Raw genomic sequence first — 56,163 nt, 5'->3', positions numbered from 1 at the left:
GACCGGCAATATCCGACAGCTGCGCGGCCAGGCCTTTGACCGGAATCAGCGGCACGTCTGTGATCGGCAGCACGGTGGCGCCTTCCACTTCGTAAGCCACGGCGGCGGCACCACGGTTGAGCGCATCAGCGATGTGCGCACGACCGTCGAACTTGCCGCCCGGCACCGCGAGGAACAGGTCGCCCGCGCGCACGTTGCGGCTGTCGAGTGCCAGTTCACGGATCAACAGATCGTGGCCGGCGTGGGGGAAAATCTTGTTCAGACTAAGAGACATCAGCCGCGCCCTCCATTGGCTTTCAGCGGAACGGCCGGGGTGGCGTTGGCCTGTTGTGTTGTCGGCAGGTTGTCCGGGGTCACGTTCATCAGACGCAGGGTGCCGGACATCACACGGCTGAATACCGGCGCCGAAACCAGACCACCGAAGTAACCGGCCTTGCTCGGTTCATCGATCACCACGACGATGGCGTAACGCGGATCGCTCATCGGGCCGAAACCGGCGAACAGCGAGCGGTACGAGTTTTCGGCGTAACCCTTGGTGCCCACCGACGTCTTGCGCGCAGTACCCGACTTGCCCGCCACGTGATACGCCGGCACCTGCGCACGGAACACACCGCGCGGGGCCTCGATCACCTGTTGCAGCATGCCTTGCATGGTTTTCGCGACGGCTTCCGGCAGTACCTGAGTGGTCTGCGGTGCCTTGTCGGTTTTGATCAGGGTCAGCGGCGCGAGGCGACCGTTGTTGGCCAGCGCCGAGAACGCGTGCACCAGCTGAATCGCGGTCACCGAAATACCGTAGCCGTAGGACAGCGTTGCGGTTTCAGCTTTACGCCATTCGCGGTAGTTCGGCAGGTTGCCGACACGTTCGCCCGGGAAGCCGAGGCCGGTGTCCTGGCCGAGGCCGACTTTCTGCGCGAGACGGAAAATGGTTTCGCCGCCGATATCGAACGCGACCTTACTCATGCCGACGTTACTGGAATTGATCAGAATGCCGGTCAGGTCGAGTACCGGACCTTCGGTTTTCGATACGTCCTTGATCGTGTATTTGCCGATCTGCAGGGAGCCCGGATACACCTCGACGGTGTCGCTCGGTTTCCAGCGGCCGGTTTCGATCGCGGCGCTCATCGAGATCGCTTTCATGGTCGAACCCGGTTCGAACACGTCGATCATCGCGCGGTTACGCATCATCGCCGGTTGCAGGTTGCGACGGTTGTTCGGGTTGTAGGTCGGCTGGTTGACCATGGCGAGGATCTCGCCGGTCTTCACGTCCATGATCACCAGACTGCCGGCCTTGGCGCCGTTCTCGATGATCGCGTTACGCAGCTCGCGGTTGGCCAGGTATTGCAGGCGCAGGTCAATGGACAACGCCAAGGGCTTGCCGGCCTTGGCGTTTTTGGTGACCTGGACATCCTTGATCAGCCGTCCACGCCGATCCTTGATGACTTGCCGCTTGCCGGGTACGCCGGCCAGCCACTCGTCGTAGGCCAGCTCGACGCCTTCACGACCGTGATCATCGATGTCGGTGAACCCGACCATGTGCGCGGTGACTTCACCGGCCGGATAGAACCGGCGGAATTCTTCGATGCCGTAGACGCCCGGCACTTTCAGGTCGAGCACGGCCTGGCCCTGCTCGGGGGTCAACCCGCGCACCAGATAAATGAATTCTTTGTTGGCCTGGGCTTCGAGGCGTTCGGCCAGGGCTTTCGGATCCTGCCCCAGCGCCGCCGCCAGTGCCGGCCACTTCTCTTTGGCCGTCTGCATTTCCTTGGCGTTGGCCCACAGCGTGGTCACCGGGGTACTCACGGCCAGAGGCTCGCCGTTGCGGTCGGTGATCAGGCCACGGTGTGCCGGAATCGGAATGTGACGAACGCTGCGCGCATCGCCCTGCCCCTTGAGGAAGTCACGGTCGACCACTTGCAGGTCAATGATCCGCCAGCAGATCGCGGCCACCATCACGCCGAGCAGACCTACCAACAGACGGAAACGCCACGGGAAGAGTGCCCCTTCGAGTTTCATCATGGCGCCACCATCTTCACGTCAGCCGCGCCAGGGATGTGCATCTTCAGTTGTTCGGTGGCCAGCACTTCGATCCGGCTGTGGGCGGTCCAGGTGCTTTGCTCCAGGATCAGGCGCCCCCACTCGGCCTGCGCCTTGTCGCGCACGCTCAGTTCGTTGTACAGGGTATTGAGCAACTGCCGGTTCCAGTGGGCGCTGTAAGACACGCCGATGGCCGACACGAGCACGCCGATGAACAGCAGCAGCATGAAAAAGCTGCCGCCAGGCAGTGGCTTGGCGAAAAGCTTGCTCACCGCAGCTTCTCCGCGACGCGCATGACGGCGCTACGGGAACGTGGGTTGGCTTTGAGTTCGGCGTCGGAGGCCGTCTGCGCTTTGCCATGGACTTTGATTTTCGGTTCGAACGCGACGTGGCGAACCGGCAGGTTGCGCGGCAGGTTGTCGGCTTCGCCTTTCACCAGCTTGCGCATGAACAGTTTGACGATGCGGTCTTCCAGCGAGTGGAAGCTGATCACGACCAGACGACCACCCACTTCCAGGCATTCGAGCGCGGCTTCAAGGCCCGCTTCCAGATCGCCCAGTTCGTTGTTGACGTGAATGCGCAGACCCTGAAATGCACGGGTTGCCGGGTTCTTGCCCTTTTCCCATGCAGGGTTGGCGACTTTCAGCACTTCGGCCAGATCGGCGGTACGCTCGAACGGCGTGATGTCACGACGTTCGGCCACGGCGCGAGCCATGCGGCCGGAGAAACGTTCTTCGCCATATTCCTTGAACACCCGGGCGATTTCTTCCACAGGCGCGGTGTTGACGAACTCGGCGGCGCTGATGCCACGGGACGGATCCATGCGCATGTCCAGCGGGCCGTCATTGAGAAAACTGAAGCCGCGTTCGGCATCATCGAGCTGCGGCGAAGACACGCCCAGATCGAGCAGAATGCCGCTGACCTTGCCGTCCAGACCACGCTCGGCAACCACCGAACCGAGCTCGGCAAAGCTGCGCTGCACAACGACAAAGCGGCCGTCTTCGGCCGCTAGCGTTTGCCCGGTGGCAATCGCTTGAGGATCCTTGTCGAATCCGATGAGCCGGCCATCGGGACCGAGCTTGCTGAGGATCAACCGGCTGTGCCCGCCGCGTCCGAACGTGCCGTCCAGATAGCAGCCATCAGGACGTACGGCGAGAGCCTCGACGGCTTCGTCAAGCAGTACGGTGATGTGGTTAAAGCCGCTATCAATAGTCACAGGATCAAATCACGCAGTTCGTCAGGCATGGCGCCCGGTTGTTGTATGGCAGCCAGGTCAGCGGCAGAAACCGCGTTCCAGGCATCTTCGTCCCACAATTGGAACTTGTTCAGTTGGCCGACCAGCATCGCGCGCTTGTCCAGCTTTGCGTATTCGCGCAGACGCGGCGGAACCAGAAAACGACCACTGCCGTCGAGCTCGAGGTCAACAGCATTACCTATCAATAAGCGCTGCAGACGACGGTTCTCTTCGCGGAGCGAAGGAAGCGCGCGCAACTTGGTTTCAATAATTTCCCACTCATCGAGCGGGTAGACACACAAACACGGATCAACGGCATCGATGGTCACGATCAACTGGCCGGAACTACGCGAAACGAGCTCGTCACGGTACCGGCTCGGCATGGCGAGACGGCCCTTTGCGTCGAGACTGATAGCGTTAGCTCCGCGAAACACGTCTGCGTTTCTCCAATTTTTATCGTTTTGAGCTCAAAAAACCCACTTCATGCCACTTTCCGCCACTTGCGCACACTATAGGAATGCGCCCACCACACCGTCAAGGCGCGGATTAAAGGAAAACCCTTACAGAACGGAGATTTAGGAGCATAAAAGGAGGCGCAACGAGAATCTGGCGGATGCTTTTATCCAATAACTTGAAGCAGCACTGAAAGCTGCGCTCGAAAGTTAAAGTAATTTGTTAAGAGTAAGATTTTTTCGGTATTACAAAAGCGCTTCTGCTGTTGATTGAAGCAAGGTGGGAAATGGCTATTACTGCGGTTGCCGCTGCCGGATTTCCAGAGCAGGCCTGCTGATAATAAACAGCCCTGTCGCCTTTAATTCAAGCAGGGAAAAGAAAAAGGTGGAGAGTCGATCTGTAAGCCGGGTTCTGTCTTGAACAGTCATTCGTCTACGATGGCCATCACTGGACATCTTTAGCAACCTACCCGGTCCCAGCGCGGGCCACGCCTTGGGACCCTATTTGGTCTTGCTCCAAGTGGGGTTTACCTAGCCACGAACTGTTGCCAGACGTGCGGTGCGCTCTTACCGCACCTTTTCACCCTTACCGGCGCCGAAGCACTTAGGCGGTTATTTTCTGTGGCACTTTCCGTAGGCTCACGCCTCCCAGGCATTACCTGGCACTTCGCCCTATGGAGCCCGGACTTTCCTCCCCCCCCTAATTTTCATAGAGGGCAGCGACTGTCCGATCGACTCTCCGCCGCGCAGGTTAACGGCAGAGCGCCCGAAGAACAAGCGCTAATAGCCCGCAAACCGGTCTGCGCGACGGGTTACGCGTCTTTTTGCTGATCCAGCGCGACTTGATACAGCACGTTTTTGCGCTCACCGGTGATTTGCGCCGCCAGAGCCGCCGCGCGCTTGAGCGGCATCTCTTCGAGCAACAGATTGAGGATGCGCATCGCCTCGCTGCTGACGGCATCTTCGGATTCCGGCGCAGTCCAGCCAGCCACCACAACAACACATTCGCCACGCTGTTGATTGCTGTCCGCCTCGACGAATGCGCGCAACTCGGCCAGCGGTAGGCCCTTGAGCGTTTCAAAGGTTTTGGTGATTTCACGGGCGAGCAATGCCGGGCGATCAGCGCCAAACACGGCTTCCATATCCTGCAGACACTCGAGAATACGATGCGGCGCCTCGTAGAAAATCAGCGTGCGCGGCTCTTCCTTGATCGCCTCAAGACGCGCCTTGCGCCCCACCGCCTTGGCCGGCAGAAAGCCTTCAAAGATGAAACGATCGGACGGCAAACCGGCAGCCGACAGTGCCGCAATCAACGCGCAGGCACCCGGTACCGGCACCACATTGATCCCGGCGGCACGCGCCTGACGCACCAGGTGATAACCCGGATCGGAAATCAGCGGCGTACCGGCATCGGAAATCAGCGCCACGTTATCGCCAGCCAACAGACGGGTGATGAAGCGACTGCCTTCGTCACGCTCATTGTGTTCGTGACAGGCCGCCAGCGGTGTAGTGATGCCGAAGTGCTGCATCAGACGCTGGGAGTGGCGCGTGTCTTCGGCGGCAATCAGCGCCACTTCGCGCAGGATTTTCAACGCCCGGGCGCTGATGTCATCCAGGTTGCCGATGGGCGTCGCCACCACATAAAGCGAGCCCATAGCGGAATTCAAAGCACCTGGAGCAGTCAAAGCGCACACCTCATGATCGGTAAAAACCGCCATTGTAGCGCGTCGAGCGACCGGCGATGCGGTCGCGGCAGACACGGTTTGTCGCACCATTGTGCGGTCGCGCAACATTTGTATCAGCTAAATTGACGGTTTCACGCCAGTAACATCGCGCCCCGGCCAGCGCTTGGGTACAATTCGACGCTAATTTGATCGAGTATCAGGAACACTTACATGATCGCTTGCCTGCGGCTGTTCACTGCCCTCTGCCTCGCTGCCTTGCTGGCGGCTTGCGCCAGCTCCCCTTCCTCCAGCCTTGGCGAACTTCCACGGACTCCGGATGCCAGCATCGAGCAACTGCTCGAACAGGCCGCCCAGGCCAAATCGCCGGACAAGGCTGCACTGCTGCGCCTGAGTGCGGCGGACATGGCTTACCGTCAAGGCAATGCCGGACAGTCCGCGCAGATCCTGCAACAGGTGCCGATGGAGCAACTCCAGCCGGGCCAGCAGGCATTCGCCAGCACCTTGGCCGCTGAACTGGCCATGACCCGCAACCAGCCGAAAGCCGCGCTGGCAGCCTTGAACCATCCAAGCCTGCAGCGCCTGAGCGAAATGTCGATTCCGCTGCAGGTTCGCGCCGGCACCGTTCACGCCCGCGCTCTTGAAGCCGATGGCCAGACACTGGCTGCCGCCCGCGAGCGCATCTTTATCGCACCGATGCTGGAAGGCGAAGCCGCCAGCAAGAACCACGAAGCGATCTGGACCCTGATTGCGTCGCTGCCGACCGATCAACTGCAACCGAACACGACCGACGACCTCGGCGGCTGGATGAGCCTGGCCCTGGCAGTGAAAACTGCCGGCACCCTGGAGCAACAGCAGGCCGCCATTGATGCGTGGCGCTCGCAGCACCCGAAACACCCGGCCGCGATCAACCTGCCGCTGCCACTGACCAAGCTCAAGGAACTGGCCAGCCAGCCCCTGAGCAAGATTGCCCTGTTGCTGCCACAGGACGGCCAACTGGCCTCGGTCGGCAAGGCACTGCGCGACGGCTTCATGGCCGCGCACTACCAGGCTCAGCAAGCCGGTCAGAAACCACCGGCCATCGTGTTCTACGACAGCTCGCACCTGACCAACATGGACGAGTTCTACCGCAAGGCCCAGGCCGACGGCGTGCAACTGGTTGTCGGGCCACTGGAAAAACCACTGGTCAAACAGCTGAGCACCCGCCCGCAACTGCCGATCACGACCCTCGCGCTGAACTACAGCGAAGGCGACCAGGGCCCGGCGCAACTGTTCCAGTTCGGCCTGGCCGCTGAAGACGAAGCCCGCGAAGTGTCCCGCCGCGCCCGTGCCGACGGTCTGCACCGCGCCGCGATCATGGTGCCGAAAGGCGAATGGGGCGACCGCGTCCTGCGTGCGTTCAGCCAGGACTGGCAAGCCAATGGCGGCAGCATCGTCGCCACCGAGCGCGTCGATCAGCCTGTGCAATTGGCCCAACAGATCGCCGACATGTTCCAGCTGCGTCAGAGCGAAGCCCGCGCCAAGAGCCTGCAGAATGCTGCCGGCACGAACGTCGCCGCCCAGCCTTCGCGTCGCCAGGACATCGAGTTCATCTTCCTCGCCGCGACCCCGCAACAGGCGCAGCAGATCAAGCCGACCCTGAACTTCCAGTACGCCGGCGACGTGCCAGTCTACGCGACCTCCCACGTGTTCAGCGCCAGCGGCGACGTGAACCAGTACAACGACATGAACGGTGTGCGCTTCTGCGAGACCCCATGGTTGCTGGATGCCAACGACCCGCTGCGCAAGCAGGTCACCGCACAGTGGCCACAAGCCTCCGGCAGCCTCGGCCGCCTGTATGCGATGGGTGTTGATGCCTACCGCCTGGCGCCACGCCTTGATCAACTCAAGGCGCTGCCGGACAGCCGCATCGACGGTCTGTCGGGCAGCCTGGGCATGACTCAGACACAACGTGTCGTGCGTCAACTGCCATGGGCCCAGTTCGTCAGCGGTCAGGTTCAGCGCCTGCCGGACACTCCGCGCTGATGCCCGACAGGTCACACCTGCAAAGCGGCAAGGATGCCGAGCGCCAGGCGCTCGAGCATCTGCAACACCAGGGTCTGCGCCTTCTGGCGCAGAACTGGTTATGCAAACGCGGCGAGCTTGATCTGGTCATGCTTGATGGCGATACAGTAGTATTCGTCGAAGTACGTTACCGAAAGAACACTCAATGGGGTGGAGCGCTCGACAGTATCGATGGGCGCAAACGGCAGAAACTGATTTTCGCCGCACAGTATTTTCTTCAGCGCGAGTCGCGTTGGGCCAATTCCCCCTGCCGCTTCGACGTGGTGGCCATCGACAGCCACCAGGGTCAGCTGAACTGGTTGCAGAATGCGTTCGACAGTTGAGCGCCTGCGCCGACCTGGACATTTTCACTCAACACTTTTGCTCTTTGCTTTGCGGGCTGCACATTCACGTGCCGGACAGCCGCGCTAATTAAGGTCACACAGATGGACATGCAATCCCGAATTCGCCAGCTTTTTCAGGCCAGTATCGACACCAAGCAACAGGCGATGGACGTACTTGCACCGCACATCGAGCAAGCCAGCCAAGTGATGGTCAACGCCTTGCTCAACGAGGGGAAGATGCTCTCGTGCGGCAACGGCGGTTCGGCCGGCGACGCCCAGCACTTCTCCTCGGAACTGCTCAACCGCTTCGAGCGCGAGCGCCCGAGCCTGCCAGCAATCGCCCTGACCACCGACAGCTCGACCATCACCTCGATCGCCAACGACTACAGCTACAACGAAGTGTTCTCCAAGCAGATCCGCGCGCTCGGCCAGCCAGGCGATGTATTGCTGGCGATTTCGACCAGCGGTAACTCGGCGAACATTATTCAAGCGATCCAGGCCGCACATGATCGCGAAATGATTGTCGTAGCATTGACCGGCCGCGATGGCGGCGGCATGGCGTCGTTGCTGTTGCCCGAGGACGTCGAGATTCGCGTACCGGCCAACGTCACCGCACGTATTCAGGAAGTCCACTTGCTGGCGATCCATTGCCTTTGCGATCTGATCGACAGCCAACTGTTCGGGAGTGAAGAATGACCCCTAATCGCCTTGGCCTTCTGGCCTTGACCCTGTGCCTCGGAATTACTGGCTGCACCTCCGTGGTGAATGCCAGCCGCGAAGCACCGATCGAAGACGATCGCGGCACCCGCACCTTCGGCAGCAAGATCGACGACTCACTGATCGAAACCAAAGTCGGCGTCAATGTGTCCAAGGCCGATCCGAACATGGACAAAAAATCGCACATCGTCGTCACCAGCTTCAACGGCGTCGTGCTTCTGGCCGGCCAGACCGAGAACGCAGACCTCAAAGCCAAGGCCGAACAGGCTGCCGCCAACGTGCAACGAGTGAAGACGGTGCACAACGAGCTGCAATTGATTGCACCTTCAAGCTTCCTCGCACGCCAGAATGACTCCTGGCTGACGACCAAGATCAAAACCCAGATGCTTGCCGACGCCAACATTCCCGGCTCGCGCATCAAGGTCGTGACCGAGAACGGTATCGTCTATCTGCTCGGCCTGCTGACCAAGCAGGAAGCGGCCCAGGCCACCAATCTGGTGCAGGGTGTTTCCGGCGTGCAGAAAATTGTGAAGCTGTTCGAATACATCGACTGATACGCAAAGCGCAGGCACAAAAAAGGCGATCCGGTTGGATCGCCTTTTTTATTACTTCACCACTTTCAGGCTTGGCCGGCCGCTTGGGCGTGGCGGCTCGCTGTCCGGCGGCGGAATATCGTCATCCTGTTCGATCTCGTCTTCGTCATCCATCGGCGACTCCAGATCGAACACCATGCCCTGACCGTTCTCCCGGGCATAAATACCCAGGATCGCGGCAATCGGCACATACAGGCTGTGCGGAACGCCACCGAAGCGACCTTCGAAGGTCACGACGTCGTTGTCCATGTGCAGATGACGCACGGCACTCGGCGAAATGTTCAGGACAATCTGCCCGTCACTGGCAAAACCCTGCGGCACCTGCACTGCCGGGTATTCGGAATTGACCAGCATGTGCGGGGTGCAATCGTTATCCACAATCCACTCGTAGAGCGCGCGGACCAGATAAGGTCGACTGGAGTTCATAGCGGCTCCTTAAGCCTTAGCGCATGTCGCGTTCGACACCAGACAGACTCGCCTGGAAAGCCTCACGCGCAAACTGACGCTCCATATAATCAAGCAGCGGCTTGGCTGGCCGCGGCAGTTCTATACCCAGAATCGGCAAACGCCAGAGTATTGGCAATAGGCAGCAATCCACCAGACTTTGTTCCTCACTGAGGAAAAACGGCTTGTCGGCAAACAACGGCGACACGCCCGTCAGGCTTTCGCGCAATTCCTTGCGCGCCACGACACGCGCGGCTTCCTTGGTGCGTGAATCCAGAATCAGATCCACCAGACCACACCAGTCGCGCTGGATACGGTGTATCAACAGACGACTGTTGGCACGCGCCACCGGGTACACCGGCATCAATGGCGGATGCGGGTAACGCTCATCCAGATATTCCATCACCACGGTCGACTCCCACAACGCCAGGTCGCGATCGACCAGCGTCGGGAGACTCCCGTAAGGGTTCACCTCAATCAGTTTAGGCGGCTGACGACCAGCCTCCACATAAATGATTTCGGCGCTGACACCCTTCTCTGCAAGCACGATGCGCACTCGGTGGGAATAGTGGTCGGCGGGGTCGGAGTAACAGGCCAACCGATTGGTCACGCCCATGGCGATCCTCCTCGCTTGTTGAAATTGTCGGAGCCGGAAAAACGCGCGCGCCCAGAGGGCGCCTCCCGCAATACCTGACAGACCAGGCGTTGCGTTTTCAGAGGCGCCCTTGGGCGCGCGCGATTAACAGCAATTGCTTGAAGCGTTATCAGTGCACGTCTTTCCAGTATTCACGCTTGAGCAGGTAGGCGAACACAAAGAAGAACGCCAGGTACAGCAAGACGTAAGTACCGATGCGCTGATGTTGCAGCTTAACCGGGTTAGCCGAGTAAGCCAGGAAGGTTACCAGATTCTTGACCTTCTCATCGAACTGCTCTTCGTTCAGGGCTCCGGTTTTCGGCACGATGGTCAACTGATCGCACGCTTCATGAGTCAGAGGCGTACCGGTCAGCGGGTCATATTGCTTCTTGCCGTTTTCGACGATCTGCACCTGCTTGCAACCCACGACCTGACGACCTTGCAGGCCGACCAGCACGTTTGGCATGCCGACGTTCGGGAAGACCTTGTTGTTCACGCCCCATGGACGCGCAGGGTCTTCGTAGAACGACTTGAGGTAACCATAAAGCCAGTCAGTGCCACGAACACGAGCCACCAGGGTCAGGTCCGGCGGCGCTGCGCCGAACCAGGTCTTGGCGTCGGCCGGCTGCATGCCGATGGTCATGTGATCGCCGATCTTGGCGCCAGTGAACACCAGTTTCTGCAGCATCAGGTCATGCGGCACGCCGAGGTCATCGGCAACACGCTCGTAACGCTGGAACTTGGCACTGTGGCAACCCATGCAATAGTTGGCAAAGGTACGCGCACCATCCTGAAGGGCAGCCTTGTCGGAAACGTCGATGTCGACTTTTTCCAGTTCCGGACCACCGTGTTCGGCAGCGAAAGACAGCACTGGCAGCGCAGCAAAAATCAGAGCAAAAAATAACTTTTTCATCAGCCAGTCACCCTTTCCGGAACCGGTTTGGTCTTCTCGAGCCTGGTGTAGAAAGGCATCAGAATGAAGTAGGCGAAGTACAGGAAGGTACATACCTGCGACAGCAAGGTGCGCTCCGGCGTCGGGGCCAGAACGCCCAGAATGCCGAGGATCACGAACGAAATGCAGAACACCACCAGCCAGATCTTGCTCATCCAGCCTTTGTAGCGCATCGACTTGACCGGGCTGCGGTCGAGCCATGGCAACACAAACAGCACCGCAATCGCCGCGCCCATGGCGATAACGCCCATGAGCTTGTCAGGGACCGCACGCAAGATCGCGTAGAACGGTGTGAAGTACCAGACGGGTGCAATGTGCTCAGGCGTCTTGAACGGGTTGGCTTGCTCGAAGTTTGGTTTTTCGAGGAAGTAGCCGCCCATTTCCGGGAAGAAGAACACAATGAAGCAGAAGATGAACAGGAACACCACGACGCCGACAATGTCCTTCACGGTGTAGTACGGGTGGAAGGCGATGCCGTCCAGCGGGATACCGTTTTCGTCTTTGTGCTTCTTGATGTCCACGCCGTCGGGGTTGTTTGAACCGACTTCGTGCAACGCCAGGATGTGCAGCACCACCAGACCGAGAATCACGATCGGCAGGGCCACAACATGCAGGGCGAAGAAGCGGTTCAGGGTGATTCCGGAAATCAGGTAGTCACCACGAATCCACTGGGTCAGGTCGTTGCCGATGACCGGAATCGCGCCGAACAGCGAGATGATCACCTGGGCGCCCCAGTAGGACATCTGGCCCCATGGCAGCAGGTAACCCATGAAAGCTTCAGCCATCAGCGCCAGGTAGATCAGCATGCCGAACACCCACACCAGCTCGCGCGGCTTCTGGTACGAACCGTAAAGCAGGCCACGGAACATGTGCAGATAGACCACGATGAAGAACGCCGAAGCGCCGGTGGAGTGCAGCAAACGCAGGATCGAGCCGTACTCGACGTCGCGCATGATGTATTCGACGGAGGCAAACGCCTCTTCCGCCGACGGGGTGTAGCTCATGGTCAGCCAGACACCGGTGACGATCTGATTGACCAGAACGAGCAGTGCCAGCGAGCCGAAGAAGTAGAAGAAGTTGAAGTTTTTTGGAGCGTAATACTTGCTGAGATGGTCTTCCCACATCTTGGTGGCGGGGAAGCGCGCATCAACCCAATCCATGAACTTGCTCATCACGCTTTCTCCGTATCGACGCCAATGACAATCAGGTCATCGGTCTCATAGGAATGCGGGGGTACTGGCAGGTTCAAAGGCGCAGGTTGCGACTTGTAGACGCGGCCAGCCAGATCGTAGTGGGAACCGTGGCAAGGGCAGAAATAGCCGCCTACCCAGTCTTTTCCCAGATCCGCGGGTGCCACTTCGGGACGGAAGGTCGGTGAGCAACCCAGGTGAGTGCAGATCCCGATCAGCAGCAGAATTTCCGGCTTGATCGAACGCACTTCAGGGTCGACATAGGTAGGTTGCGTGGAGTTTTTGGAGGTCGGATCGGAGAGCTGGCCCTCGATCTTCTTGAGATTCCCCAGGATTTCCGCAGTACGGCGAACAATGAATACCGGCTGGCCGCGCCATTCAGCAATCATCTGCTGTCCGGGCTCGATTTTGCTGACATTCACTTTCACCGGTGCACCGGCAGCTTTCGCCTTGGCACTGGGAAACCATGACCCCACGAACGGGACCGCAGCCCCCACCGCTCCTGCAGCACCCACCACGGATGTGGCTGCTACCAAGAAGCGACGCCGGCCTGCATTCACGCCGTCATTGCTCATTCAGTCCTCTCCCATCAGCTTTGTGGCCTGTTAAATCAGGCATCTACTAAATATGAATCTATGTACTTATAAAAATTTTGCCGAATGGTAATGAAAAGCCCCAATTCTGACAAGGTAATTACCCGGAGGGGTGGCCCCCAAGCCTTGTAGTATAGGGGGTCTACGAATGTGGCAAGTTGTCACAGCGCAATTATTCGAGAAATCGCACGCATAAAAAAACGCCCGGTTCCGTGAGGAATCGGGCGTTCTTTTTGAACGTGGAAGCGAAATTAACGCTTCGAGTACTGCGGACGCTTACGCGCTTTACGCAGACCAACTTTCTTACGTTCAACTTCACGGGCGTCGCGGGTAACGAAGCCAGCTTTGCGCAGAGCGCTACGCAGGGTTTCGTCGTAGTCCATCAGAGCGCGAGTGATGCCGTGGCGGATTGCGCCAGCTTGACCACTTACACCACCGCCGATCACGGTGACGTAGATGTCGAATTTCTCGACAGTCTCGGTCAGTTCCAGCGGCTGACGAACTACCATGCGGGCAGTTTCGCGGCCGAAGAACGAATCCAGCGAACGGTTGTTGATGGAGATGTTACCAGTACCCGGACGCAGGAAAACGCGTGCGGTTGCGGTCTTGCGACGGCCAGTGCCGTAATTTTGAGTCGCCGACATAATGAACTATTCCGTTAAATCTTCAGTTCTTGGGGCTGCTGAGCAGTATGAGGGTGTGCAGCGCCCGCATAGACTTTCAGCTTACGGTACATGTCGCGACCCAGTGGGTTCTTAGGCAGCATGCCTTTAACCGCGGTCTCGATCACGCGCTCAGGGGCTTTGGCGATCAGCTTTTCAAAGTTGATCGACTTGATGCCGCCCGGGAAACCGGAGTGGGAGTAGTACATTTTGTCAGTGGTTTTAGCACCGGTAACACGGATCTGCTCGGCGTTGATTACGACGATGTAGTCGCCGGTGTCAACGTGAGGAGTGTACTCAGGCTTGTGCTTGCCACGCAGACGGCTCGCGATTTCGGTGGCCAGACGACCCAGGGTCTGACCAGCAGCGTCGACGACAAACCAGTCGCGCTTTACTGTTTCCGGTTTAGCAGTAAAAGTTTTCATTCTTTATAGCCTCAGGGGCCGCCTGTAAATAAGACGGCGGATCTTACTGAATAGTGCGTACTTTGACAAGTCAAAGGCAGCCGGATACAGACGCTTTCGGGGGCTCGGGTCGGCGCGTCCGTTCAACGGCAAGATTCTTCGGCGGCGGCGCATCACTTCCACTGCAGAAAGAGGTCGGCAATTATGCAGATTGCGAAAAAAATTTCAACCTGCTTTTATGCTTGTTTTGCCCAAGGAGCACCCGATGGACTATCGCCAGCTAGGCCGTACCGACCTGAACGTGAGTGCAATCTGCCTCGGCACCATGACCTGGGGCGAGCAAAACACTGAAGCTGAAGCCTTCGCCCAGATCGAACGGGCCAAGGGCGCCGGGATCAATTTCATCGACACCGCCGAGATGTACCCGGTGCCGCCGAAAGCCGAAACCTATGCCACCACCGAGCGCTACATCGGCAATTACTTCAAGAGTCGCGGCGACCGCGCCGACTGGATCCTCGCCAGCAAGATCGCCGGTCCCGGTAACACCATCGACTACATCCGCGACAAGAACCTGCGCCACAACCGCCAGCACATTACCGAAGCCGTGGACGCCAGCCTCAAGCGCCTGCAGACCGACTACATCGACCTGTATCAATTGCACTGGCCGGAGCGCAGCACCAACTTTTTCGGACAACTGGGCTACAAACACAAGATCGAAGCCAACCTCACCCCGCTCGAGGACACCCTCGAAGCGCTCGACGAGCAAGTGAAGGCCGGCAAGATCCGCCACATCGGCCTGTCCAACGAAACTCCGTGGGGCACCATGCGCTTCCTCGCCCTGGCCGAAGCCCGTGGCTGGCCGCGCGCGGTGTCAATCCAGAACCCCTACAACCTGCTCAACCGCAGCTTCGAAGTCGGTCTGGCGGAAATCGCCATTCGCGAACAGTGCGGCCTGCTCGCCTATTCGCCGCTGGCGTTCGGTTTCCTGTCGGGCAAGTACGAAGGTGGCGCCCGCCCACCAAAAGGTCGCCTGAGCCTCTACAGCCGCTTCAGCCGCTATTTCAACCCGCAATCGGAAGCGGCGTGCAGCCGTTACGTGGCACTCGCTCGGGAGCACGGCCTGGATCCGGCGCAAATGGCGTTGGCCTTCGTCAATCAGCAACCGTTCGTCACCAGCAACATCATCGGGGCGACGACGCTTGAGCAACTGGACAGCAACATTGCCAGTTTCTACCTGAATCTTTCAGACGAAGTGCTTGAAGGGATTGAAGCGATTCACAAGGATCATCCGAACCCGGCACCTTGATCCGGCGCTAAAAGCCGCGCTCCCACGCACAAGCGTGGGAGCGCCCAGGTCATAGCGACCGCGCAATGATCTCTTTCATGATTTCGTTGGTGCCGGCATAGATCCGCTGCACCCGCGCATCCGCCCAGGCCCGGGCCACCGGGTACTCCCACATGAAACCGTAGCCGCCATGCAGTTGCACGCACTCGTCGAGCACCTTGCATTGCAGGTCGGTGCCCCAGTACTTGGCCATCGCGGCGGTCGGCACGTCGAGCTTGCCTTGCAGGTGCAGCTCCAGGCAGCGATCGACGAACACCCTGCCGATCTGAATCTCGGTGGCCATTTCCGCCAGCTTGAAGCGCGTGTTCTGGAAGTCGGCGATTGCCTTGCCAAACGCCTTGCGGTCACGGGTGTACTCCAGCGTCCATTGCAGCGCCGCCTCGGCCGAGGCCAGTCCGCCAATGGCCACGGTCAGACGCTCCTGCGGCAATTCCTGCATCAAATAGGCAAACCCGGCCCCGGCCTGACCCAACAGGTTTTCCTTCGGCACTCGCACGTCCTGGAAGAACAATTCCGACGTGTCCTGAGCTTTCATTCCGACCTTCTCCAGGCGCTTGCCCTTGTCGAAGCCCGGCGTGTTCGCCTCCACCAGAAACAGGCTGGTGCCCTTCGCTCCAGCCTTGGGATCGGTCTTGGCGACGACGATCACCAGATCCGCCAGGAAGCCATTGGTGATAAAGGTTTTCGAGCCGTTGATCACATACTCGTCGCCGTCCAGCACGGCGGTGGTCTTGACCCCCTGCAAGTCGGAACCCGCGCCTGGCTCGGTCATGGCGATCGCCGTAACCATCTCGCCGGACACCAGTTTCGGCAGGTACTTGTGCTTCAACGCCTCGCTGCCGTAATGCAGGATGTACGGCGCGACGATGTCCGAATGCAGCGAAAAACCGATGCCGGTCAGCCCCAGCCGTCCGACTTCCTCGATCACTACGGCGCTGTACAGAAAGTCCGCCCCCAGCCCGCCGTACTCCTCCGGCAGGTGTGAGCAGAGCATCCCCGCCTCCCCTGCCTTGTTCCACAATTTGCGGTCGATGTAGCCTTGTTTTTCCCATTGCCCGTGGAACGGCACGGCCTCTTTTTCAAGGAATGTCCGCACGCTGTCGCGGAACAATTCGTGCTCGGAGCTGAACAGGGTTCTGGGGATCATGCGACACCTTTTCTTTATTGTTGAAGGGATCAGACCTTCAGAGACTAAGCCTCGCTTCCGATACAGGACACTGGACACATCCGACAAAAAATAAGACGATCCAGCCGTCTGGTGACCACTTTCCCTTATAAAAACAAAAGTTGAATTATGTCTAAGCAAGTCTCCACGCCCTTGCGGCGCGTCAGCATCCTGGCGATCGACCGGGTTTTCGCTTCCACCCTCATGCAAGCCAAGGATTTCTTCCATCTGGCCAGCCTGCGTTACGGCAAACAACTGGGCCACGGCCTGACTCCGGCGTTCGAAACCCGCCTGGTCAGCCCCGACGGCAAACCGGTGAACAGCTTCAGTGACGTGGTCATGCCGGTGGACGGCGACCTGGAAAACGCCGACGTCATCATCCTTCCAGCGTTCTGGGATGACTTCGACACGCTCTGCCAACGTTATCCACAGGTGCTGCCGTGGCTGCGCGAACAACACGCCCGTGGCGCCGTACTCTGCGGCGAGGCCACCGGGGTGTTCTGGCTGGCCGAAGCCGGCCTGCTCAATGGCAAGGAAGCGACCACCTACTGGCGCTTCTTCAATGCCTTCGCCGAGCGTTTCCCGCAGGTCTATCTCAATCAGGACAAGCACCTGACCGACGCCGACAACCTGTACTGCGCCGGCGGCACCACCTCGGCCTGCGACCTTTACATCTATCTGATCGAACGCTTCTGCGGCGCCAATGTGGCGCAAGCTGTAGCCCGCGACATCCTCTACGAAGTGCAGCGCAGCTATTCGCCGGGCCGCATCGGTTTCGGCGGGCAGAAACTGCACCAGGACGTGATCATCCTGCAGATCCAGCACTGGCTCGAAGAGCATTTCGCCGACAAGTTCCGCTTCGAAGACGTGGCCCGCGAGCACGGCATGAGCATCCGCAACTTCATGCGCCGCTTCCAGACCGCCACCGGCGACAAGCCTCTGCACTACCTGCAGCGGCTGCGCATCGAGACCGCCAAAGGCTTGCTCTCCGGCAGCCGCAAGAGCATCAAGACCATCAGCTACGAAGTCGGCTACGACGATGCGAGCTTCTTCGCACGCCTGTTCCGCCAGCACACCGAACTGTCGCCGAACCAGTATCGACAGCAGTTCCAGCAAGCTGCCTGACGATTCGACCAGACACAAAAAAGGGCCTGCATCTGCAGGCCCTTTTTGTTTGCCGAATCCGCTTAAGGCTTGTGTGCCCGGGACAGGAATTCGTGGGATTGCATTTCCAGCAGACGGCTGAGGGTCCGCTGGAATTCGAACGTCAGACGCCCGCCGGTGTACAGGTCTTTCAACTCGACTTCAGCAGAAATGATCAGCTTGACGTTACGGTCGTAGAACTCGTCGACCATGTTGATGAAACGTCGGGCGATGTCGTCGGTAGCAACGCTCATCTGCTCCACGCCACTGAGCAACACGGCGTGGAAAATCTTGCCGAGTTCAATGTAGTCGTTCTGGCTACGCGGGCCGTCGCACAGTTCGCGGAAGTCGAACCAGGCCACGTCATCGCAGGTGCGCAGCGCGCGGATTTCGCGGTTTTCGATGATCAGCACATCGTTTTCCACGGCAGCCGTGCATTCCGGCGTCAGCGCACGGAAGCTCTTGCGCAGGCTTTCGTGAGCGGCTTCGTCGAGCGGGAAGTGGAACAGCTCCGCTTGTTCGAGGTGGCGCAGACGGTAGTCGACGCCGCTGTCGACGTTGACGATCTCGGTGTTCTGCTTGATCAGCGCGATGGCCGGCAGGAAGCGCGCGCGTTGCAGGCCGTCCTTGTACAAGCCGTCCGGCACGATGTTCGACGTGGCGACCAGGGTCACGCCGTTCTTGAACAGCTCTTCCATCAGCGTGCCGAGGATCATGGCGTCGGTGATGTCGGAAACGAAGAATTCATCGAAGCAGATGACCCGCGATTCAGTCGCGAAACGCTTGGCGATGATGGTCAGCGGGTTTTTCTCGCCGCCGAGGGTCTTCATCTCTTCGTGCACGCGCTTCATGAAGCGGTGGAAGTGGGTGCGGGTCTTTTCCTTGAATGGCAGCGCTTCGAAGAAGGTGTCCACCAGGTAAGTCTTGCCGCGACCCACGCCGCCCCAGAAGTACAGGCCCTTGACCGGGGTCTGATCCTTTTTGCCAAACAGTTTGCCCAGCAAACCCGGCTTGTTCTGCTCTGCCGCGATCAGATCGTCGTACAGGCGTTGCAAGTGACGCACGGCAGTTTCCTGCGCCGCGTCATGGAAGAAGTCCGGGCGTTTCAGATCAGCTTGATATCGTTCTAGGGGCGTCATAATTCGTTAGCAAGGCAACAAAAACGGGCCGTCACTGTAGCGATGGCCCGTGGGAATGGCAATCGGCCCTTGGTCGGGCCGGCCCGTTGATTATTCCTGAACCGGTGTCAGAGCGATCCGCAAAGCTTCGACGGCCGCATCCCGCGCAGCCACGTCGGCGAACGCCGGGCTGTCGCCGACGCACTCGCCTTCCAGCCAGACGCTGAAGCTCAGGTCTTCGCTGCGCACATCCAGCGCCTGACCCGATTGCAGCTGCTTGGTCACCTGGCCCGCGGTCTTGCCGTCGGCGAAGTTGCGCGAGAGCAGCAATTGCTCGCCATCGGCGGCCAGCAGACGGAAACGGAAGCTGCCGTCGTCTTCACGGAAGCTGACGAAACGCGCGGCTTTCGCAGCCTTCTTCTTGGTGGTTGCGGCCACCTGAACCTGATTGACGAACGAGCGCAGGCCAACCGCTTCACGCAATTCATTAAGGAACGGCGTCGCTACCGCACGGGCCTTCTTGGCGCCGTGTTGCAGGATGTCTTCCAGATCCGCCGGACGTTCGATCAACTGGTGATAACGCTCGCGGGACTCGCCCAACTCGTTGTCCAGCAGCTGGAACAGACGGTTCTTCGCCTCGCCCCAACCCAGACCGCCCAGCAGCTCGCTGCGGAACTCCTCGGCCTGCGTCGGCGTGGAGAACGCCTGGAACAGGGTGAACAGGTGCGAGTTGTCCGGATCTTTCGCTTCGCCCGGCGCGCGGGAGTCGGTAACGATGCGCGAGATCGCGTCCTTCATTTCCTTGGCGCTGGAGAACAGTGGAATGGTGTTGTCGTAGCTCTTGGACATCTTGCGACCGTCCAGGCCAGGCAAGGTGGCGACGCTTTCCTCAATCAGCGCTTCGGGCATGGTGAAGAACTCCTTGCCCTGGCCGAACAGGTGGTTGAAGCGCTGGCCGATGTCACGCGCCATTTCCACGTGCTGGATCTGGTCGCGACCGACCGGCACCTTGTGTGCGTTGAACATCAGGATGTCCGCCGCCATCAGCACCGGATAGCTGTACAAGCCCATGGTGATGCCGGCATCCGGGTCTTCGCCGGTCTCGACGTTCTTGTCCACCGAAGCCTTGTAGGCGTGGGCGCGGTTCAGCAGACCCTTGGCAGCGACGCAGGTCAGCAGCCAGGTCAGCTCGGGGATTTCCGGGATGTCGGACTGGCGGTAGAAGGTCACGCGATCCACATCCAGGCCACCGGCCAGCCAGGTCGCGGCGATTTCCAGACGCGAGCGCTGAATGCGCAGCGGGTCATCGCACTTGATCAGGGCGTGATAGTCGGCCAGGAAGTAGAACGAGTCGGCATTGCTGTCGCGGCTGGCGAGAATCGCCGGGCGGATGGCGCCGGCGTAGTTGCCCAGGTGCGGGGTGCCGGTGGTGGTGATGCCGGTGAGGATGCGGGTACGGTTCGTCATGGGTAATCGCTTGTCAGACTGCAATCAATTCGAGAGACGCGGCAGGATCAGATCCTTGAGATCGGTCAGCTTGCCATGAAAAAAGTGTCCGCATTCTGCCACTTTCAGGAGCTCATGGGGGCGCTGGAGTTTGTCAGACCAGTCGTAGACCAGCTGCGGATCGATCACTTCGTCGGTTTCCGGCTGGATCACCGTGAGTTCGCCCTGCTGCGGCAACTGATCCTGATCGCCCAGGCGCATCACCGCTGGCGCGACCATGAATAGGTGCTTGAGCTGTACGCCCTGGGCTTCGAGTCGGCCGCCGAGACTTGCTGCAACAAATCCGCCGAAGGAGAAACCGAACAGGGTCAGCGGCAGATCCGGGTGTTTTTCCAGCAGCCAGGCAGCGGCTGCCTGGGCGTCGTCGACTTCACCGCTGCCCATGTCATGGGAACCTTCGCTGGCACCAACGCCACGATAGTTGAAGCGCAAGGTGATCAAACCCGCGTCGCGCGCAGTGCGCTGCAAGGTCGAGACGACCTTGTTGAGCATGGTGCCGCCCTGCACCGGGTTGGGGTGGCAGATCAGCGCGATGCCGCGCGGCTGCTCGTTGTCCAGGTACAGACTTTCAAGTTGACCCACCGGGCCATCAATCACTACAGGGGTTTCACGCATCAGCAAGGAAGGAACTCCGTGACCTCGAATCGGGTCGACTCGTCTAGCAAATTGTCTGTGCCAATCTATTGCGAGTGAATCGCGGTATACAGCGCAGGTTCGAGCCGTTAACGTAAAGCAAAGCCGTTTATAGAGGAAGGACTCGTGGAACACTCGCTCTTAGTTTGGTTGTTACCGACTCTTGCCCTGGTTGTGGGTGTCGCCATTGGTTTCCTGATCGCACGCGTTGCGCCGAACGCCGCGCCCAGCCGCACACAGCGTCAACTGGACGACATTCAGGAACGCTTCGACAGTTATCAGAACGAAGTGGTGACCCACTTCAACAGCACCGCCAATCTGGTCAAGAAGCTGACCCAGAGCTATCAGGAAGTGCAGGATCACCTCGCCGAGGGCGCCAATCGCCTGGCCCTGGACGAACAGACCCGTCAACGTCTGCTCGCCTCTCTGCACGCAGAGGCTGCGCAGGCCCCACGCGAACGCCTGACGCCACCGCGCAATCAGGAGCCGCCGCGCGACTACGCGCCGAAGACTCCAAACTCGCCGGGCATGCTCGATGAGCATTACGGCCTGAAGAAGTAATCAGTCTTCAGCGCAAATAAAAAGCCCCCGGACAATCACTTGTCCGGGGGCTTTTTTGTGCCTGACGGTTACGGATACTGCTGAACCGTACCCGGCTGCTGTTGCTGCTGACCACCGTACTGCTGGCCCGGGATCGCCTTCAGGTTGACTTCAACACGGCGGTTCTGCGCCCGACCGTTGACGTCACCGTTGCTGGCAATCGGATTATCCGGGCCGGCACCGCGGGCCGACAGGTTGGCACCGCTGACACCTTGCGAAGTCAGGTAGGTCGCCACGCTCTGCGCACGACGCTGGGACAGGTCCATATTGTGCTGGCGGCTGCCGGTGCTGTCGGTGTAGCCGACGATCTCGATCTGGTTCTGGCTGAACTCCTTGAGCGAGCCGGCCAGGTTGTTCAGCGGCTGGTAGAAGCTTGGGGCGATGTTCGCCGAATCGGTGGCGAAGGTGATGTTGCCCGGCATGATCAGTTTGATCTGATCGCCCTGACGCTGCACCTCGACACCGGTGTTGGCCATGCTGGCGCGCAGCTTCTTCTCTTGCTGGTCGGCGTAGTAACCGTAACCGGCTGCCGAAGCACCGACGACGGCGGCACCGATCAAGGCGCCCTTGCCGCGGTTGTTGTGGTCGATGGCAGCACCGGCCAACGCGCCGGCCAGTGCGCCGAGGCCACCGTACTTGGCGGTTTTGCTCATGCCCTGTGAGCCGCCGTCGGCCTGGCCCTGATTGTCATACGGGTTGGGCGAGGCGCAGCCGGACAGCACGGCGACGGCAGTAGCGACAATAATCAAACGACGCGTGGTGAACATGGAGAGCTCCTACTTTTTGCATTCTGTGGTGCAACGGCCGTTTGGCAATGGACCTTTGCGGGCGTTGGATCATGACAATGCACAAAAATTCCACCGCGCACTCGTGACAAAATGTTTAGGCGCGCACGAACGGATTTTCCCGCATTTCATCGCCCAGACGCGTGTCCGGGCCATGTCCGGCCACAACGATCGCGTCTTCATCCAGTGTGTACAGCCGCTGCTTGATCGATCGCACGATGGTCGCCTGATCGCCGCCCCACAAATCCGTGCGCCCTACTCCGCGCCGGAACAACGTGTCGCCGGCAATCAACAGCTTAGCCTCGGAAAACCAAAAGCTCATGGAACCGGGTGTATGTCCCGGCGTGTGCAGTGCCACGCCGCAGCCGCAGGCCAGTTCCTCGTCGTCGCTCAGCCAGCGATCCGGTGACGGCACCGGGGTGTAGGGCACGCCGAACATCTGGCATTGCATTTCGAGGTTGTCCCACAGGAACTGATCTTCCTTGTGCAGATGCAGGGTCGCGCCGGTTTTCTCTTTCATCTGACCGGAGGCCAGAAAGTGATCGAGGTGCGCATGGGTGTGGATGATGCTCACCACTTTCAGACCCAGCGCATCGAGGCGCGCCATGATCAGATCGGGGTTGCCACCCGGGTCGACGACAATGGCTTTTTTCGTGACCGGATCACCGATGATCGTGCAGTTGCACTGCAGCGGGCCGACGGGGAAGGTTTCGCGAATCAGCATGGAGTTGGGGGCACTCATGGGAATTCCTGGACGAACGGTAGTGAGGTTGGTTTCAGAATTCTACTGCACAGGCCGATACAGATCGCCCGGTCAGTTATTTGACGCCAGCGATCAGAAAAATGATGGCTTAATGATGTCAAACTTCCTGTTTCTGGTGCAAAATCGCATTTTTTGTAGCGGTCGCATTCAGGAAGGGCCGCAGCGCACTCAGGAAATCCCCGCATGCCTACGCCCAAGACTTACTCCATCTCGTTCCCCGCTACTCTGACCGGCAATGCCATTGTTGACAGCCTCATTTCCGGCACCTACTGGCTGGGATCCAACTGGGGCAAAGGTGGAACCAGTCTGAGCTATAGCTTCATGGCTCCTGGCACCTCGTACTTTGTCACCGACTACAGCCCCGACAATGAATACAACGCGCTGTACGAGCTCACCCCGGGTCAGAAGGCAGCGGTGAACTACTCACTGGGGACTTGGGCAGCCGTCACCAATCTCAACTTCAGCTTTACCACAGACACGCTGACCAACGTGGGTGACCTGCGCTTCGGCGGCTATCGGCTGATGGACAACAAGACCGCTGCCTGGGCTTATTTCCCTGCCAACTCCCCGGCCGGTGGCGATGTCTGGATTGGCCCGCAGACGGGCGAAGCCACCCCGCTGAAGGGGTCTTATGATGTCATGACCTTCATCCATGAGATCGGTCACGCACTGGGTCTCAAGCATCCGTTCGACGCCAGCTCGACCAACAAGACACTGCTGGATCCTTCACTGGACGACGTTCACTTCACGGTGATGAGTTACAGCAGCAATTACTCGTACCAGCCGACGACACCGATGGTTCTCGACATCCTCGCGATTCAGAGCCTGTATGGCGTCAACACGATGTGGCAGACCGGCGACAACGTCTACAAGTGGGCACCTGACCAGTCGATTTTTGAAACCATCTGGGATGCCGGCGGTAACGACACCATTGATGGCAGCAATCAACTTGCCTCCGTGAAAATCAACCTGAATGAAGGGGCCTACAGCCAGATCGGCAAGACCTTCACTGACCTGAACACTCAGGCTGCGATCAATGACGGCCTGGCGATTGCCTATGGCGCAAAAATCGAGAATGCCATCGGCTCGGCATTCGATGACATCCTGATCGGCAACGCACTGAACAACACCCTTAACGGCATGGCAGGTGCAGACTCCATGACCGGGGGCGACGGTAATGACACCTACTACGTCGATAACGCCGGCGATACCGTGGTTGAACTGGCAAACGTCGGCTCGGGTATCGATACCGTCATTTCCTCCCTCAGCTACACCTTGGGCAACAACGTCGAAAACCTTACGCTGGTGGGCACCGACAATCTGACGGCCACCGGCAATGCGCTGAACAACGTATTGAACGGCAACAGTGGCAACAACTTCATTGATGGCGGTGCCGGCGCGGACTTCATGGCCGGCGGCGCGGGCAATGACACCTACATCGTCGACAATGTCGGCGACGTGGTCAGCGAATCCAGTACCGTAGCCGGTGAAATCGACACCGTTCGCTCTTCGGTCAACTTCATCCTGGGTGCCAACCTCGAAAACCTCACCCTCACCGGTACTGGCGACATTTTTGCCTTGGGCAACTCCCAGGACAACGTGCTGATCGGCAACGACGGCAACAACCAGCTGTCCGGTGCCGGCGGCCTCGACACCATGATCGGCGGCAAGGGCAACGACACCTATGGCCTCGATCAGGCCGGCGAACTGGCCCTGATCCAGGAGCTGGCCAACGAAGGCACCGACACCCTGCTTCTGACCTATGCCGCCACCTCGCAGATCGTCGATATGACCATCAGCAACCTGCAGAACGTGGAAAACGTGACAGTGCTGGGCAGCGGTGCTTTCGCAGTGCTCGGCAACAGCCTGGACAACGTGCTGATCGGTAATGCCGACAACAACATTCTCAACGGCGGAGCGGGCGCGGACATCCTCAATGGCGGCGCAGGCAATGACACCTATGTAGTCGACAACGTCGGTGACGTGGTTATCGAAAACGGCACCTCGGCGACGGAAATCGACCAGGTTTACTCCTACATCAACTACACCCTGGGCAACAACGTCGAAAACCTTTCGCTGGTGGGTACTGACAATATCAACGCGACTGGCAACGCCCTGAATAACGTGTTGAACGGCAACAGCGGCAACAACATTCTCGACGGCGGTGCCGGCGCGGACTTCATGGCCGGTGGCGCCGGCAATGACACCTACATCGTCGACAATGTCGGCGACGTGGTCAGCGAAACCAGCACCGTAGCCGGTGAAATCGACACCGTTCGCTCTTCGGTCAACTTCATCCTGAGTGCCAACCTCGAAAACCTCACCCTCACCGGCACTGGCGACACCTTTGCCTTGGGCAACTCCCAGGACAACGTGCTGATCGGCAACGACGGCAACAACCAGCTGTCCGGCGCCGGCGGCCTCGACACCATGATCGGCGGCAAGGGCAATGACACCTATGGCCTCGATCAGGCAGGCGAACTGGCCCTGATTCAGGAGCTGGCCGACGAAGGCAACGACACGCTGCTGATCACCTATGCATCGACCCTGCAGACCAATGTCGTCGACCTGAATCTGAGCAACTTGCGCAACGTCGAAAACGTCACCCTGCTGGGCAGCGGCAACTTCACGCTGACCGGTAACAGCCTGAACAACACCCTGATCGGCAACGCCGACAGTAACTACATCGACGGTGGCGCCGGTGCAGACTTCATGGCCGGTGGCGCCGGCAACGACACCTACATCGTCGACAATGCCGGCGACGTGGTCAGCGAAACCAGCACCGTAGCCGGTGAAATCGACACCGTTCGCTCTTCGGTCAACTTCATCCTGGGTGCCAACCTCGAAAACCTCACCCTCACCGGCACTGGCGACATCTTTGCCTTGGGCAACTCGCAGGACAACGTGCTGATCGGCAACGACGGCAACAACCAGCTGTCCGGCGCCGGCGGCCTCGACACCATGATCGGCGGCAAGGGCAACGACACCTACGGTCTCGATCAGGCCGGTGAACTGGCCCTGATTCAGGAACTGGCCAACGAAGGTAACGACACCCTGTTGATCACCTACGCCGCCACACCACAATCGAGCCTTGTCGATCTGAGCATCAGTAACCTGGTGAATGTCGAAAACGCCACGTTGCTGGGCAGCGGCAACTTCACGCTGACCGGCAACAGCCTGAACAACACCCTGATCGGCAACGCCGACAGCAACATTATCGACGGCGGTGCCGGCGCGGACTTCATGGCCGGTGGCGCCGGCAACGACACCTACATCGTCGACAATGCCGGCGACGTGGTCAGCGAAACCAGCACTCTGGCGAGCGAAATCGACACGGTACAATCCTCGATCAGTTACGTCCTGGGCAACAACCTTGAAAACCTTACGCTGGTGGGTACTGACAATATCAACGCGACTGGCAACGCCCTGAATAACGTGTTGAACGGCAACAGCGGCAACAACATTCTCGACGGCGGTGCCGGCGCGGACTTCATGGCCGGTGGCGCCGGCAATGACACCTACATCGTCGACAATGTCGGCGACGTGGTCAGCGAAACCAGCACCGTAGCCGGTGAAATCGACACCGTTCGCTCTTCGGTCAACTTCATCCTGAGTGCCAACCTCGAAAACCTCACCCTCACCGGCACTGGCGACGTCTTCGCCTTGGGCAACTCCCAGGACAACGTGCTGATCGGCAACGACGGCAACAACCAGCTGTCCGGCGCCGGCGGCCTCGACACCATGATCGGCGGCAAGGGCAATGACACCTATGGCCTCGATCAGGCAGGCGAACTGGCCCTGATTCAGGAGCTGGCCGACGAAGGCAACGACACGCTGCTGATCACCTACGCATCGACCCTGCAGACCAATGTCGTCGACCTGAATCTGAGCAACTTGCGCAACGTCGAGAACGCCACCCTGCTGGGCAGCGGTAACTTCCGTTTGAACGGCAACGCCCTGAACAACACCCTGATCGGCAACGCCGACAGTAACTACATCGACGGTGGCGCCGGTGCGGACTTCATGGCGGGCGGCGCCGGCAATGACATCTACATCGTCGACAATATCGGTGACGTGGTCAGCGAAACCAGCACCCTGGCGAGCGAAATCGACACGGTACAAGCCTCGATCAGTTACACCCTGGGCAACAACGTTGAAAACCTCACCCTCACCGGCACCGACAATCTCAATGGCACCGGCAATGCCCTGAACAACACCTTGATCGGCAACAGCGGCGACAACATTCTCGACGGTGGTACCGGCGCAGACATCATGATCGGCGGCGCGGGCAACGACACCTACATCGTCGACAATGCCGGCGACGTGGTCAGCGAAACCAGTACAGTAGTCGGTGAAATCGACACCGTTCGCTCTTCGGTCAACTTCATCCTGGGTGCCAACCTCGAAAACCTCACCCTCACCGGCACTGGCGACATCTTTGCCTTGGGCAACTCCCAGGACAACGTGCTGATCGGCAACGACGGCAACAACCAGCTGTCCGGCGCCGGCGGCCTCGACACCATGATCGGCGGCAAAGGCAACGACACCTACGGTCTCGATCAGGCCGGTGAACTGGCCCTGATTCAGGAACTGGCCAACGAAGGTAACGACACCCTGTTGATCACCTACGCCGCCACACCACAATCGAGCCTTGTCGATCTGAGCATCAGTAACCTGGTGAATGTCGAAAACGCCACGTTGCTGGGCAGCGGCAACTTCACGCTGACCGGCAACAGCCTGAACAACACCCTGATCGGCAACGCCGACAACAACATTATCGACGGCGGTGCCGGCGCGGACTTCATGGCCGGTGGCGCCGGCAACGACACCTACATCGTCGACAATGCCGGCGACGTGGTCAGCGAAACCAGCACCGTAGCCGGTGAAATCGACACCGTTCGCTCTTCGGTCAACTTCATCCTGGGTGCCAACCTCGAAAACCTTACCCTCACCGGCACTGGCGACGTCTTTGCCTTGGGCAACTCGCAGGACAACGTGCTGATCGGCAACGACGGCAACAACCAGCTGTCCGGCGCCGGCGGCCTCGACACCATGATCGGCGGCAAGGGCAATGACACCTATGGCCTCGATCAGTCCGGTGAACTGGCCCTGATTCAGGAACTGGCCAACGAAGGTAACGACACCCTGTTGATCACCTACGCCGCCACACCGCAATCGAGCCTTGTCGATCTGAGCATCAGTAACCTGGTGAATGTCGAAAACGCTACGTTGCTGGGCAGCGGCAACTTCACGCTGACCGGCAACAGCCTGAACAACACCCTGATCGGCAACGCCGACAACAACGTCCTCAATGGTGGAGCCGGGACGGACACGCTCACCGGTGGTGCAGGTGCGGACACGTTTGTCTTCGGTGGCGTCAACGAAATGGGTACCGGCAGCAACCGCGATGTCATTACCGACTTCAACAGTGTGCAAGGCGACAAGATCGACCTGACGAAGTTCGACGCCAACCTGCTGACCGCCGGTTTCAATGGCTTCACCTTCATCGGTGCGGGCGACTTCACCGGCGCCGGCCAACTGCGCTTCGTCGACCACGTGCTTTCGGGCAACGTCAGCGGCAACGCCGGTGCGGACTTCGAAATCCAGCTGGTGGGTGTAAACAGCTTCAGCGCCACCGATCTGGTGGCCTGATACAACCCGACACCCGACCTGTTTTCACAGGTCGGATACCAACAAAAACGCCCCGATGATTCGGGGCGTTTTTGTTGGCGTCGATCAAGCCAAAGACCTAGCTCAGAACCCCGAGCTCCTTGGCCCTCGCCACTGCCTGTGTGCGCCGCTCAACCCCCAGTTTGCTGTTGATATGACTGGCGTGGGTTTTCACGGTATGCAGCGAAATGAACAGTTGTTCGCTGATTTCCTGATTCGAGCATCCTTGGGCAATCAGACGCAGGACTGCCAGTTCGCGACTGCTCAACTGTTCAGTGATCGGAGAATCCTGCACCGTGCGCAACGCTGGCGGCGGGAAGTGCTCCAGCAGTTGCTGACCGACAAGCCCCGGTGCGTTCAGCGACAATTGCCCGCGCAACCAATCGGCGTGGTCTTTGACCAGGCACTCGAATGGCTGCAACACCCCGCCACTGGCTGCTTCCATTGCCTGTGCCAACGCTTTGCGGGCCTCGGGTTCGCGATTGTTCACCAGCAGCAGCGCCACCTTCTGCGTCAACGCCATCACACTCAACAACTGGCGCCCGGTCTGCTGGCCGTTTTCCAACAGTACATTCAACCGGCCTTCGGCCAGCATCGGTTGCCCCTGAATGACATCCAGCAGCGCCTGCTGCAATTCGACATGCAACGGCAACTGCGGGTGAAACTCCGGTGGTGCCGCGGCGCGTTCGCCGGTGTAGGTCTGCCCCAGACGCGCCAGCCAGGCCTCGGCCAGGTCAATCCGCCCCTGCGCCAGCCACAGCTCGCATTTGACCAGCGTGATCATCGCCAGGTAGTAGATCGGCGGGACATCCCAGATGTGCATCAGACGCTCGGCTTCGGCCAGTTCGGCAAAAGCCCGGGCGTAATCACCGCGGCTGCCGTCGAGCCGGGCAATCACACAGTGACCAATCAACACGCTGATATCACGACAGGCCCGCGCTTCACTCAGGCCGGCCTGCAATCGCACTCGCGCCGCGTCGGGCTGCAAGCGCATGGCCAACAGAAACCCCTCATACAGCGTCAATCGCGCACGCACGGCATACAAACGCTGCGCCGACAATCCGCGCAGACGCTCGAGGCCCTGATGCACTTCATCGAGCGAGCGCACTATCTCCCCCCGCGCCTGCAATACCCGGGCACGGTCGTAGTGGGCCAGCGCTTCGAACAGTGGATTGCCGACCCGCTGCGCCAGCTCCAGGGATTCGCGGTTCAAGCCCCGGGCGCGCCACAGATCGCCGTCGGCAATCGCCAGGTTGGACAAAGTCGACAAACACATCAGGCGCTGGCCGTAGCGTTTGGCCGGCAGGCTTTCCAGCGCTTCGCTGCAATACTCGATGGTCTGCTCGCGATGCCCTCGGCCACGGGCGATGATGCCCTTGAGCGCCAGCCATTGGGCAAGCATGGATTTCTGTGCGGTGGCCGACGGCGCCGGTAGAAACCGGCTCAGGTGACTGGCGAGCTCTTCGGCCGCGTCGAGCTGACACGCCAGCCCCAGCGCCCAGCTGTACAACACGATCAGGCGTGGCGTGCTGATCAGCAGACTGTCAGGCAAGTCCATCTTCCAGCGCAGCAACATGCCGACGTTCTGCTCGGCGAGCAGTTGTTCCTCGGACAGGTTCTGCACCAGATTCGCCGCCACGTCCAGGTGCCCTGCCCGCAACGCCTGCTCCACGGCCTCATCCAGCAGGCCCTGGGCATTGAACCAGCGACAGGCGCGCAGGTGCAGTGTTGCCGCGGGGATGATCGCCCGGGCGATCGGCCTGCTGCGCAACAGATCGGAAAACAGATGGTGATAGCGATACCAGTGCCCGTGCTCATCCAGCGGCACCAGAAACACCTGATGCGCCAGCAGGAAGCGCAGAATCTCGGCACTGTCGTGGGATTCGCGCACCGCGTCGCATAACTCGCTGCAAAAGCGTTCCTGCGGTGCGGTGTCGTAGAGAAACGCCTGCACCTCGGCCGGCAGGCAGTCGATGACTTCTTCCAGCAGGTAATCACGGATCAGCCCTTCCCCGCTGTTCAAGGCCTGCGGCAACGCTGCGTCACTCCCGGCCTCGGACACCGCCAGCAACCAGAAGCGCAGCCCGGCCACCCAGCCTTCGCTGCGCTGGATCAGGTTTTCCAGGGCCTCGCCGCGCAGCGAGCTACTGTGACGGTCGAGCAACGCCAGGGCTTCGTCGTGGGTCAGGCGCAGATCCTGTTCATGCAGTTCCAGCAACTGTCGCGACAGGCGCAGACGGGCGAGATGCCAGTCCGGTCGCTGACGGCTGGTAACCATGACCAGCAGGCCATCGGGCAAATGATTGAGGAAAAATTGCAGGCAACGGTCGAGTACCGGCCCTTGGGCGAGGTGGTAATCGTCCAGCACCAGCAACAGGGGCGAGGTCGGTTGCAGGTGCAGGGCCAGCTCATCGAGCAGGCCGTCGAGCCATTCTTCAAAGGCGAACGGCTGATGACGCTGACGCATTTTCAACAGGCCGAGTGCGCGGCTGCCGAGTTCCGGGAAGTAGTCCTGCAAGCCTTCGAGCAAGCGCTCGAGAAAGCGCCCCGGGTCACTGTCCCGGGCGCTCAGTCCCAGCCACAGGCTTTGCCAATGGCCCGGCAGGCTTTGACAGAACTCCACGGCCAGCGAGCTTTTACCGAACCCGGCCGGGGCGCAGACCAGCAACAGACGTCCACCGAGCCCGGCTTGCAGGCGCTCGCAGAGGCGGGGTCGCAGTACGTATCCGTCAGGCAGCGGAGGACGGAAAAAACGTCCGTCCAATGCCGCGACGGCAACGCTTGCGGGACCCGGAAGTGGGGACAGATCAGTCATGGCCGGCTCTTGTTTGAATGGCTGTTGGCGGCGTAGCAGATGTCCGCAGACTAGCCTTAAACGGCGTACATATGAAGTTGTTGCTACAAATGGCTACAAAATCACGACGCAAAAAAAACGCCCCGAACCAGTCGGGGCGTTTTTTCGAGGATGCGGCCTCGGGTTACAGCTTAGCGGATACCGTCCTGGCCCAGGTTGCCTGGCTGGAATTCGCTTTTACTGGCAGAGAAGCCGAAGTCATACGCTGATTTCTCTTCGTTCTTCATGCCCAGTGCCAGATAGCGACCCGATTGCAGGTCATACAGGGTTTCCAGCGCGTACCACGGCACTTGCTTGTCGTAGTAGTCCTCGGCATGGGCCTCGGCAACGCGCCACAGCTGACCGCGACCGTCGTAATGGTCGATGACGGCTGCCTGCCAGGTATCTTCATCGATGAAGAAGTCACGTTTGGCGTAGATGTGACGTTGACCCGGTTTCAAGGTTGCCACCACGTGCCAGACGCGACGCAGCTCGTAACGAGCCAGGTCCTGATTGATGTGGCCGGCCTTGATGATGTCGGTGTACTTCAGAGTTGGCGAATCGATCTTGTAGCTGTTGTTGGCAATGTACATCTCTTTCTTGCCTTCAAGCTTCCAGTCATAACGATCCGGTGCACCGTTGTACATGTCCAGGTTGTCGGAGGTACGCAGACCGTCCGCCGCCGTGCCCGGACCGTCATAGGACACTTGTGGCGCCTGACGTACGCGACGCTGGCCGGTTGCATAAACCCAGGCCTTGCGCGGCTCCTTCACCTGGTCGAGGGTCTCGTGCACCAGCAGCACGGTACCTGCCAGACGAGCCGGCGCTGTCACTTTCTGCTTGAAGTAGAACAGCACGTTGCCCGGGTTGGCCGGATCGTAATCCTTCATCTTGTCGCGGAACACGAACTGGTCCTGGAAATACACCAGGCTGAACGAGCCGTTGGTCTGCGGCGTCGCCTGGGTCACCAGACGGGTCACGCTGCCACCGCGATAGCGAGTGATGTGGTTCCAGATGACTTCCAGACCGTCTTTCGGGATCGGGAACGGTACGGCAGTCTGGAAGTTTTCCAGACCGTTGCCACCGGCCACCAGCGTGGTGGTCGTGGCGTTTTTCCTGATGGCGGCGAACACGTCATCCGGCACGGTGGCACCGCGATGGGACGGGTAAACCGGCATCTTGAACGTGTCCGGGTAACGCTTGAACATCGCGTACTGGCCCGGCGCAAGCTTGTCCTTGTACTGGTCGACGTTCTGCGCGGTGATGGTGAACAGCGGTTTTTCACTGGCGTACGGATCGGACAGGAAGCCTTTGCTGTCGACGGTGCCGGCATTTTTCGCCAGCGGTTTCCAGGCCGGGATCGAACCGTCGGCGTTGCCCGCCATCTCGGCACCCATCGGGGTCAGGCTCTTGCCCAATTTGTCGGCCTCGGCGGCAGGGACCGCCGCCATCACGCTGGTCGCCAGCAGCGAAAGCCCCAGAACACCGGCATGGAACAGACTCTTTGTTATTTTCATATGGTTGTTCGTCCTGAAAAAACTGTGCTTAGAAGTTCACGCCAACACTGAGGGCAACGAAGTCGCGATCATCCACCGTGCTGTATTCGCCACCAAAGAAGTTGGTGTAGGCCAGGCTTGCGGTGTAAGTGTTCTGGTATTCGGCATCAAGCCCGAGGCTGATGGCCTTGCGGCCTTCCTCGAAGTTGCCGCCAGGGCCTGGGGAGTAACCCTTGACGTCGTGGGACCAGGCCACGTTCGGCTTCAGGTTCACGCCGGCGAACACGTCGCTGTAATCCCAGATGGCACGAGCGCGATAGCCCCAGGAAGTGGCGGTGGTGAAGCCGTTGTTGTCGCAATTGCTGGAGCGGTTGCTGGTCGAAGCGCCAGGGCCGGCACCGTTGATGGTCGAGGTGTTGAGGATCTGCGAGCAGGTATCCAGGCCGCCGGTCGCCGGCAGCTCACCCGGACCGAAGACCGGATCGCGGCCATAACGGGCCTCGGACTTGCTCTCGAGCCCGCCGACGTGAGTCACACCGACTTCACCCACCAGGGTCAGACGGTTGGCGCCCATCACCTGATCGAAGAAGTGCGTCAGGGTGGTCTGGAGCTGAGTGATTTCCTTGCGGTTGTAACCGTGCAGGTCCTGGCCTGGAACGCCATTGAGGATCGAGGCGTTGGTCAGCGCGCCGCCCAGCGGACGCACACCGGCGAACAGGATGTCGGTGGAGTTCAGTTGCACCGGCGCGTTCGGCCGGTAGCTGATCTCACCACTCCACGCCGTGCCGGTAGGCAGGGTGGTGGAGAAACTCAGACCGTAGAGACGAATGTCCTCTGGATACTCGATGAAATACTCGGAGTTACCCGCTACCACCAGAGGGCCCAATGCCTGGAACGGGCCCGGGAGCGCCTTGACGCCGTTATAGATCGACTGTGGCGCACCGGTAGCGCTGAAGATCGGCGCACGGCTGTGATAGTTCATGAAGTAGGCACCGAACTCGGTGGCCAGCGGATCGAACATGTACTTGGCGGACACGCCCCACTGCCCGCTGTCCCGCGCATTGCGGTTCGGGGAGCGACGCACCAGCACGCCTTCTTCGTTGACGTCGACATTGGCGGCTGCCAGCGGGCCGAGGGCAACACCCGGAATGGTCGAGCGCTTGTTCAGCACGCGCAGGTTGTCGTCGCAACCGGTGGTGACGATGTCAGGCTGGGAGAAGAACGTGCCGCAGTTGTCGGTCACGGTCTTCTGCCAGTCGATCTGGTAGAAACCTTCGGCCGACAGGTTTTCGGTGATGCTCTGGGACAGGTAGAACATGTTGACCGGGATCAGGCCTTCCTTGATCTCGGCGCCCGGACGGCGGAAGGCGGAAACGTCGATCGGGTTGATCGAGTTGATGCCGCCACCGATGAAGGTGCTTTCACCCCAGTTCACCACCTGCTTACCCAGACGCACCGAACCCGGCTCATCGGCAATGGAGTAGTTGTGGTAAACGAAGGCGTCGAGGATCTGGCCACCCGAAGAACGGGCTGCCACGTCGCGGTTATGGTTGCTGACGTCCTTGTATTCCAGATCCTGGTTCTGCAGCGCGAAGTCGTACCAGTATTTGCCCCGGACGAAGACACCGGTGTCGCCATATTTCAATTCGAGGTCGTGGATGCCCTTGAAGATCTTCGAGAAGGCTTGCCCGCTCTTGAAGTTCAAGTGACCGTCGTCGGAGGTCTGGGACAGGCCCCGGCCGCCGTTGTTGACACCAATAAGATCCTTGTTCGGCTGCTGGGTCGAAATACTCATGCCCAGGGAGAGCGAGGAGTCGAACTGGCCTTCGATTTCACCGACGTTGAAGCTGACGCCGAATGCGGGTCCGGCGAGCGTGGAGGCAAGACTGACCGCCAGAGGCAGTTTCGCCCGGCGCCAGAACTGGTTTACTGAGGTCATCGACGCTACTCCATGTGCATTATTGTTATGGCAGTGAGTACTTTTAAAAACGCCTGAAGGACCGGGCGCCAGAGGCCTCCCGAAATCACTTCAATGTTGCATTGCCCCGTTCTTAAAAATCCTTGAGCGGACTATAGCCAGCAGGTGGTACTGCTTGATCCCTCTAAAGTGTGATTTGCAGCTGCCGGCCACTCTGGAACAGTCCTTTCGCCAGTCCGACACATGTCGGCACGGCAAGGATGGCTGAAAATTCGGATTTAACAAGCCAAGCGCTTGCTTGGTGGGTCTGGCGCGCCGTTTTCGGCGCGCCAGGGGACACTCAGAGTGTCGAGAGGAAGGTGCTGTTATTGGCCTGCCATTCGGTGATGTCGAGGCGGATGCGCTTCTTGTCGAGCTTGCCGACACTGGTCTTGGGAATTTCAGTAACAAGGGCGATCTGACTCGGAATCGCCCACTTGCTCAGGTGCCCCAGTTCCACGAACGGCTTGAGGTGTTCCTTGAGCTCACGGGCCCCGATGGCGTGCCCTTCGCGGATCACCAGCAAGGCAAACGGGCGCTCGCCCCACTGCGGATCGGCGATGCCCACCACTGCTACTTCACGTACCGCGACGTGGCGACTGATCAGGTCTTCGAGGTCCAGCGAGGAAATCCATTCGCCACCGGTCTTGATCACGTCCTTGATCCGGTCGCGGATGTCGATCACACCCATGCTGTCGAGCGTGGCGACGTCCCCGGTGTGCAGCCAGCCGCCGGCCCACAGTTCGGCGCCCTTCTGCGGTTCGTTGAAATAGCCTTCGGTCAGCCACGGTGCGCGCAGCACCAGTTCGCCCTGGGTTTCGCCATCGGCCGGCAGGAAGTTGCCGTCGCCGTCGACGATGGCCGCTTCGACCAACGGTCCCGGCACGCCGGCCTTGATCCGGTAGGTGGTGCGTTCGTCTTCGGTGCCCGCCATCAGCTCGTCGTTCAGATGCGCGCACGAGACCAATGGCCCGGTTTCCGACATGCCGTAGGCGGCCGTCAGTTGAATGCCCTTGCTCTTGGCCGTTTCGTACAGCGTGCGATTGAGCGCGCTGCCGCCGATGACGATTTTCCAGCCGCCGAAATCAGTGCCTTGCGCGCCTTTGGCGTTGAGCAGCATTTGCAGGATGGTCGGCACGCAATGGGAGAAGGTGACCTTCTCTTTGCGCCACAGCTCGACGAGGAATTCCGGGTCGTAACGCCCCGGATAAACCTGCTTGAGCCCGAGCATGGTCGCCACGTAAGGCAGGCCCCAGGCATGCACATGGAACATCGGGGTGATCGGCATGTACACGTCGTTGGTGCCCAACAGCCGCACGCTGTCGATGGCGCCCATGATGGTCGACACGCCCATGGTGTGCAGCACCAGTTGCCGATGGGTGAAGTACACGCCTTTCGGATTGCCGGTGGTGCCCGTGGTGTAGAACGTGGTGGCGACCGAGTTTTCGTCGAAGTCCTGGAAGTCGTACTGCGGGCTCGCGGCCGCCAGCAACTGTTCGTACTCGCCGACCAGATTCGGCAGATCCGCGGTTTTTTCCGGCAGATCGGTCAGCAGCAGGGTTTTCTCCACCGTCGTCAGGTGCGGCGCGATGGCCTGGTACAGCCCGACGAACTCGCTGTTGACCAGCACAAAGCGGTCCTCGGCGTGATTCATGGTGTAGAGAATCTGTTCCGGCGACAGGCGCACGTTGATGGTGTGGATCACCGCGCCGATCATCGGAATGGCAAACATGCACTCCAGGTAGCGATGGCTGTCCCAGTCCATCACCGCCACGGTATCGCCGGCCTTCACGCCGGCCGCCGTCAGTACGTTGGCCAGTCGCGCGACGCGCTCGATCAGCGTCGGGTAGCTGTAGCGCAACTGGTCACGGTAGATGATCTCGCGGGTTTTCTCGTAACGGGCGCCCGACATCAGCAGCCGTTTAATCAGCAGTGGATACTGGTAGGCCCCTTCAGCGGGCGGAATAACGCGAGTCTGCAACATAAGAATCCCTTTTCTGACTGCACGGTGTTGGCGTTGGAGTTTTGTACTCTAGAACCCTTATACGCCAGCCAAATCAGCCAAAGGAATGATTTGCAGAGCCGTACAAATGCTAGCTTTGCGCCAGCATTTGCCGGTATTCGTCACCGATCAGGCCGTTTGCCCTACCGCCGCTTCGGAAGGTGTGCGTGGGAAAACCACAGCAGCGAGGAAAGTCAAAGCGCCAAAACCGGCCAGAATCAGGTAAAGCCCCACAAAACCATGGCGCGGTTCGACATAGGCAATCAGCGGAATCGCCGTCGCACTGGCACCGAACGATAAACAGTAACGCAAGGCAAATACCCGCGACTGCCATTGCGGCGCGACGAAGTTGGCGACCATCGAATCGTTCACCGTCACCTGGCCGAACACCACGAACATGAACGCCGCCCCGACGGCGATCACCGCCCAGCCCTCGACATAAGCCAGCGCGAACAGTAACGGCGCCTGACACAACGTCAGCGCGATAAACGGCCACTTCAGGCTGACGCGGTGCAACACCCGACCGATGCTCAACTGCGCAATCGCGCCAAAGGCGTAAGCCAGGCTGACCACCACACCAAGGGTTTGCGGTGAGGCGAACAGGTCATGCAACCGCTCCTGAAACAGTTTCGGATAGGTCATGGTGGTGGCGTTGAACACCACCCCGCCGGTGGCCGTGGCCAGCGCCAGCACACCAAACACCATGACCATCGAAATACGCTGGCCGCCGGCACCCTTGAGCGCGGTGTGCGGGCGCTTCGGAATCGGCTCCTCGCGCACCTGCAAGGCAAAACCGATCCCCAGCACGATCGCCACGGCACCCGGTAACAGAAATGCCGAGCGCCAGCCGAACTGCGCCACCAACAGCCCGGTGACCAGCGCCGAGAACGCCACGCCGAGGTTGCCCCACATGCCGTTGATACCGATCTCGCGCCCGCGATTCTGCGCGTAGGCCACCAGCATCGCCGTGCCGACCGGGTGATAGATCGCGGCAAAAATGCCGATCAGGGTCAGGCCGAGCACCAGCATCGTCGGGCTGTTACTGAGGCCAGTGAAGATTGCCGAGGCACCGATGCCGAAGAAAAACACCAGCATCATCCGCCGCCGGCTCCAGTGATCGCCCAGCCAGCCAGCCGGTAGCGAGCACGCGCCGAACGCGATGAAGCCACCCAGCGACAAGCCGATCAACGCGGCGTAGTCGAGGGCGAAGGCCTGGGTCATACCAAGCACGGCGGCAGGGAAAATCAGCATGAACATGTGATCGATCACATGGGCTGCGTTGATGTAGCGAATGACGTTTCTGGACTGGTTCATGACGGCACGCTTTACGTTGTAGTGAGCGCTCATGCTAAGTTGGCCGGAAAGCGCATTCCTGCCAACCAAGTCATCGAATCCGACATGTTGATCAGCCACTTCGAACACGGCCCGGTCAGTGCCTATCCCCGGGACTATCTGGACGGCTCGCACCAGCCGCTGCACCTGCACCGCGAGGCGCAATTGCTCTATGCCGTGAGCGGAGTGATGCGCGTGGTCACGGCGCAAGGTGCCTGGGTGCTTCCGCCGAGTCGTGCGGTGTGGATTCCGCCGGAAGTCGCCCATGAGATTTTCATGTCCGGCGATGTGCAGATGCGTTCATTGTTCATCGCACCCGAGCTGTCGCCGGCCAGCCTGCAACACTGTTGCGTGCTGGCAGTGACGCCGTTGCTGCGCGAACTGATCCTGCGCGCGGTGCAGGGCCCGCCCCACGCCGACAATCCGCTGATCCAGCAATTGATGCTGGAAGAACTGGCCGGACTCGAAAACCTGCCACTGCATATCCCGATGCCCGGCGACCGGCGCCTGCAAAACATTTGCCTGGCGCTGCTTCGCACCCCGGATCATCCCAACACCCTGGAAGACTGGGCGCAGCAGGTCGGCGCCAGCTCGCGGACCTTGGCGCGGCTGTTCCAGCTACAACTGAAGATGAATTTCAACGCCTGGCGCCAGCAACTGCGCCTGATGGAAGCCCTGCCCCGCCTGCTCGCCGGGGACAGCGTGCAGAGCGTGGCGCGGGATCTGGGTTACGGCAGCGCGCGGGCGTTCAGCGCGATGTTCCGCCGTTTGCTCGGGGACAATCCCCGGGAGTACCTCAACGCCCTGAATCAGCTCAGCTCGATCAATGCATCTCGGTGAACGCGAGTTTCACGCCGATGGCGATCAGCACGGCACCCATGGTGCGGTCGAACCAGTGGCCCATGCGGGCGAAACCGGCGCGCACGCGCTGTTGGCTGAACAACATCGCCACCAGACAGAACCAGGTTGCAGTCGCGGCGGCCAGGTAAAGCCCGTAACCGGCCTGTACCGCCAGCGGCGTGTGCGGGTTGATCACCACGGTGAACAGCGACAGGAAGAACAGCGTGGCTTTCGGGTTCAGGCCATTGGTCACGAAACCTGAGGTGAAGGCGCCACGGGCGGTGCGTTCGCCGGCCTCTTTGTGCAAATCGTCGGTCACGGCCGGTGCCGGTTGCGCGCGCAAGGCCTTGAAGCCGATGTACAGCAGGTAAGCGGCGGCGGCCCATTTCAGGGCGTTGAACAACACGATCGATTGGGAAACGATCAGGCCGATGCCCAGCAGCGAATAACCGACGTGCAGGAAAATCGCCGTGCCCACGCCCAGTGCCGTCCAGGTACCGGCGCGACGACCGTGGGTCACGCTCTCGCGCACCACCACGGCAAAGTCCGGGCCGGGGCTGGCGACGGCCAGCAGGTGGATCAGTGCAACGGTCAAGAACTCGGTCCAGTACATGGGGGCTCCTTTCGGCCAAGCGTAACGTTTTGTTTCATCTGGTAGGCTCGGCAGATTACGCCTTCCCTTCAAAGCACAACAGGTACAGTTGATGACGAACGCCCACCGCGCCGTATTCCTCGATCACCCTTCCCTGGATCTGGGCGACCTTGACCTCGAGCCGTTGCGCGCCTGCTTCAGCGACCTGCAACTGTTCGCCCAGACACTGCCTGCGCAGGTTGCCGAACGCCTGCAAGGCGCAACCGTGGCCATCAGCAACAAGATCCTGATCGATGCCGCCGCCATGGCTGCCAATCCACAACTGAAACTGATCCTGATCACGGCCACCGGCACCAACAATGTCGATCTGGCCGCCGCCCGCGCCCAGGGAATTACCGTGTGCAACTGCCAGGGTTACGGCACGCCATCGGTGGCGCAACACACGATCATGCTGTTGCTCAACCTCGCCACGCGCTTGGCCGATTATCAAAAAGCCGTCGGTGAAGGACGCTGGCAGCAGGCGAAACAGTTCTGCCTGCTGGATTATCCGATCGTCGAACTGGAGGGAAAAACCCTGGGCCTGCTCGGGCATGGCGAACTCGGCGGCGCGGTCGCGCGTCTGGCCGAAGCCTTCGGCATGCGCGTCCTGCTCGGACAGATTCCGGGGCGCCCGGCCCGGCCGGATCGCCTGCCGCTGGAAGAACTGCTGCCACAGATCGACGCCCTCACCCTGCACTGCCCGCTCAATGAACACACCCGGCATTTCATCGGTGCCCGCGAACTGGCGTCCATGAAACCCGGTGCCTTCGTGGTCAACACCGCCCGTGGCGGGCTGATCGACGAACAGGCCCTGGCCGATGCCTTGCGCAACGGTCATCTGGGTGGCGCGGCCACCGATGTGCTGAGCGTCGAGCCACCGACTAATGGCAATCCACTGCTGGCTGCCGACATCCCGCGCCTGATCGTCACCCCGCACAACGCTTGGGGCAGCCGCGAAGCCCGGCAGCGGATCGTGGGTCAATTGGTCGAAAACACCCAGGCGTTCTTCAGCGGTAAGGCGCTGCGGGTCGTCAGTTGATAAACTGCGGCACTTTTTTTCACAGGAGCAGTTATGGATCCGCGCAGTGAAGTACTGCTTCGTCAGGTCGAGTTATTCCAGGGTTCGCTGTTGTTGGCCGGTCTGCCCGCCGACGATCTGCTCGGGCGCCTGCCCAACGCCTTTGGCTGGTGCTGGCATGCCGGCGATCAGGCGGCGCTCGATGCGCGCTTTGAAGGCCGCAGCCACTTCGGCGTCAACGTGCCGGAGCGCGAGTTCGACAGCGCGGTGGTGTTCCTGCCCAAGTCCAAGGATTTGACCGACTACATCCTCAATGCCGTGGCTTCACGCCTGGCCGGGCGCGAAGTGTTTCTGGTCGGGGAAAAGCGCAGCGGCATCGAAGGTGCCTCCAAGCAGCTCAACCCGTTCGGCAAGCCGCGCAAGCTCGACAGCGCGCGTCATTGCCAGTTGTGGCAAGTGACTGTGGCCAACGCTCCAGAAGCCAAATCCCTGGAAAGCCTGGCGCAGACTTATGAGCTGCCACTGGCCGAAGGCCCGCTGAAAGTCATCAGCCTGCCGGGCGTCTTCAGCCATGGCCGACTGGATCGCGGCAGCGCCCTGCTGCTGGAGCATCTGGACAAACTGCCGAGCGGTCATCTGCTGGACTTCGGTTGCGGTGCCGGTGTGCTTGGCGCGGCGGTCAAACGTCGCTACCCGCACAATCAGGTCACGTTGCTCGACGTCGACGCCTTCGCTGCCGCCAGCAGTCGCCTGACTCTGGCAGCCAACAGTCTGGAAGCCGACGTGTTGACCGGTGACGGAATCGACGCCGCACCGATGGGATTGAACGCAATTCTGAGCAACCCGCCGTTCCATGTCGGCGTACACACCGACTATTTCGCCACAGAGAACTTGCTGCGAAAAGCAGCCAAACATCTGAAAAACGGTGGCGAACTGCGTCTGGTGGCGAACAGTTTCCTGAAGTACCAGCCGCTGATCGAAGAGCATCTGGGCGTGTGTGCGATCAAGGCCGAAGGCAATGGTTTCCGGATTTACCGGGCCAAGCGCGGCTGAAAATTAGCACTTGCCGAATGGATTCTGCCTAGGCAGAATCCGCTCCGTCCTAGGGGAGTAGTCTCCCACGAGCGCCATGCTCGTCCGGCATACGTCAACATACTTGATCCTCAGATCATGGCGTATGCGACCCAAGCGTCCGCATCAGACGGATCGCAGGGTTTGACAAGACCTATGACACGCACACCTTACCCGGGGCGGGAAGGCTGTACGTGTCATAGCCGTGTCGACCCGCCCCTTAGGAAATCCTGATGCTGGACTCGTTACTCGTTCCCACCGCAATCGTTGCCTTGGCCGAAATCGGCGACAAGACGCAACTGCTCGCGCTGATTCTCGCCGCTCGCTTTCGCAAACCCTGGCCGATCATTGCCGGTATCGTCGCTGCGACCCTGGCCAACCACGCGGCAGCCGGTGCGGTAGGCGCCTGGTTCGGCAGCTTCTTCTCCGATGCGGTCCTGCACTGGATTCTCGCCGCGAGCTTCACCGCCACCGCCCTGTGGACGCTGGTGCCGGACAAGATGGACGACGATGAAGCCAGCACCGCCCGCAAATTCGGGCCGTTCCTGACCACCCTGATCGCATTCTTCCTCGCGGAAATCGGCGACAAGACCCAGATCGCCACCGTGATGCTGGCCGCGCAATACCCGGAACTGTGGCTGGTGATCATCGGCACCACGCTCGGCATGTTGATTGCCAACGTACCGGTGGTTCTGGCGGGTAACTTTGCCGCAGACAAATTGCCATTGACCCTGATCCGTCGCCTCGCGGCTTCGGCGTTCATGATTCTGGCAATCGTCGCGGTGTACAAGGCGATGCAGAGCAGCGGCTGGGTCTGATCCGGCAGATCGCTCCCACACTCAGTGCGGGAGCGATCATTGCTTCAGGATTTTGGCGCTTTTTCGTAAAGCGGCATGACCTTCGGAATGGCCGCCTGCAACGAGGCGATCCGGCTGGAGGATGCCGGGTGAGTGCTCATGAACTCTGGTGGCGCGCCTTCGGACGCCTTGCTCATCTTGTTCCACAAGGTGATCGCGGCGTTCGGGTTGTAGCCGGCGCGAGCGGCCAGTTCCAGGCCGATCAGGTCGGCTTCGTTTTCGTTGGCACGGCTGTTGGGCAGCGTCATCCCGTAGTTGGCCACGGTGTCGGCCAGCGCCAGGCTGTCCTGACCCAGACCGAGCAACGCACCGGCGCCTTGCTTGGCCATCTCGATGCCATAGGCCTTGGACATTGCTTCACGACCGTGCTCGCGCAGGGCGTGGGCGATTTCATGACCCATGACCGCGGCGATTTCATCGTCGGTCAGTTTCAGGCTGTCGATCAGCCCGGTGTAGAAAATGATCTTGCCGCCAGGGCCGCAGTTGGCGTTGAGCTCGTCACTCTTGATCAGGTTCACTTCCCACTGCCACTGCGCGGCATCCGGACGGAAGTTCGGCGCCTGGGCGATCAGACGGTTGGCAATCGCCTGAACCCGCTTGGCTTCGTTGCTGGTCTTGTCCAGCACACCTTTGCTGGACGCCTCGCCAACGGTCTTCTGATAGGACTGGGCATACATCTGGTCGACCTCTTGCGAGGACAGCATGCTGAACATGTACTGCTTGCGTTCCACGCCCACGGCACCGCCGCTGGTGGTATTGACCGACTGACAACCGGCCAGCAACAGCGCCGCGCTCAGTGCACTTACAACCAAAGTCTTGTTCATTCAAAAGCTCCCTGAAAACATGCCGCGTATCCTAGGCGGGTAATTGTATCGACGCCAGATACAACAGACGTGATGCACCTGTTTTCAGAAGACACTCCTCAGCCCTGTAGGAAAAAATTCACATCCACCGACAAGCCCTCTGCAACTGCGTCGCGCACTGATCCATTTGCGACATCCACCGTCAATTGCTCGCACTTCGCCTCATGGCGCAATAGTGGCTGCCGATACAGCAGCGCAGATGTCCTCTTGCGTGCGGAGCTTCCATGAAATTCAAGTCGATCCAGTTTTCCGTGGCGGCCCTGGCCGGCGCCATCGTTCTCAGCGTGGTGGCTGCGTTGGTGCTGTATGCGCTGTTTTCCGGCGCCCGCACTCAAGAGATGGTCCAGCAGCGAACCCAGGCCCAGTTCGAACAAGTCATCGAACAACGCCTGACTTCGCTGGCACAGACCCAGGTCAGCCAGATCCAGCGCGAGCTGGAAGCGCCGCTGCTGATTGCCGGCGGACTGGTGCGGGTCAACGCCCTGCTCGGCACGCCCGGCGCCGATGGCCAGCCGCGACTGACCGTCAGCCGCGAGCAACTGATCAGCCTGATCAAGGAAAACGTCGAGAAAAACCCGAAGATTCTCGGCACCTACATCGGCTGGGAAAAGAACGCACTGGACCACAATGACGCGGCTTACGTCGGCACCAGCGTGGTCGGCATCGACGCCGCCAACGGGCGCTTCCTGCCGTGGTGGTTCCGCAACGAAGACGGCACCCTCGGCCTGGACAAACTGGTGGACGTCGACGACCAGAAAGTCCTGTCCACCGGCGTGCGCGCCAGCGAGTACTACCTGTGCTCGAAAGAAACCAGGAAATCCTGCGTGATCGATCCGGCGCCCTACAAGGTCGGCGACAAGATCGTCATGCTCGCGTCCTTCATTGAACCGATCATGCTCAACGGCGCGTTCCAGGGCATCGTCGGCGCCGACCTGTCGGTGAACTTCATTCAGGAAATGCTCCTGGGCGCGAACCAGAAACTGTACAGCGGCGCCGGGCAAATGGCCCTGATCGGCGGCAACGGCCGGATCGTTGCCTACACCAAGGACCCGAGCAAATTCGGCGAGAAGGTCAGCGACATCCTCGACGCCCAGCAGATTGCCAACATGGCCAATCTCAAGCGCGGCGAAGTGACCTACACCGTCAATAAGGATTCGGGCCGGATCGAACTGTACCTGCCATTCGGCATCGGCCAGACCGACGCACGCTGGACGCTGATGCTGCAACTGCCGCTCAACGCAGTGATGGCCGACCTGCAGAAACTCCAGGGTGACCTCGACGCCCAGCGCAAATCCGACACCTTCGGCATGGCCATGGTCGGCCTGATCATCGCCGGCCTCGGCCTGTTGGTGATCTGGCTGGTGGGCCACGGCATCGCCCGACCGCTGAAGCAAATGGTGACCATGCTCGATGACATCGCCCAGGGCGAAGGCGACCTGACCCGTCGCTTGAGCAGTGATCGCAAAGACGAACTCGGCTCAATCGCCAAAGGCTTCAACACCTTCCTCGCGAAGCTGCAGGCGATGATCACGCAGGTGGTGTCGTCGGTGCAGAGTGTCAGCGATTCCTCGGAGCACACGGCGGACATTGCGATCCGCACCAATATCGGCATACAGAAGCAGATGGCCGAGATTGATCAGGTCGCCACCGCCGTGCAGGAAATGACCGCCACCGCCCAGGACGTGGCGCGCAACGCGACCCAGGCGGCGCAAGCCGCCAGCCATGCCGATCAGGCCGCCAGCCAGGGCATGCAGATCGTGCGCGACACGTCGAATTCGATTGGCGTGCTGGCTGTGGAAATCAGCAAGGCGGTGGACGTGGTGCAGACGCTGGCCAAGGACAGCGAAAACATCAACGCGATCCTCATCGCCATTCGCGGGATCGCCGAGCAGACCAACCTGCTGGCCCTCAACGCGGCCATCGAGGCCGCCCGTGCCGGTGAGCAGGGTCGCGGATTTGCCGTGGTGGCCGACGAGGTGCGCAACCTGGCGCAGAAGACCCAGAAAGCCACCGAAGAAATCCAGAGCATGATCCAGCAACTGCAACAAGGCACCCGCGACGTAGTGCGGGTTATGGAAGACAGCCAGAACCGCACCGACGAAAGCGTGCAGCACGCGGCCAAGGCAGCCGAAGCGCTGGAGACCATCACCCAGGCGGTGTCGGTGATCAACGACATGAACACCCAGATCGCCAGCGCCGCCGAGGAACAGAGCGCGGTGGCCGACGACATCAACCGCAACGTGATCAACATCGGTCAGGTGGCGAATGAAGTGGCGGGGGGCGCGGACGAGTCGAGTTCGGCGAGTGCGGACCTGACCAAACTGGCGGAGCAGCAGCGGCGGTTGATCAATCAGTTCAAGGTCTGATCAATCAGGCCGGAGTCAGGCACTCCGGCCCGTTGAGCTTCGGATCATTGACCATGTTCGCCAGCACCCGCTCGCGCAAGGCGGCGGGTTCACTGGCGAGCAGGCCTTGCAGGACATGCAGCGGCGTCTCGGGATCGAGCCATGCCGCCTGCCCCGCTTCATCGAGAATCAACGGCCGGCGCTGACTGGCTGCTGGCTGTGTAATCACCGCCGTACTCAGCCACACCTGTTCCTGCACTGGATACGCTTCCCAGATCGCCGCAAAAAACAGTGAAGAACCCTCCCCCGGCGTCAGCCAGTACGGGCGCTTGCGTGTGGTGCCGCGCCATTCGTAGAAACCGTTGGCCGGCAGCAGGCAACGGCGCAGGCGCAGGGCTTCGCGGAACATCGGTTGTTCGGCGACGGTTTCGGCCCGGGCATGGGCCGGCGTACGCGACAGATCGGTCAGCCACGGAGGCGTCAGCCCCCAACGGGCGCGGGCCAGCGTGCGCTGGCCATCGGCTTCGGCACGCAGTATCAATACCGAATCGTTGGGGGAAATGTTCCACTGCGCCAACTGATCGGCGGGAAAACCTGGCAGCGCCGCGAATTCGCGGTTCCAGCGAAACAGGGCATAACGTCCACACATGGGGCAGCACGACTCAAGACTAAAACGAACGCCAGCCTAACAGACCAGCGTACCGGGGAAGCTCTCCGGTTCATCGCCGGGCAGCGGCAGCGCGGCATTGTACGCGCTGATCAGTTCGCGGGCGTATTCGGCCTGATCGTTCTCGACCGACAGCCCGAGCAGGCCAAAGATCGGCAGCTCGCCCGTGCCACCGAGCAAATCGCGCCCGACCAGATGCGCCTCGATGCCTTCGCTGGCGAGCATGCCCTTGAGCATCTCGCCCTCCATCAGGTTTTCCGGCTCGTAGATTCGCTGCATGAGCGCACCTCACTCGTTTTCGCTGAAGACTTCCAGAAACCAGTCCTGACCATCGACCTGCAGGACAAAGGTGATCGGCCGGCAACACACCTGACAGTCTTCGATATAGGTCTGATCGCCCCCCGACAGATCCACGGACGTCTCGACCTCTTCACCACAATACGGACATTCATATACTGCGCTTTCCAGCATCGCGGTCTCCCGGGTGACTTGTGCGTATAATCGCCGGTCTATTTGCAGGGCTATTTTTGTCTGGCTACTTTTTCAGACCGTGCCCCGTTGGTTTTCGATCAAAACCTTTACTTACCCTAGCCGTTTCCAACAAGAGAGCATGATGGGCGAATTCGATGCCATCCGACCTTACGACGACAGCGAAGTACCTGCGGTACTGGCAAGACTGCTCGGCGACAAGGCGTTTCTAGATATCCTCACCCACTTCCGCTTCCCGCGTTTCGCCGGTGCCTTCGGCTGGATGCTCAAACCACTTATAGCCCATCGGCTGCGTCGTGAGTTCGCCGACGTGACATCGGTGGCGACTTTGCAGGACAAGGTCGAGTTCTACGTCGACCACACCATCGAGCGCGCCACCGACGGCGTGACCTACACCGGTGTCGAGCAATTCAAGTCCGGCAGCGCTTATCTGTTCATCGCCAACCACCGCGACATCGTGATGGACCCGGCCTTCGTCAACTATGCGGTGTACCACGCCGGCCTGCCGACCCCGCGCATCGCAATTGGCGACAACCTGCTGCAAAAGCCGTTCGTCAGCGACCTGATGCGCTTGAACAAGAGCTTCATCGTTCACCGTTCGATCACCGGGCGCCGCGAGAAAATGGCCGCTTATCAACTGCTGTCGGCCTACATCAACCACTCGATCCGCAACGATTGCGCCTCGATCTGGATCGCCCAGGCCGAAGGCCGCGCGAAGGACGGCGACGACCGTACCGAGTCGGCGATCCTCAAGATGTTCCACATGAGCCGCAAGGACGAGCCGTTCGGCGAGGTCATCCAGTCGCTGAACCTGACCCCGGTGTCGATCAGCTACGAATACGATCCGTGCGACCAGGCCAAGGCCCGTGAGCTGTACATCCGCGCCACCACCGGCACCTACAGCAAGGCGCCGGGCGAGGATGACGTGAGCATCGCCAAGGGCATCACCGGCTACAAGGGTCGGGTGCACGTGAACTTTGCCGCGCCGATCAGCGAATTGTTCGAAGACACCAAGCAATTGGCAGTCGAGATGGACAAGCAGATTCTCGGCGGCTACCGGTTGTTCCCGGTGCATTACCTGGCGTACGCGCAGTGGGCGGATGCTGATCCGCAACTGAATGTGCCGAAGGCTACCGAGGTGTTCGGCGCCGAGGAACTGGCCAAGGCCCAGGAAGAATGGCAGAACCGGTTGGACGCCTGCCCTGAGGAGCACCGTCCGTATCTGGTGCTGCAATATGCGACGCCGGTGCGCAATCAGTACCGGGTCAAGGCTGGTTTGCCGCTGTAAGCGGTTTCGGCCGGATACAAAAACGGCGCCTTCGGGCGCCGTTTTTCGTTCAGTAGCGGGTACTGATCCAGGACACCAGCAACGCCAGGCCCAGACAGGCAAAGCCGAAGCGGTAGAAGAAGCGATTCATGCGCAGGGTCGCCCAATCCAGCACTGGCTCCTGATCGGGCCGGCTTTGACGCTGGGCCGCGATACTGGCCATCGCTCGTTGTTCACGGCGACGGGTCGCGTGCAGCAGCCAACTGCCCGGGAAAGCCAACAGCAGGGCCAGCAGGTTGATCAGTTTGGCGGGATGGGCGGTAAACAGCGTCATCAAGTGCAGCGACATCACAGACCTCAATCTAAACCGGAATGGCGAACGCCAGACCGACGACCGCGGCGCGGATTCTACCGAAACCCTCCCCCGCAGCCCTACCCTTTACGACAAATAACGCAGCAATCGACCGATGGCTGTCCTGTGTCACGGCATCGTCATTTGTTTCGGCCACCCTGCGCGCCTCGAAACGTAAACGGAATGCGACATGCTTCACGCTGAAAACCAGGATCGCCTGTACCTCATCTCCCCGTCCGACGAACAACAGACCCTCGTCGGCAGCCTGGCCTTCAATGTTCAGGACCGTCACTGGCTGGTGTATTGCGCTCTCGGCGGGCACCAGCATGCGGACTTGCCCGAGACCGACCTGCTGACCGGCGTCAGCGTTCTCGACTTCTATTCGCAAGCCGCCTGAACGAAAAAAGCCCGGGGCCATCACTGGCCCCGGGCTTTTTCACATCTGGCGAACGCCTTATTCAGCGAGGATCTGACCCACGGTCGGATCCTTGAACAGACGGGTCAGCGCATCGCTCAGCACATCGCTGACCAGTTTGGTGTTGGTTTCCTGATTCGGCGCCATGCCGAAACGCTGGTCCAGCGACGCGCCGTAACGGCCGCTGTAGCGACGGTTGCCGCTCTGCACATCGGAACGGAAGGTCGCGCCGATGGTGGCCTCGGTCACGTACATGCCTTCTTTCGGCGACTGGTATTTCAGTTCAGTCAGGGTCACGGTCAGTTGTGGAGCATTCATCGCACCGTTGGACGGGGTAAAGCCCAGCAGACGCACGGCCGCTTCGGCCTGAGCCTGCAACTTCGGCAGAATCTGCTCGCGCTGTACGGTGATGGCGCTGGTTTCCGGGTACAGGCCACCGCGGGTGCCCAGGGTTGGCGACGGACGACCGTCGACCACGCGGACCACGACAGGCTGGCCGTGGCCGACCGGTGCCAGCTGAGTGGTCAGCTTCGGTTCCGGGCTCAGTTGTTGCGGGCTGTGGGCGCAGCCAACCAGGGTCAAACTGGTCACAGTGATCAAACCGAACAACAGGCGTTGCAACATGCTCTTCTCTCCAGAATCAGGCACAGACAGGCCCGCAGTATAGCGGTGGGCCACAGCGGGTCACCAGCACTGAAATCTCTGACAAACCCCGGCGCACGCGGTTCCTGTCACAGATTGTTCACCGCCCTTACATGTTCGCTTCACGGTCTTTTGACAATCTTCGTCACAGATCTCCAGAAGGAACACACACCATGCGCTATCTGATCTCGTTGTTCGCTCCACGTCCGCTGCACCGCAGCTTCGCCCTGCTCGACCACAAAGGCCATTGCCAGGCTTTCAAACAGTGCAGCCTGCAGCCAATGGGTGACGGTTGGGTCGAAATCGAGGAAATCCGCCTCAACTGGTTGCACCAGCCTCTGCCTGCCAGCGCCCGGGTCGAACAGCACCGCCCTCGCGCACGCGCCCAGGCGATGTTGAGCATCTGACCGGATGCCTAATAAAAGTCATTAAACTCGACCAACTCCCCGCATTTCTTCGATACAATCTCCCCCCGATTATAAGGACGTCTCCTGATCGGGCCCCGCAACAGCGTCAATGCGCTTGCATTGGCATCAAAATCGCCCACAGAGAGCCGCCCACACAGATCGAGTGAAGCTGGCGTGCTTGCTGTTTCCCTGGCAAATCCCCGCTTTTCGCGAATCTGCAGAGCTGTCATGACGCTCGGTCACTGAGTTGTTTGCCCGTTTTGCCTGCCCATGTATCGCGTGGCGGCAATCCTTCCGGGCACGGTGCCTGGCCCGGACAGCCCTTTTTTGAGGTTCACGTCTTCAAAAGAGCGTGAAAAAAACGGGTTTTCACAACTTCACAAGAGTGTGGCGAGCAAATGAATAGTTTTGCGTCTGAACATGCACCATTAGCGTCTGAAACAGCCCAACGACACAGGAACGGGTACGCCTCGAATACCGGAGCCTGAAGCCTGTCCGCTACGGATTTGGTTGCACAAACGGATGTCTCGACCATAAGTCGAATTGCCAGCCCCGTGCTGAAATGAGTTCATGTGACTCTTGAAGCCAGGCCGCACGCATCCGTCGAAGTTGCGAAAAATTGCGAAGATTCGGACATGGCAAACCTGGCCATGGGTTCCTGGGGCGCCACTGACCTGCCCCGGATACCTGGCAGCCATGCCGACAATTTGGTGCTGCAGATTTTGGAGACGCGTTAAATGGCGCATAACGAAGCAGTCGACGTAGTTCTGGTTGGGGCCGGCATCATGAGTGCCACCCTTGCAGTCCTGCTCAAAGAGCTCGACCCGGCGATCAAGCTGGAAGTCGTCGAGCTGATGGATTCCGGTGCCGCGGAGAGTTCCAACCCGTGGAACAACGCCGGTACCGGCCACGCCGGCCTGTGCGAGCTGAACTACACGCCGCAGGCTGCCGACGGCACCGTCGACATCAAGAAAGCCGTGCACATCAACACCCAGTTCGAGGTGTCGAAGCAGTTCTGGTCGTACCTGACCAGGAAAGGCACGTTCGGCTCGTGCAAATCCTTCATCAGCCCGGTGCCGCACCTGAGCTACGTCGAAGGCGAAAAAGGCGTTTCATTCCTCAAGGAACGCTTCAACGTGCTGCACAAGCACCACGCCTTCGCCGACATGGAATACACCGAAGACAAGGCGAAGATGGCCGAGTGGATGCCATTGATGATGCCGGGCCGTCCGAAAGACCAGGTGCTCGCCGCCACTCGCGTGATCAATGGCACCGACGTCAACTTCGGCGCGCTGACCAATCAGTTGCTCAAGCACCTGACCAGCGCACCGGATGCCCAGGTCAAGTACTGCAAGCGCGTGACCGGGCTGAAGCGTAACGGCAACGGTTGGACCGTCAGCATCAAGGACGTCAACAGTGGCAGCAGCCGCGAAGTCGACGCCAAATTCGTTTTCCTTGGCGCCGGTGGCGCGGCCCTGCCGCTGCTGCAAGCCTCGGGCATCGAAGAAAGCAAAGGCTTCGGTGGCTTCCCGATCAGCGGCCAGTGGCTGCGTTGCGACAACCCGGAAGTGGTCAAGCATCACCAGGCCAAGGTCTACAGCCAGGCTGCGGTAGGTTCGCCACCGATGTCGGTGCCGCACCTGGACACCCGCGTGGTCGATGGCAAGAAGTCCCTGCTGTTCGGGCCATACGCCGGTTTCACCACCAAGTTCCTCAAGCACGGCTCCTTCATGGACCTGCCGCTGTCGGTTCGCGCCGGCAACATCGGCCCGATGCTGGCCGTGGCGAAGAACAACATGGACCTGACCAAGTACCTGGTCAGCGAAGTGATGCAGTCGATGGAACAGCGTCTGGAATCCCTGCGTCGTTTCTACCCCGAGGCGAAAGCCGAAGACTGGCGCCTGGAAGTGGCCGGCCAACGGGTGCAGATCATCAAGAAAGACCCGAAAAAAGGCGGCATCCTGCAGTTCGGTACCGAACTGGTGGCCGCGAAGGACGGCTCCCTCGCCGCCCTGCTCGGCGCTTCGCCAGGTGCTTCGGTGACCGTTTCGATCATGCTGGAACTGATCGAGAAATGCTTCCCGGCCAAGGCCAAGGGTGAGTGGGCTGCCAAACTGGCGGAAATCTTCCCGGCCCGTGAAAAGGTCCTGGAAACCGACGCTGCGCTGTATCGCAAGATCAACGCGCACAACAACGTCGCGCTGGAACTGGTTGCAGCCAGTAACGAGACCGAAAGCTACGCCTGATTCGGCTCCATGAAAAACGCCCCGCACTCAGTGAGTGCGGGGCGTTTTTTTATGCCTCGGGAAAACCGCGGGCAATCAGCCGCGGGCCTTCTCGATCAGCTCGATGTATTCCGGTGCGTTGCGTTGATCGCGGATCTGGTCGACGAAGGTCTTGCCGTGCTCGTCTTTACCGTCCACGTCATAACCGGCGGCAACGAAGAAGGTCAGGAAGCGCTCGAAATCGTCGATGCGCAGGCCACGGTAGGCCTTGACCAGTTTGTGCAGCGACGGCGAGGTGGCGTCGACCGGCTCAAAATCGAGGAACAGCTTGATCTGCTCATCGCCGATCTCGTCACCAATCACTTGCTTCTTATCTTTACGCATTGCCGACTCCAGCTCGCAGACATTTCACGGGGCGGGCAGTTTACCCCCGCCCGGGCACAGGGCTCAACGCGCACGCGTGCTGCCGGTGTGCAGATCGGCCCAGATGTGGCCGTTGGCGTAGGTCAGGAACTGGCAGTACACCGTTTCGTTGCGCAACAGATCGATCACCACCCGGTACTGGGCCAACGGATAGAAGAGCGTCAGGGTCTTGCTCTTGTCGTCATACACCGGCTTTTTCAGGCTTTTGCTTTCGCCGTCAAAACTGACCAGTACCTGGTTGATCGTCGCGCCCTTGTTCAGCGACTTGCCCTTGAGGCGGATCATCAACGGCGACGTGACCGGAATCGGCTGCTGATTGGACTGACGCTGGGCACCGACCACCACGGAATAGTCGGTGACCTGCAACAGTTGCTGCTGCTCGGGTTCGGCATCGCGCAGAGTGAGGTCGTCGGGCGGCAGGAATTGGCTGTGCATCGGGGCGGCGGCCAGGGGCAGGCTGAGGGTCAGCAACAGGGCGGCGCAGCTGCGGATCAAGAGGCTCATGACAGGCTCCGGAGGGCGGGGCCGAGCACTTTAGCAGTCTTTAAAAGCAAAAGATCGCAGCCTTGGGCTGCGATCTTTCAAGGGGCTCTTACATGCCTTTGACGGCGAAGATCCCGTTGGCGTTGCGCCAGTAGCCTTTGTAGTCCATGCCGTAACCGAAGATGTAACGGTCGATGCATGGCAGACCGACGAAGTCTGCTTTCAGGTCAGGACGGGCCTTGCGGTCGTGGTCCTTGTCGATCAGCACGGCGGTGTGCACTTTGCGCGCGCCAGCGTGTTTGCAGAAGTCGATGATGGCGCCCAGGGTGTGACCTTCGTCGAGGATGTCGTCGATGATCAGCACGTCGCGGTCGATGAACGAGACTTCAGGTTTGGCTTTCCAGAACAGGTCGCCGCCGCTGGTTTCGTTGCGATAGCGGGTGGCGTGCAGGTAGGACGCTTCCAGCGGGAACTGCAGATGGGTCAGCAGCTTGCCGGAGAAAATCAGCCCGCCGTTCATCACACAGAACACCACCGGGTTGCTCTCGGCCAGTTGTTCGTTGATTTGTGCACCGACGCGGGCAATGGCAGCCTCGACTTCAGCTTCGGTGTACAGGCAGTCAGCCTCTCGCATGATTTGACGGATATGCTCGAGATCAGCGGACATGGCGCTCTCCAAGGGGGGTCTGTTTCGGAAAAGCGGGCAAAGGTACGCATCCCGCACGGCCGAATCAAGCATTTGTGGACTAACGTACTGTATGTCCTATAGGACATCACCCTCGGATAGATTAATCTAGGCCGGTTTTTTTGCCCGCCGCCGGAGCCTTTCCCCATGTCCATCCAAGAGATCCGCCATCCGCTGATCCGTCACAAACTTGGCCTTATGCGCCGTGCAGACATCAGCACCAAGAATTTCCGTGAGCTCGCTCAGGAAGTCGGTGCCCTGTTGACCTATGAAGCTACCAAAGACCTGCCGCTGGAAACCTACGATATCGAAGGTTGGTGCGGCACTGTGTCGGTCGAGAAAATCGCCGGCAAGAAGATTACCGTCGTGCCGATCCTGCGTGCCGGCATCGGCATGCTCGAAGGCGTGCTGAGCCTGATCCCGGGCGCCAAGGTCAGCGCCGTCGGCGTTGCCCGTAACGAAGAAACCCTGCAGGCCCACACTTATCTGGAAAAACTGGTTCCGGAAATCGACGAACGCCTGGCCATGATCATCGACCCGATGCTCGCCACCGGCAGTTCCATGGTTGCAACCATCGACCTGCTGAAGAAGGCCGGTTGCAAGGACATCCGCGCGATGGTGCTGGTTGCCGCGCCGGAAGGCATTGCCGCTGTCGAGAAAGCTCACCCGGACGTGATCATCTACACCGCGTCCATCGATCAGAAACTCAACGAGCACGGTTACATCATTCCTGGGCTTGGCGATGCCGGTGACAAGATCTTCGGCACCAAGCAGAAGGACGCGTAACCATGCAGCAAGAGTTCAACGATCCGCTCTGGCGCACGGTGCTGTCCGGCGCACAGATGCTGTTCGTGGCTTTCGGCGCCCTGGTGCTGATGCCGCTGATCACGGGCCTTGACCCGAACGTGGCACTGTTTACCGCAGGTCTTGGGACGATTCTGTTCCAGATCGTCACCGGGCGTCAGGTGCCGGTGTTCCTGGCGTCGAGCTTTGCCTTCATCACCCCGATCATTCTCGCCAAGGGCCAGTTCGGCCTCGCCGCGACCATGGGCGGCGTGATGGCGGCCGGTTTCGTCTACACCTTCCTTGGCCTGGCCGTGAAGATCAAAGGCACCGGGTTCATCGACCGTCTGCTGCCGCCGGTGGTGATCGGTCCGGTGATCATTTCCATTGGCCTGGCCATGGCGCCGATTGCCGCGAACATGGCGATGGGCAAGGCCGGTGACGGTTCGGAGCTGATCCATTACCAGACCGCGATGATGATCTCGATGCCGGCATTGCTGACCACGTTGATCGTGGCGGTGTTCGGCAAAGGCATCTTCCGCTTGGTACCGATCATTTCCGGCGTGCTGGTGGGTTTCGCCATGTCCTTCTATTTCGGTGTCGTCGACACCGCGAAGATTGCGGCAGCCCCGTGGTTTGCGATCCCTCACTTCACTGCGCCCGAGTTCAACTGGCAGGCGATCCTGTTCATCGTCCCGGTGGCGCTGGCCCCGGCCATCGAGCACATCGGCGGCGTGATTGCCGTCGGCAGCGTGACCGGTCGCGACTACCTGAAGAAACCGGGCCTGCATCGCACCCTGCTGGGTGACGGTATCGCCACCACGGCCGCCGGCCTGTTCGGCGGTCCGCCCAACACCACCTACGCCGAAGTGACTGGCGCGGTGATGCTGACCAAGAACTACAACCCGAAAATCATGACCTGGGCGGCGATCTTCGCCATCAGCCTGGCGTTCATCGGCAAGTTCGGTGCCCTGTTGCAAAGCATTCCGGTGCCGGTGATGGGCGGGATTCTGTGCCTGTTGTTCGGTTCGATCGCGGCGGTGGGGATGAACACCCTGATCCGTCACAAGATCGATCTGGGCGAGGCGCGCAATCTGGTGATCGTTTCCGTCACGCTGGTGTTCGGGATTGGCGGTGTGCTGGTCGGCACCGGCACCGGTCCGGATGACTTCGGCCTCAAAGGCATCGCGCTGTGCGCGGTGGTGGCGATTGCGCTGAACCTGATCCTGCCGGGCAACGACAGCTGGAAACACAAGAAGGCGGATGAGCCGCTGCTCTAAGCCTTGAGCGTTGGTCGTTCCCACGTTGCGTGGGAACGACCATGTTTTCAGAGAGCCAGTGGCGCCCGCTCACAAAGCGTCGCCAATGCCTTTG

54 protein-coding genes, 1 other RNA gene and 1 riboswitch (2 of these 56 running past the window's edge) are annotated in these 56,163 nt (G+C 60.2%); of the genes, 19 read left to right on the top strand and 36 right to left on the bottom strand.

What is annotated here, in order from left to right; translation table 11 throughout:
* The 7 genes from AC1RMX_RS26650 to rsmI form a co-directional block, all read right to left on the bottom strand.
* Nucleotides 1-274: the 5' portion of a UDP-N-acetylmuramoyl-L-alanyl-D-glutamate--2,6-diaminopimelate ligase gene (locus AC1RMX_RS26650; protein ID WP_493073525.1), read on the bottom strand. Its footprint begins 1,190 nt before the window's first position; the window shows 274 of its 1,464 coding nt (coding positions 1-274); its start codon is at nt 272-274; the stop codon falls past the left edge of the window.
* The gene (locus AC1RMX_RS26645; protein ID WP_173861365.1) at nt 274-2,013 is read right to left on the bottom strand and encodes a peptidoglycan D,D-transpeptidase FtsI family protein; all 1,740 of its coding nucleotides are present in this window, start codon (nt 2,011-2,013) and stop codon (nt 274-276) included. Before AC1RMX_RS26645 ends, AC1RMX_RS26650 begins: the two co-directional genes overlap by 1 nt.
* Nucleotides 2,013-2,306, bottom strand: coding sequence for a cell division protein FtsL (gene ftsL / locus AC1RMX_RS26640; protein ID WP_007956777.1), 294 nt, complete (start codon nt 2,304-2,306; stop codon nt 2,013-2,015). The genes AC1RMX_RS26645 and ftsL overlap by 1 nt, the downstream gene beginning before the upstream one ends.
* The gene (gene rsmH / locus AC1RMX_RS26635) at nt 2,303-3,250 is read right to left on the bottom strand and encodes a 16S rRNA (cytosine(1402)-N(4))-methyltransferase RsmH (RefSeq protein WP_425220332.1); all 948 of its coding nucleotides are present in this window, start codon (nt 3,248-3,250) and stop codon (nt 2,303-2,305) included. Before rsmH ends, ftsL begins: the two co-directional genes overlap by 4 nt.
* Complete coding sequence (gene mraZ / locus AC1RMX_RS26630; RefSeq protein WP_003205355.1) at nt 3,247-3,702, bottom strand: division/cell wall cluster transcriptional repressor MraZ; 456 nt, start codon at nt 3,700-3,702, stop codon at nt 3,247-3,249. The genes rsmH and mraZ overlap by 4 nt, the downstream gene beginning before the upstream one ends.
* Nucleotides 3,703-4,105: 403 nt before the next feature.
* Nucleotides 4,106-4,459, bottom strand: an RNA gene (rnpB, locus tag AC1RMX_RS26625) — RNase P RNA component class A.
* 73 nt (nt 4,460-4,532) lie between these two features.
* Nucleotides 4,533-5,375, bottom strand: a complete 843-nt coding sequence (rsmI, locus tag AC1RMX_RS26620) for a 16S rRNA (cytidine(1402)-2'-O)-methyltransferase (protein WP_173861362.1) — start codon at nt 5,373-5,375, stop codon at nt 4,533-4,535.
* A gap of 240 nt (nt 5,376-5,615) precedes the next feature.
* On the opposite strand from rsmI, the gene AC1RMX_RS26615 reads away from it, so the two are divergent.
* The 4 genes from AC1RMX_RS26615 (at nt 5,616) to AC1RMX_RS26600 (ending at nt 9,060) form a co-directional block, all read left to right on the top strand.
* The gene (locus tag AC1RMX_RS26615) at nt 5,616-7,427 is read left to right on the top strand and encodes a penicillin-binding protein activator (RefSeq protein ID WP_096822837.1); all 1,812 of its coding nucleotides are present in this window, start codon (nt 5,616-5,618) and stop codon (nt 7,425-7,427) included.
* Nucleotides 7,427-7,789 carry a YraN family protein gene (locus AC1RMX_RS26610; RefSeq protein WP_007956783.1) on the top strand — a complete coding sequence of 121 codons (363 nt, stop codon included), beginning with the start codon at nt 7,427-7,429 and terminating at the stop codon, nt 7,787-7,789. Before AC1RMX_RS26615 ends, AC1RMX_RS26610 begins: the two co-directional genes overlap by 1 nt.
* Nucleotides 7,790-7,891: 102 nt before the next feature.
* A complete protein-coding gene (locus AC1RMX_RS26605) occupies nt 7,892-8,485 on the top strand; it encodes a phosphoheptose isomerase (protein ID WP_007928463.1) in 594 nt (197 codons plus the stop codon).
* Nucleotides 8,482-9,060, top strand: a complete 579-nt coding sequence (locus AC1RMX_RS26600) for a BON domain-containing protein (protein WP_096822839.1) — start codon at nt 8,482-8,484, stop codon at nt 9,058-9,060. Before AC1RMX_RS26605 ends, AC1RMX_RS26600 begins: the two co-directional genes overlap by 4 nt.
* Nucleotides 9,061-9,111: 51 nt before the next feature.
* Here AC1RMX_RS26600 and AC1RMX_RS26595 read toward each other — a convergent pair whose 3' ends face one another.
* From AC1RMX_RS26595 to rplM, 7 genes are all read right to left on the bottom strand, one after another.
* Nucleotides 9,112-9,525, bottom strand: coding sequence for a ClpXP protease specificity-enhancing factor (locus tag AC1RMX_RS26595; RefSeq protein ID WP_065261496.1), 414 nt, complete (start codon nt 9,523-9,525; stop codon nt 9,112-9,114).
* A 16-nt stretch (nt 9,526-9,541) separates the two neighbouring features.
* Nucleotides 9,542-10,159 carry a glutathione S-transferase N-terminal domain-containing protein gene (locus tag AC1RMX_RS26590; protein ID WP_096822840.1) on the bottom strand — a complete coding sequence of 206 codons (618 nt, stop codon included), beginning with the start codon at nt 10,157-10,159 and terminating at the stop codon, nt 9,542-9,544.
* 148 nt (nt 10,160-10,307) lie between these two features.
* Nucleotides 10,308-11,090 carry a cytochrome c1 gene (locus AC1RMX_RS26585; protein WP_096822841.1) on the bottom strand — a complete coding sequence of 261 codons (783 nt, stop codon included), beginning with the start codon at nt 11,088-11,090 and terminating at the stop codon, nt 10,308-10,310.
* Nucleotides 11,090-12,301, bottom strand: coding sequence for a cytochrome b (locus AC1RMX_RS26580; RefSeq protein WP_096822842.1), 1,212 nt, complete (start codon nt 12,299-12,301; stop codon nt 11,090-11,092). Before AC1RMX_RS26580 ends, AC1RMX_RS26585 begins: the two co-directional genes overlap by 1 nt.
* On the bottom strand, nt 12,301-12,894 hold the full coding sequence (gene petA / locus AC1RMX_RS26575) for a ubiquinol-cytochrome c reductase iron-sulfur subunit (protein WP_003228055.1): 594 nt from the start codon (nt 12,892-12,894) through the stop codon (nt 12,301-12,303). The genes AC1RMX_RS26580 and petA overlap by 1 nt, the downstream gene beginning before the upstream one ends.
* Nucleotides 12,895-13,163: 269 nt before the next feature.
* A complete protein-coding gene (gene rpsI / locus AC1RMX_RS26570) occupies nt 13,164-13,556 on the bottom strand; it encodes a 30S ribosomal protein S9 (protein ID WP_007961615.1) in 393 nt (130 codons plus the stop codon).
* Between the two features lie 14 nt (nt 13,557-13,570).
* Nucleotides 13,571-13,999 (bottom strand): 50S ribosomal protein L13, encoded by a 429-nt coding sequence (rplM, locus tag AC1RMX_RS26565; protein ID WP_003228062.1) that lies wholly within the window; start codon nt 13,997-13,999, stop codon nt 13,571-13,573.
* Between the two features lie 244 nt (nt 14,000-14,243).
* Between rplM and AC1RMX_RS26560 the strand changes: the two genes are divergently transcribed.
* Nucleotides 14,244-15,284: an NADP(H)-dependent aldo-keto reductase gene (locus tag AC1RMX_RS26560; protein WP_096822843.1), complete on the top strand. Its 1,041-nt coding sequence runs from the start codon at nt 14,244-14,246 to the stop codon at nt 15,282-15,284.
* Nucleotides 15,285-15,333: 49 nt separating this feature from the next.
* On the opposite strand, the gene AC1RMX_RS26555 is transcribed toward AC1RMX_RS26560, so the two are convergent.
* On the bottom strand, nt 15,334-16,470 hold the full coding sequence (locus AC1RMX_RS26555; protein WP_096822844.1) for an acyl-CoA dehydrogenase family protein: 1,137 nt from the start codon (nt 16,468-16,470) through the stop codon (nt 15,334-15,336).
* A 246-nt stretch (nt 16,471-16,716) separates the two neighbouring features.
* Here AC1RMX_RS26555 and AC1RMX_RS26550 point away from each other — a divergent pair, with 246 nt between their 5' ends.
* Entirely contained in the window at nt 16,717-17,613 is an 897-nt protein-coding gene (locus tag AC1RMX_RS26550; protein ID WP_493073537.1) for a GlxA family transcriptional regulator, read from the top strand.
* 62 nt (nt 17,614-17,675) lie between these two features.
* Here AC1RMX_RS26550 and zapE read toward each other — a convergent pair whose 3' ends face one another.
* From zapE to AC1RMX_RS26535, 3 genes are all read right to left on the bottom strand, one after another.
* Nucleotides 17,676-18,770: a cell division protein ZapE gene (gene zapE / locus AC1RMX_RS26545; protein WP_045121816.1), complete on the bottom strand. Its 1,095-nt coding sequence runs from the start codon at nt 18,768-18,770 to the stop codon at nt 17,676-17,678.
* A 90-nt stretch (nt 18,771-18,860) separates the two neighbouring features.
* Complete coding sequence (locus AC1RMX_RS26540) at nt 18,861-20,216, bottom strand: tryptophan--tRNA ligase (protein ID WP_493073523.1); 1,356 nt, start codon at nt 20,214-20,216, stop codon at nt 18,861-18,863.
* 24 nt (nt 20,217-20,240) lie between these two features.
* Nucleotides 20,241-20,870 carry an alpha/beta hydrolase gene (locus AC1RMX_RS26535; protein WP_096822852.1) on the bottom strand — a complete coding sequence of 210 codons (630 nt, stop codon included), beginning with the start codon at nt 20,868-20,870 and terminating at the stop codon, nt 20,241-20,243.
* A gap of 144 nt (nt 20,871-21,014) precedes the next feature.
* Between AC1RMX_RS26535 and AC1RMX_RS26530 the strand changes: the two genes are divergently transcribed.
* Nucleotides 21,015-21,449: a Z-ring associated ZapG family protein gene (locus tag AC1RMX_RS26530; protein ID WP_096822847.1), complete on the top strand. Its 435-nt coding sequence runs from the start codon at nt 21,015-21,017 to the stop codon at nt 21,447-21,449.
* Nucleotides 21,450-21,517: 68 nt separating this feature from the next.
* Here the strand turns inward: AC1RMX_RS26530 and AC1RMX_RS26525 are convergent, their stop codons facing one another.
* Nucleotides 21,518-22,255: a YiaD family glycine zipper/OmpA-like lipoprotein gene (locus AC1RMX_RS26525; RefSeq protein WP_096822848.1), complete on the bottom strand. Its 738-nt coding sequence runs from the start codon at nt 22,253-22,255 to the stop codon at nt 21,518-21,520.
* A 115-nt stretch (nt 22,256-22,370) separates the two neighbouring features.
* Nucleotides 22,371-23,015 carry an MBL fold metallo-hydrolase gene (locus AC1RMX_RS26520; protein WP_096822849.1) on the bottom strand — a complete coding sequence of 215 codons (645 nt, stop codon included), beginning with the start codon at nt 23,013-23,015 and terminating at the stop codon, nt 22,371-22,373.
* 204 nt (nt 23,016-23,219) lie between these two features.
* Here AC1RMX_RS26520 and AC1RMX_RS26515 point away from each other — a divergent pair, with 204 nt between their 5' ends.
* Entirely contained in the window at nt 23,220-28,688 is a 5,469-nt protein-coding gene (locus AC1RMX_RS26515) for a M10 family metallopeptidase C-terminal domain-containing protein (protein ID WP_493073522.1), read from the top strand.
* Between the two features lie 97 nt (nt 28,689-28,785).
* Here AC1RMX_RS26515 and AC1RMX_RS26510 read toward each other — a convergent pair whose 3' ends face one another.
* The 5 genes from AC1RMX_RS26510 to AC1RMX_RS26490 all read right to left on the bottom strand — a co-directional run bounded on the left by AC1RMX_RS26510 (nt 28,786) and on the right by AC1RMX_RS26490 (nt 38,308).
* Nucleotides 28,786-31,521, bottom strand: coding sequence for a winged helix-turn-helix domain-containing protein (locus AC1RMX_RS26510; protein ID WP_493073521.1), 2,736 nt, complete (start codon nt 31,519-31,521; stop codon nt 28,786-28,788).
* 170 nt (nt 31,522-31,691) lie between these two features.
* The gene (locus tag AC1RMX_RS26505) at nt 31,692-33,056 is read right to left on the bottom strand and encodes a DUF1329 domain-containing protein (RefSeq protein ID WP_096822787.1); all 1,365 of its coding nucleotides are present in this window, start codon (nt 33,054-33,056) and stop codon (nt 31,692-31,694) included.
* Nucleotides 33,057-33,084: 28 nt separating this feature from the next.
* Nucleotides 33,085-34,974: a DUF1302 domain-containing protein gene (locus AC1RMX_RS26500; RefSeq protein ID WP_096822786.1), complete on the bottom strand. Its 1,890-nt coding sequence runs from the start codon at nt 34,972-34,974 to the stop codon at nt 33,085-33,087.
* Between the two features lie 319 nt (nt 34,975-35,293).
* The gene (locus AC1RMX_RS26495; protein WP_096822785.1) at nt 35,294-36,976 is read right to left on the bottom strand and encodes a fatty acid--CoA ligase; all 1,683 of its coding nucleotides are present in this window, start codon (nt 36,974-36,976) and stop codon (nt 35,294-35,296) included.
* Nucleotides 36,977-37,123: 147 nt separating this feature from the next.
* Complete coding sequence (locus AC1RMX_RS26490) at nt 37,124-38,308, bottom strand: MFS transporter (RefSeq protein ID WP_192558964.1); 1,185 nt, start codon at nt 38,306-38,308, stop codon at nt 37,124-37,126.
* 84 nt (nt 38,309-38,392) lie between these two features.
* On the opposite strand from AC1RMX_RS26490, the gene AC1RMX_RS26485 reads away from it, so the two are divergent.
* Nucleotides 38,393-39,166, top strand: coding sequence for an AraC family transcriptional regulator (locus tag AC1RMX_RS26485; RefSeq protein WP_493073519.1), 774 nt, complete (start codon nt 38,393-38,395; stop codon nt 39,164-39,166).
* Here the strand turns inward: AC1RMX_RS26485 and AC1RMX_RS26480 are convergent.
* A complete protein-coding gene (locus tag AC1RMX_RS26480; RefSeq protein ID WP_096822784.1) occupies nt 39,150-39,779 on the bottom strand; it encodes a LysE family translocator in 630 nt (209 codons plus the stop codon). The two genes, AC1RMX_RS26485 and AC1RMX_RS26480, sit on opposite strands and share 17 nt — an antisense overlap.
* A 91-nt stretch (nt 39,780-39,870) precedes the next feature.
* Here AC1RMX_RS26480 and AC1RMX_RS26475 point away from each other — a divergent pair, with 91 nt between their 5' ends.
* The 3 genes from AC1RMX_RS26475 to AC1RMX_RS26465 all read left to right on the top strand — a co-directional run bounded on the left by AC1RMX_RS26475 (nt 39,871) and on the right by AC1RMX_RS26465 (nt 42,704).
* Nucleotides 39,871-40,836, top strand: a complete 966-nt coding sequence (locus tag AC1RMX_RS26475; RefSeq protein WP_096822783.1) for a 2-hydroxyacid dehydrogenase — start codon at nt 39,871-39,873, stop codon at nt 40,834-40,836.
* A 33-nt stretch (nt 40,837-40,869) separates the two neighbouring features.
* On the top strand, nt 40,870-41,868 hold the full coding sequence (locus AC1RMX_RS26470) for a methyltransferase (RefSeq protein ID WP_493073518.1): 999 nt from the start codon (nt 40,870-40,872) through the stop codon (nt 41,866-41,868).
* A gap of 39 nt (nt 41,869-41,907) precedes the next feature.
* Nucleotides 41,908-42,032: riboswitch (yybP-ykoY riboswitch) on the top strand.
* 87 nt (nt 42,033-42,119) lie between these two features.
* Nucleotides 42,120-42,704, top strand: a complete 585-nt coding sequence (locus tag AC1RMX_RS26465; protein ID WP_096822781.1) for a TMEM165/GDT1 family protein — start codon at nt 42,120-42,122, stop codon at nt 42,702-42,704.
* Nucleotides 42,705-42,748: 44 nt separating this feature from the next.
* On the opposite strand, the gene AC1RMX_RS26460 is transcribed toward AC1RMX_RS26465, so the two are convergent.
* Nucleotides 42,749-43,567, bottom strand: a complete 819-nt coding sequence (locus AC1RMX_RS26460; protein ID WP_096822780.1) for a M48 family metallopeptidase — start codon at nt 43,565-43,567, stop codon at nt 42,749-42,751.
* Nucleotides 43,568-43,830: 263 nt separating this feature from the next.
* Here AC1RMX_RS26460 and AC1RMX_RS26455 point away from each other — a divergent pair, with 263 nt between their 5' ends.
* Nucleotides 43,831-45,972 (top strand): methyl-accepting chemotaxis protein, encoded by a 2,142-nt coding sequence (locus tag AC1RMX_RS26455; RefSeq protein ID WP_096822779.1) that lies wholly within the window; start codon nt 43,831-43,833, stop codon nt 45,970-45,972.
* A gap of 4 nt (nt 45,973-45,976) precedes the next feature.
* On the opposite strand, the gene AC1RMX_RS26450 is transcribed toward AC1RMX_RS26455, so the two are convergent.
* Genes AC1RMX_RS26450 through AC1RMX_RS26440 form a run of 3 tightly spaced genes read right to left on the bottom strand, consistent with a single transcriptional unit; the run spans nt 45,977 to nt 47,089 of the window.
* Entirely contained in the window at nt 45,977-46,600 is a 624-nt protein-coding gene (locus tag AC1RMX_RS26450; RefSeq protein WP_493073517.1) for an SOS response-associated peptidase, read from the bottom strand.
* 36 nt (nt 46,601-46,636) lie between these two features.
* Nucleotides 46,637-46,897: a putative signal transducing protein gene (locus AC1RMX_RS26445; protein ID WP_085709319.1), complete on the bottom strand. Its 261-nt coding sequence runs from the start codon at nt 46,895-46,897 to the stop codon at nt 46,637-46,639.
* Between the two features lie 9 nt (nt 46,898-46,906).
* Entirely contained in the window at nt 46,907-47,089 is a 183-nt protein-coding gene (locus tag AC1RMX_RS26440) for a CPXCG motif-containing cysteine-rich protein (protein WP_096822777.1), read from the bottom strand.
* A gap of 142 nt (nt 47,090-47,231) precedes the next feature.
* Between AC1RMX_RS26440 and AC1RMX_RS26435 the strand changes: the two genes are divergently transcribed.
* A complete protein-coding gene (locus AC1RMX_RS26435; RefSeq protein WP_176504904.1) occupies nt 47,232-48,395 on the top strand; it encodes a 1-acyl-sn-glycerol-3-phosphate acyltransferase in 1,164 nt (387 codons plus the stop codon).
* A 49-nt stretch (nt 48,396-48,444) separates the two neighbouring features.
* On the opposite strand, the gene AC1RMX_RS26430 is transcribed toward AC1RMX_RS26435, so the two are convergent.
* Nucleotides 48,445-48,723 (bottom strand): hypothetical protein, encoded by a 279-nt coding sequence (locus AC1RMX_RS26430; protein ID WP_096822775.1) that lies wholly within the window; start codon nt 48,721-48,723, stop codon nt 48,445-48,447.
* A 193-nt stretch (nt 48,724-48,916) separates the two neighbouring features.
* On the opposite strand from AC1RMX_RS26430, the gene AC1RMX_RS26425 reads away from it, so the two are divergent.
* On the top strand, nt 48,917-49,123 hold the full coding sequence (locus tag AC1RMX_RS26425; protein ID WP_039766399.1) for a hypothetical protein: 207 nt from the start codon (nt 48,917-48,919) through the stop codon (nt 49,121-49,123).
* A 57-nt stretch (nt 49,124-49,180) separates the two neighbouring features.
* Here AC1RMX_RS26425 and AC1RMX_RS26420 read toward each other — a convergent pair whose 3' ends face one another.
* The gene (locus AC1RMX_RS26420) at nt 49,181-49,765 is read right to left on the bottom strand and encodes a YajG family lipoprotein (protein WP_096822774.1); all 585 of its coding nucleotides are present in this window, start codon (nt 49,763-49,765) and stop codon (nt 49,181-49,183) included.
* A 191-nt stretch (nt 49,766-49,956) separates the two neighbouring features.
* On the opposite strand from AC1RMX_RS26420, the gene AC1RMX_RS26415 reads away from it, so the two are divergent.
* Both AC1RMX_RS26415 and mqo read left to right on the top strand, forming a co-directional pair.
* Nucleotides 49,957-50,190, top strand: a complete 234-nt coding sequence (locus tag AC1RMX_RS26415) for a hypothetical protein (RefSeq protein ID WP_096822773.1) — start codon at nt 49,957-49,959, stop codon at nt 50,188-50,190.
* A gap of 737 nt (nt 50,191-50,927) precedes the next feature.
* Nucleotides 50,928-52,436 (top strand): malate dehydrogenase (quinone), encoded by a 1,509-nt coding sequence (gene mqo / locus AC1RMX_RS26410; protein ID WP_096822772.1) that lies wholly within the window; start codon nt 50,928-50,930, stop codon nt 52,434-52,436.
* Nucleotides 52,437-52,511: 75 nt separating this feature from the next.
* Here the strand turns inward: mqo and AC1RMX_RS26405 are convergent, their stop codons facing one another.
* From AC1RMX_RS26405 to AC1RMX_RS26395, 3 genes are all read right to left on the bottom strand, one after another.
* Nucleotides 52,512-52,799 (bottom strand): PA4642 family protein, encoded by a 288-nt coding sequence (locus AC1RMX_RS26405; protein ID WP_007951679.1) that lies wholly within the window; start codon nt 52,797-52,799, stop codon nt 52,512-52,514.
* 63 nt (nt 52,800-52,862) lie between these two features.
* On the bottom strand, nt 52,863-53,342 hold the full coding sequence (locus tag AC1RMX_RS26400) for a hypothetical protein (protein WP_102621231.1): 480 nt from the start codon (nt 53,340-53,342) through the stop codon (nt 52,863-52,865).
* An 88-nt stretch (nt 53,343-53,430) separates the two neighbouring features.
* Complete coding sequence (locus AC1RMX_RS26395) at nt 53,431-53,988, bottom strand: hypoxanthine-guanine phosphoribosyltransferase (RefSeq protein ID WP_493073514.1); 558 nt, start codon at nt 53,986-53,988, stop codon at nt 53,431-53,433.
* Between the two features lie 165 nt (nt 53,989-54,153).
* Between AC1RMX_RS26395 and upp the strand changes: the two genes are divergently transcribed.
* Nucleotides 54,154-54,792, top strand: coding sequence for a uracil phosphoribosyltransferase (gene upp / locus AC1RMX_RS26390; protein ID WP_007951682.1), 639 nt, complete (start codon nt 54,154-54,156; stop codon nt 54,790-54,792).
* A 2-nt stretch (nt 54,793-54,794) separates the two neighbouring features.
* Nucleotides 54,795-56,069 carry a uracil-xanthine permease family protein gene (locus AC1RMX_RS26385; RefSeq protein WP_096822768.1) on the top strand — a complete coding sequence of 425 codons (1,275 nt, stop codon included), beginning with the start codon at nt 54,795-54,797 and terminating at the stop codon, nt 56,067-56,069.
* Between the two features lie 47 nt (nt 56,070-56,116).
* On the opposite strand, the gene hemH is transcribed toward AC1RMX_RS26385, so the two are convergent.
* Nucleotides 56,117-56,163 carry the 3' end of a ferrochelatase gene (gene hemH, locus AC1RMX_RS26380; protein ID WP_096822767.1) on the bottom strand. The gene runs 976 nt beyond the window's last position, so only the last 47 of its 1,023 coding nucleotides appear in the window; its start codon lies off the right edge, out of view; the stop codon is at nt 56,117-56,119.

Source organism: Pseudomonas sp. GW822-FHT03F04 (assembly GCF_058801405.1).
This window is presented reverse-complemented; position numbering and strand designations above follow the sequence as displayed.

Bases quoted from the DNA above. Each gene is read 5' to 3' on its own strand.
- AC1RMX_RS26645 (WP_173861365.1), bottom strand. From the start codon at position 2,013: ATGAAACTCGAAGGGGCACTCTTCCCGTGGCGTTTCCGTCTGTTGGTA.
- rsmI (WP_173861362.1), bottom strand. From the start codon at position 5,375: ATGGGCTCGCTTTATGTGGTGGCGACGCCCATCGGCAACCTGGATGAC.
- AC1RMX_RS26615 (WP_096822837.1), top strand. From the start codon at position 5,616: ATGATCGCTTGCCTGCGGCTGTTCACTGCCCTCTGCCTCGCTGCCTTG.
- AC1RMX_RS26610 (WP_007956783.1), top strand. From the start codon at position 7,427: ATGCCCGACAGGTCACACCTGCAAAGCGGCAAGGATGCCGAGCGCCAG.
- AC1RMX_RS26605 (WP_007928463.1), top strand. From the start codon at position 7,892: ATGGACATGCAATCCCGAATTCGCCAGCTTTTTCAGGCCAGTATCGAC.
- AC1RMX_RS26600 (WP_096822839.1), top strand. From the start codon at position 8,482: ATGACCCCTAATCGCCTTGGCCTTCTGGCCTTGACCCTGTGCCTCGGA.
- AC1RMX_RS26595 (WP_065261496.1), bottom strand. From the start codon at position 9,525: ATGAACTCCAGTCGACCTTATCTGGTCCGCGCGCTCTACGAGTGGATT.
- AC1RMX_RS26590 (WP_096822840.1), bottom strand. From the start codon at position 10,159: ATGGGCGTGACCAATCGGTTGGCCTGTTACTCCGACCCCGCCGACCAC.
- AC1RMX_RS26585 (WP_096822841.1), bottom strand. From the start codon at position 11,090: ATGAAAAAGTTATTTTTTGCTCTGATTTTTGCTGCGCTGCCAGTGCTG.
- AC1RMX_RS26580 (WP_096822842.1), bottom strand. From the start codon at position 12,301: ATGAGCAAGTTCATGGATTGGGTTGATGCGCGCTTCCCCGCCACCAAG.
- petA (WP_003228055.1), bottom strand. From the start codon at position 12,894: ATGAGCAATGACGGCGTGAATGCAGGCCGGCGTCGCTTCTTGGTAGCA.
- rpsI (WP_007961615.1), bottom strand. From the start codon at position 13,556: ATGTCGGCGACTCAAAATTACGGCACTGGCCGTCGCAAGACCGCAACC.
- rplM (WP_003228062.1), bottom strand. From the start codon at position 13,999: ATGAAAACTTTTACTGCTAAACCGGAAACAGTAAAGCGCGACTGGTTT.
- AC1RMX_RS26560 (WP_096822843.1), top strand. From the start codon at position 14,244: ATGGACTATCGCCAGCTAGGCCGTACCGACCTGAACGTGAGTGCAATC.
- AC1RMX_RS26555 (WP_096822844.1), bottom strand. From the start codon at position 16,470: ATGATCCCCAGAACCCTGTTCAGCTCCGAGCACGAATTGTTCCGCGAC.
- zapE (WP_045121816.1), bottom strand. From the start codon at position 18,770: ATGACGCCCCTAGAACGATATCAAGCTGATCTGAAACGCCCGGACTTC.
- AC1RMX_RS26540 (WP_493073523.1), bottom strand. From the start codon at position 20,216: ATGACGAACCGTACCCGCATCCTCACCGGCATCACCACCACCGGCACC.
- AC1RMX_RS26535 (WP_096822852.1), bottom strand. From the start codon at position 20,870: ATGCGTGAAACCCCTGTAGTGATTGATGGCCCGGTGGGTCAACTTGAA.
- AC1RMX_RS26525 (WP_096822848.1), bottom strand. From the start codon at position 22,255: ATGTTCACCACGCGTCGTTTGATTATTGTCGCTACTGCCGTCGCCGTG.
- AC1RMX_RS26520 (WP_096822849.1), bottom strand. From the start codon at position 23,015: ATGAGTGCCCCCAACTCCATGCTGATTCGCGAAACCTTCCCCGTCGGC.
- AC1RMX_RS26515 (WP_493073522.1), top strand. From the start codon at position 23,220: ATGCCTACGCCCAAGACTTACTCCATCTCGTTCCCCGCTACTCTGACC.
- AC1RMX_RS26510 (WP_493073521.1), bottom strand. From the start codon at position 31,521: ATGACTGATCTGTCCCCACTTCCGGGTCCCGCAAGCGTTGCCGTCGCG.
- AC1RMX_RS26505 (WP_096822787.1), bottom strand. From the start codon at position 33,056: ATGAAAATAACAAAGAGTCTGTTCCATGCCGGTGTTCTGGGGCTTTCG.
- AC1RMX_RS26500 (WP_096822786.1), bottom strand. From the start codon at position 34,974: ATGACCTCAGTAAACCAGTTCTGGCGCCGGGCGAAACTGCCTCTGGCG.
- AC1RMX_RS26495 (WP_096822785.1), bottom strand. From the start codon at position 36,976: ATGTTGCAGACTCGCGTTATTCCGCCCGCTGAAGGGGCCTACCAGTAT.
- AC1RMX_RS26490 (WP_192558964.1), bottom strand. From the start codon at position 38,308: ATGAACCAGTCCAGAAACGTCATTCGCTACATCAACGCAGCCCATGTG.
- AC1RMX_RS26485 (WP_493073519.1), top strand. From the start codon at position 38,393: ATGTTGATCAGCCACTTCGAACACGGCCCGGTCAGTGCCTATCCCCGG.
- AC1RMX_RS26480 (WP_096822784.1), bottom strand. From the start codon at position 39,779: ATGTACTGGACCGAGTTCTTGACCGTTGCACTGATCCACCTGCTGGCC.
- AC1RMX_RS26475 (WP_096822783.1), top strand. From the start codon at position 39,871: ATGACGAACGCCCACCGCGCCGTATTCCTCGATCACCCTTCCCTGGAT.
- AC1RMX_RS26470 (WP_493073518.1), top strand. From the start codon at position 40,870: ATGGATCCGCGCAGTGAAGTACTGCTTCGTCAGGTCGAGTTATTCCAG.
- AC1RMX_RS26465 (WP_096822781.1), top strand. From the start codon at position 42,120: ATGCTGGACTCGTTACTCGTTCCCACCGCAATCGTTGCCTTGGCCGAA.
- AC1RMX_RS26460 (WP_096822780.1), bottom strand. From the start codon at position 43,567: ATGAACAAGACTTTGGTTGTAAGTGCACTGAGCGCGGCGCTGTTGCTG.
- AC1RMX_RS26455 (WP_096822779.1), top strand. From the start codon at position 43,831: ATGAAATTCAAGTCGATCCAGTTTTCCGTGGCGGCCCTGGCCGGCGCC.
- AC1RMX_RS26450 (WP_493073517.1), bottom strand. From the start codon at position 46,600: ATGTGTGGACGTTATGCCCTGTTTCGCTGGAACCGCGAATTCGCGGCG.
- AC1RMX_RS26445 (WP_085709319.1), bottom strand. From the start codon at position 46,897: ATGCAGCGAATCTACGAGCCGGAAAACCTGATGGAGGGCGAGATGCTC.
- AC1RMX_RS26440 (WP_096822777.1), bottom strand. From the start codon at position 47,089: ATGCTGGAAAGCGCAGTATATGAATGTCCGTATTGTGGTGAAGAGGTC.
- AC1RMX_RS26435 (WP_176504904.1), top strand. From the start codon at position 47,232: ATGGGCGAATTCGATGCCATCCGACCTTACGACGACAGCGAAGTACCT.
- AC1RMX_RS26430 (WP_096822775.1), bottom strand. From the start codon at position 48,723: ATGTCGCTGCACTTGATGACGCTGTTTACCGCCCATCCCGCCAAACTG.
- AC1RMX_RS26425 (WP_039766399.1), top strand. From the start codon at position 48,917: ATGCTTCACGCTGAAAACCAGGATCGCCTGTACCTCATCTCCCCGTCC.
- AC1RMX_RS26420 (WP_096822774.1), bottom strand. From the start codon at position 49,765: ATGTTGCAACGCCTGTTGTTCGGTTTGATCACTGTGACCAGTTTGACC.
- AC1RMX_RS26415 (WP_096822773.1), top strand. From the start codon at position 49,957: ATGCGCTATCTGATCTCGTTGTTCGCTCCACGTCCGCTGCACCGCAGC.
- mqo (WP_096822772.1), top strand. From the start codon at position 50,928: ATGGCGCATAACGAAGCAGTCGACGTAGTTCTGGTTGGGGCCGGCATC.
- AC1RMX_RS26405 (WP_007951679.1), bottom strand. From the start codon at position 52,799: ATGCGTAAAGATAAGAAGCAAGTGATTGGTGACGAGATCGGCGATGAG.
- AC1RMX_RS26400 (WP_102621231.1), bottom strand. From the start codon at position 53,342: ATGAGCCTCTTGATCCGCAGCTGCGCCGCCCTGTTGCTGACCCTCAGC.
- AC1RMX_RS26395 (WP_493073514.1), bottom strand. From the start codon at position 53,988: ATGTCCGCTGATCTCGAGCATATCCGTCAAATCATGCGAGAGGCTGAC.
- upp (WP_007951682.1), top strand. From the start codon at position 54,154: ATGTCCATCCAAGAGATCCGCCATCCGCTGATCCGTCACAAACTTGGC.
- AC1RMX_RS26385 (WP_096822768.1), top strand. From the start codon at position 54,795: ATGCAGCAAGAGTTCAACGATCCGCTCTGGCGCACGGTGCTGTCCGGC.